Below are 55,841 nucleotides of genomic sequence, written 5' to 3' on the forward strand. Positions count from 1 at the left end.
ATGATCACATCACTGACGAAGAGCAGGAAAAGCGCATTTCCGAGCTCATCCGCGAGGCTGCGCTGGCTGGGCTCAAAGACGAGCTGCCGCACAGCGTGGCCGTCTCCGTCGACGAGATGCTGCCGGATGAGGCTCGCCCCGACGTCCTCAACATCCACGCCGTCCTCTACCTAGAGCGCCCCGGCCAAAAGCGCATCATCGAGGGCAAGGATGGCCGCCGTTTTATGCGCATAGTCGGCACCGCCCGCAAGGAAATCATCCAGCTGCTCGGCCAGAACGTGTACCTGGACCTGCGCATCAAGGTGCTCAAGAACTGGCAGTCGGACCCGAAGATGCTCGGCCGCCTCGGCTTCTAAGCCCGTGGCGAGGGAAAACTTCCGCGACCGCGCCTTGGTCATCCGCAGCTATGACTTCGGCGAGGCCGACCGCGTGATCGTCCTGCTGACCCGCAACCATGGCCTGGTCAGGGGAGTGGCCAAGGGAGTGCGCCGCGCCAAGTCACGCTTCGGCTCCCGTCTGCAGCTGTTCGTGAACCTCGACGTGCAGCTGTATCGCGGCCGCAATCTCTACACCATTTCCCAGGCCGACACCGTGGACTACTTCGGCGCCAACATCATCGAGGACTACGAGCGTTATACCGCGGCGTGCGCAGCCCTCGAATCGGCCGAGCGCCTGGCTTTCACCGACGCCGACTCCGACCCTTACCTCTACACCGCGCTGGTCCACACCCTGCAGGTCATGCAGTACGACGACCCACTCCAGGCCCTCGACGCCTTCCTCTTGCAGGCGATGGCGCACGCCGGCTGGGCGCCCAGCCTCTTTGACTGCGCGCAGTGCCAAAAGCCAGGGCCCCACCACGCCTTCCACCCGGCTGTGGGCGGTGCGGCCTGCCACGAGTGCCGCCCACCGGGCGCGGCGGAGGTGGACCCGGAGACGCTGCATCACATGTGGTTGCTGGCGCACGGGTGCCCCAGCAATCCGACCCATGAGCAGCGTCAAGAGGCACACCAGCTGACCCGCGCGCACCTGCAATGGCACCTAGAGCGCAAGGTTACCGCGTTAGGGGTTATGGACCAGTAAGATAAGGCGCGTGATTACGCCAGACCCGAACCGAGTCCTTAACCCACCCGCCATCCCGGAGGAGTTCCTGCCCAAGCACATCGCGCTGGTCATGGACGGCAATGGCCGCTGGGCCGAGGAGCGCGGCATGAAGCGCACCGAGGGGCATCGTCGCGGGGAGGCTGTGCTTCTCGACGTCGTCGATGCCTGCCTGTCCATGAACATCCCGTACCTGTCTGCCTACGCCTTCTCCACCGAGAACTGGCGCCGCAGCCCCGAAGAGGTGCGCTTCCTCATGGCGTTTAACCGCGATGTGCTGCGCCGGCAGCGCGAGTGGCTCAACGAGAAGGGCGTGCGCGTGGTCTGGGTTGGACGCCGCCCGCGCCTGTGGCGCTCGGTTATCAAGGAGCTCGAGACCGCGCAGGAGCTGACCAAGAACAACACGCGCATGACGTTGGCGATGTGCGTGAACTACGGTGGGCGCGCCGAGCTTGTCGACGGCGTTCGCAAGCTCGCCGATCAGGTGGCCAAGGGTGAGTTGAAGCCGAGTGCGATTAATGAGGCGTCGCTAAGCGCGGCTCTCTATGACCCCACCATGCCGGACGTGGATTTGTTCCTGCGCCCGTCGGGGGAGAAGCGAACGTCGAACTTCCTGCTATGGCAGTCCGCGTACGCGGAGATGATTTACCAGGACAAGCTGTTCCCCGACTTCACGCCGGAGGACCTGTACGCCGCAGTTGAAGAATATGCACGACGTGACCGTCGCTTCGGGGGCACAAAATAGCTGAAGCCATTTTGTGGATATACGGCTATTTTGTGGATATACGGCTTTTTCGTGGTTGTTAGGCGCGGCAGTCTGCACAGATGCCGAAGATTTCGGCATCATGGCCGGTGAGCTCAAAGTCGTGCTCAGCAGCGACGGAGCTGGCCCACTTCTCGATTGGGCCGCCATCGATCTCTTCGGTGCGGCCACACTTGGTGCACACCAGGTGATGGTGGTGGTTAGCGGATTCGCAATGACGGTAGAGAGTTTCACCGGAGGGCATGTGCAGTGCGTCGACAGCATCGATGTCCGATAGAGACTGCAGCGTGCGGTAGACGGTGGTCAGACCGACCTTGTGGTTGCGTTCCTGCAAGGCATGGTGAATGTCCTTGGCAGAGGCGAATTTATCAAGTTCACGCAGAACCTCAACAACTGCGGTGCGTTGTTTGGTGTTACGAGCCCCAAGCTTAGGGATGCTTTCGTGGAGAGCCATGACCGCTAGTTTATCAACTAGTTTCCAATAAAGTTAACGGCTGATGAGTGCCGAAGCGTCAGCGAGCAGCGTAAGCACGCCTGGGGCTACCAGTTTATAGAGGACTTCGCGGCCGGTGCGCTCCGAATCGACGATGCCTGCTTTCTTAAGTACTCGCAGGTGCTGGCTAACGAGAGGCTGAGATTTTCCGGTGGCGGCGACCAACTCGTGTACGTAGTGATCGCGCTCGTGCAGCTCCTGCACCAAGCGAATTCGCAACGGGGAATCCAAAGCGCTGATAACCGTTGCGGCTGCACCGACATCAAAGGGGGAAACTGCAGCGGTGGTCTTCGCCACGCAGATCACCTTCTATCTAATTTCTGTTAATCGTTTGATATTTATACGATACTCTATAGGCTGCTTAAAGTCGCCTAGGCCACAGATATATTTTCCCCCCAGCGCCCACGGGCGTTATGGGGCACGATAGACTGAGAATATTGTCCACGACTATCCCTTAACAGAGGAGTCCTTTTTATAATGGCAAGCGTCATCGATACCGTTGTAAGCCTGTGCAAGCGCCGCGGATTGGTCTACCAGGCAGGTGAAATCTATGGCGGTTCTCGCTCCGCGTGGGACTACGGTCCCCTCGGTGTTGAGCTCAAGGAAAACATCAAGCGCCAGTGGTGGCGCCACATGGTGCAGTCCCGTGAGGACGTTGTTGGCGTCGATACTTCTGTCATCCAGCCGCGCCAGGTATGGGTCTCCTCCGGCCACGTTGAGGTATTCACTGACCCACTAGTGGAGTCCCGCCACACCGGTAAGCGTTACCGCGCTGACCACCTGCTCGAGGCATACGAGGAAAAGCATGGCCACGAGCCGGCAAACGGCTTGGCGGACATCAACGATCCTGAGACCGGCCAGCCAGGTGACTGGACCGAGCCGAAGGCATTCTCCGGTCTGCTCAAGACCTTCCTGGGTCCGGTCGATGATGAACAGGGCCTGCACTACCTGCGTCCGGAAACCGCACAGGGCATCTTCGTGAACTTCAAGAACGTCATGACCTCTGCTCGCATGAAGCCGCCTTTCGGCATCGCGAACATCGGTAAGTCCTTCCGTAACGAGATCACCCCGGGCAACTTCATCTTCCGCACCCGCGAGTTCGAGCAGATGGAGATGGAGTTCTTTGTCAAGCCGGGCGAGGACGAGCAGTGGCACCAGTACTGGATTGATGATCGCTACAACTGGTATGTGGACCTGGGCATCAAGGAAGAGAACCTGCGTCTCTACGAGCACCCGAAGGAGAAGCTGTCCCACTACTCCAAGCGCACCGTTGACGTGGAGTACGCATTCGGTTTCACTGGCTCCAAGTGGGGCGAGCTCGAGGGCGTGGCAAACCGTACCGACTACGACCTTTCCGTGCACGCGAAGGGCTCCGGCGAGGATCTGTCCTACTACGACCAGACCACCGAGGAGCGCTGGGTTCCATATGTCATTGAGCCGGCAGCCGGCCTGGGCCGTTCCATGATGGCCTTCCTGGTTGACGCTTATGACGAGGAAGAGGTTCCGAACTCCAAGGGCGGCACCGACAAGCGCGTGGTTCTGCGCCTGGACCGCCGTCTGGCTCCGGTTAAGGTTGCGGTTCTGCCGCTGTCCAAGAAGGAAGAGCTGGCCAACCCGGCCCGTGAGCTGGCTGCCAAGCTGCGCATGAACTGGAACGTCGACTACGACACCTCCGGTGCTATCGGCCGCCGCTACCGCCGTCAGGATGAGATCGGTACGCCGTTCTGCGTCACCTACGACTTCGATTCCCTCGAGGACGGTGCCGTCACCGTTCGCGAGCGCGACACGATGGAGCAGGAGCGCGTGAAGATCGACGAGCTCGAGGCTTACCTGGCCGCCCGCCTGATTGGCTGCTAATGGAATACACCAGCTGGGACCGCACTGACCGCGAGCACCCCGTCCTCCTCATGGAGGCAGGCCCTGCAGCGTATGGCGTCTTCTCCGCGGATTCCGCGGACGTTGATGGCCAGCGCTGGGAGCTTGCCAGTGATTTCTCCACGGGCGCGACCGCCCAAGTGGAGGACCGTGTCTACGCCTTGACAGGCAACCTGGGTCGGGACAAGCGCATCGAGGCTGACTTGAACGGCCGATCTTTTGCCTTCATCAATGAAAACAGCGGTGACTGGATTGTTGAGAACCCAGCCGGGTTGAAGGTAGCGCAGTTCTCCACCAAGAATTCGGGTGTGCGCAAGGCCATCCTCGAGTTCGATGCGGAGGCTGCCGCGGATGCGCTTTCCGACGCCGAGACAGTCGCGCTCAGCTGGTTTACTCGCCTCATCTTGGAGGCCAAGACCCAGGGCAAGGCCATGCCGATCATCGCCACTTTGGTGCTGGCATCGGTGGTGGCTGTGTTGTCCCTGTTCGTCTTCTAGTTTGCGCTAGGTACTGCTTAAAGCCGATGGACAGGAAGCAATTAACCTGGGAAAATGAAACCCTTAGCGATGCCGAGGGCACTGTGTGGGCAACGGTACGCGCTGATGTGCTCAACGTGAAGGAATCACAATTGGCCGCGGCGCAGGAGCGCATTTTGCTGGAGCACTCAGTGGATAGTGGTAGCCAGCGCTTTTGGGTGCGCGGTACGGCCACGACGGGCAAGACCCTGCACGTGGCTCAGCAGGGCGTAACTGTCAGCCACATGCAGGCCAAGTGCCTGGACCGTGAGTACACACTGGACCGGCCGAACCCCTTCCGTCGCGAGCGCCGTATTCGCGATGCCGAAGGAAATGAGGTCCTACGCACCCGCCCTACGTTCAAGGGGGTGCTGGAGATTTTTGACATCGCAGCGGAAAACGTTCCGGACATCGACGTGGCATTTCTTACTTATTGCTGCCTGCTTGTCGATGCCCCGAGGCGCCTGCGCGGTTAAAGGCGCGCAGGCAGAGCTAGAAGGAGCCGCCGCGGAAGCTGCTGCCTCCGAAGCCGCCGCCACCGAAGCCACCACCGAAGCCACCACCGAAGCCACCGCCGTAGCTGCGGCCACCGCCGAGCATCTGGCCGATGACCATGCCGGTGATGATGTCACCTGCGGTGGATCCGGCAGCCTGGCGCTGCTGGCGGCGACGGTAGGAATCAATGTCGTCCTGGGCGCGGCGGGCTGCGGTCTGGGCGGCCGCGACAGCCTGGCGGGAGGCGTCGATGGCACCGCGCAGGTTGCTGTTTTTAAGCTGCATCGCCTGCGCATAGAGACGCTTGGCGTCCGCGAGCGCGGTACGGGCCTGCGCGCCGACCACGCGGCCGCGGGTAGAGATGACGTCCTCGGCGGCCTGGATGTTGGACTCAGCCGCCTGCATCTGCTGGGTGTAGAGGTCCAGCTGGCGGGCCTGCGTGGCGGTCGCCTCGCGCACGGCGTCGAGTCGCTCGTCGAGCTCAGAGTCGATGGCAATCAGCGTGGTGTAGTGGCCGAGCGGGTCAGTGGCCTGGCCGGCTTCGGCGGCGCTGACGGCCTGCTGGGCGCGGGAAGTGACGTCGCCTAGGGCCTCCCAGTCAGCGTCGGTGCCCAGCTTCTTGCCTTGAGCCTCGAGCTGCTGTGCTTCCTCGATCTCGCCGCGTACCTCCGCGATGAGCGCGCTCAAGTTGGAGTGCGCTGCGGCCAGGTTAGCCTCGGCGTTTTCCACGCCGGAGAGCAGTCGGTCTGCCACCTCGATGGCGTGCTCGGAGTCGCGGATGATGCCTACCAATCCGCCCTGCTGGCCGGCCGGCTGCGCGGCGAGCGTGCGGCCTTGCTCTAGTAGCTTTTCTGCCTCGCCCACGGACACGGTGGCCATGTGTGGGTTGTCCTCGATGGAGACCAGCGCCTCGGCTGGGTGCTTGGACACCAAGCCCGCCAAGGTCTGCTCGGCCTGTGTAATACGGGTGCGGATGTCCACGGTGCGCTGGGTCAGCTCGTCGAGCTTCGAGTCGGAGTTGATGAGCAGGTCGCGCATCTTGGCAAAGTCGGCGGCTTGGGCATCGAGGGCGTCGTCAGCCTGCCCACAGGAGGAGACGATTTCGATGAGCATCTGGCGGCGCTCCGCCTCGGACTCCGGGATGGAGTCATCCAGGCGCTGCTGCAAGGCAAAGGCCTTCTGCAGCGTGGTGGTGGAGTGGTTCATCGCGCGAGTAAACGGGCGGGTGCGCTCCGGGCCGAACTCGGCCGTGGCGATGTCGAGCTCCTCCTTGCCGCGGCGGATGGATTCGTCGGTGGAGACCAGCTCTTCGCGGGCCAGCTCCTGCAGGGTCTCGGTGGGAAGGGATGACAGCGAGTTGGTATCGCCCGGCTCGATGGCGCGTGCTGATTCGAGGTTCTGCGCGTTGTCCTTCTTGGTCTTGCGGCGCGAGGCTGCCCAGATGCCACCACCGGCTACTGCCAGAGCACCTGCACCACCCGCCAGCCAGCCGGCCCCCGAGCCGGAGTCGGAACCTGCGCCACCTGCGGAACCGGAAGATCCGGTGGAACCGCTCACGGCGGCGTCGGCAAGCGCGAGTGCAGAGCCCCCGAAGTCGTCCTCGGCGAGGTGCGCGGATGCGGCGTCGTACATAGCGTCCGAGCGCCCGGAAGACCAAGCGTTGCCGGTCTGCACGCCCACCTTGCGGTCTTCAACTGACACCACGTAGACCGCGGAGTTGGGGCCCTTGGCGTCAATAAACTCGTCTGCATAGTCCTGCGCGGTACCCGGCAACGTGTTTTCAAATACCACGTAAAGAATCAGTCCCTCATCCTTCTGCAGGGAGGTAATCTTCTCCTGTAGTTGGGACTTCTCACTCGAGGACAACACTCCGGCGTTATCCGTGACCTTCTGCGTCACAGTCGAGGGATCTGCCTGTGCCAGCACCATCTGCTGCGGGGAGGGGGCAGCTCCGGCTTGGGTAATCCCAGGAGCTAGGGTTCCCAGACCCACGAACAACACCGCTACTGCGGCACGGCCAATACGCGCACAAGAATTCATGCCCACCAGAATACAGTTAGCCTGGTGAGAGTGAGACGCATTATTCGCTGCGTGCCCCTGCTACGCCGCGCAGCACAACGGGGAGCCAAGCCTGCGCTGAGCTTAGATGCCAACATTGAAGCCATCATCGTGTTGGGGGCTGCGCAATACGACGGCCACCCCTCCCGCATCCTTTCTGCGCGCCTCGAGGAGGCCGTCGACGCGCATGCGCTATACCCGCAGATCCCTATTGTCACCGTGGGCGGCAAGCTGCCAGGGGATCGTTTTACCGAGGCTGAGGTGGGGCAGAGCTACCTCAGCGAACGCGTACCGGACGCATGTGTGTTGGCGGTGCCCGTGGGCAACGACACCGTGGAGTCCCTGCGGGAGGTGCGTCAGCGCTACGGGTATGCGAACGCCATCGTCATTACGGATCCGCTACACCGGTTGCGGGTGTGGCTCATCGCGCGCGACGAGGGGATGAGCACCCAGGTGCGCGGCGCCTCGAGATATCCCACCCCAACCTTCGCCCGGGCCTGGTGGCGCTACCTTGCCCACGAGATGGGCGGGCTCGCCGTATTCGCCGCGCGCAAAGTCTTAGGTGACAAGGCCGCGGAGCGTCTGCGGAGTGCGCTGCACCGCGTGGAAGCGATGATGAGGCCCTCCCGCAGAGCTCGGCATGAGGAAATTCGCAGGAAATCTAGACCATGATCTTCCAGCGTGCGGATGTAAAATCAGGCAATTGACAAAAATTGCAGGAAATTCCTAGTCGGTTTTGCTTCCAATACGACTGTCGATAGATTAAAGTGGATTGCGCAAGTGCAAACAACGAAAGGAATACTTGTGATGGACGTATTCAAGAATGTCATCGATGTCGTGCTGACCGCTCTCCAGGATCTGGTAAACGCGCCTTTCTACTTCGTGGAGGACCTGTGGAGCGCACTGTCTAGCAAGTAAACTCGAACATTGAGTTCTCGCCCCTGCTGCCTTTCTTCGGAGAGGCGGCGGGGGCGATTTCTTATGCCTTAGGTGGTATGCCGCGGATGAACCATGGCAGTTTTAGCGCCTAAACTGCTAGATGTGAGTTATTCCTACAGCGCGCACGACGCAGCACGTCTTTTTGATGAGAGCCCCAAAGGATCGGCCTTCAGCGAGCCAGGCACCCCAGCCGCTGAAGAGCACCGAGGGGCTTTTGCTCGCGATCGGGCTCGCGTATTGCACTCCGCTGCTTTGCGACGCCTCGCGGACAAAACACAGGTAGTCGGCCCCCACGACGGCGATACCCCGCGCACGCGACTGACCCACTCACTGGAGGTGGGGCAGATTGCCCGCGGCATCGGCTCCGGGCTTGGTTTGGACCCCGACCTGTGCGACATGGCGGGCCTGACCCATGACATCGGCCACCCGCCCTATGGGCACAACGGAGAGAACGCTCTCAATGAGGTGGCTCAAGAGTGCGGCGGATTCGAGGGAAACGCGCAGACCTTGCGCATCTTGGCTCGGCTAGAGCCGAAGGTAGTGGACGCGCAGGACAACTCCTACGGGCTCAACCTCACGCGCGCGGCGCTCGATGCCGCCTGCAAGTACCCACGCACCAAGACCAATGCGGATGGAACGGTCAACCGCAAGTACGGCTGCTACGACGAGGACGCACACATCCTGGCCTGGTTGCGCGAGGGACATACTGACGCGCGCCCCTCGATGGAGGCGCAGGCCATGGACTGGTCCGATGACATCGCCTACTCCGTTCACGACGTGGAGGACGGCATCGTTTCCGGCCGCATTTCACTCGCGGTGCTGTGGGACTTGGTGGAACTCGCTGCGCTTGCGGAGAAGGGCGCTAAGGCTTTCGGCGGCACCGCAGACGAGCTTCTCGACGCCGCCGATTCCCTCCGCACCTTGCCCATCATCCGGGCGGTCAGCGACTTCGATTTCTCCCTGCGCTCTTACACCACGCTGAAGAAGATGACCTCCGAGCTCGTGGGCCGCTATGTCGGGGCCACGGTGCAGGCCACCCGCGCGGCCAAAGAGCCACAGCTGGAGCTGGGCCGCCAGCACGGCAATCTGGCAGTGCCGGTGCGTGCGCAAGGGGAGGTCAAGCTGCTCAAGACCATCGCGGTGCTCTACGTCATGGACGAACCGGTTCACTTGGCTCGCCAGGACCGCCAGCGTGAGCGCATCTACCGCGTCTTTGACTACTTATCCGCGGGGGCGCCGGGTGCGCTCGACCCGATGTTTAGGCTCTGGTTTAACCGCGCCGAAACTGACGCGGAGCGCCAGCGCGTCATCGTGGACCAGATCGCCTCGATGACCGAGTCCCGCCTGGAGCGCCTGGCGCGCTCCACGGCTGAGTTTTCTGGGTTTATGGGTTAAAAGTGCGTGGCCGATACCTTAATCCATGCCTCGTTTAGTTCCGACAATTTGGGAACGCCCGGTTCGTGGAAACCACCCCAGCACAATGGAAAGTCATTGAATCTGTAAGCGATTCAGCTCGTCACCGAAAGATACGAGACGTAGACACGGCACCCCTGTTGACTGAAGAGTGAGGTTAGCGGAAGAGACGAACGCCGTTGTCCCCAAGCACCTCGAGAACCGCCGCGGTGTCAGTGGTGGACAGCTTCCATGCTGAGGCCACGATGGTTTCCACCTTGTGCTCGCGCAGGAAGTCCGCCAGAGCGTCGAGGTTGGGCGGCGCCATGCAGGCGTCACAACCGCGGATGGTGCCTAGGGCGGCGTATAGATCCTCGCGGCTTTCCAGCGGCTGCGTGATAAGTACTTTGGAGAGATTATTCAGCATCAGGGATCTCGCAGAAGGATTCGTAGTGATCGTCGGTGTAGTACCACACGTCAGGGTCGGTTTCGGTGCCGCCACCAGTGACGATGCGCTTGGCACCGCGGTGGTTCACGCCAGGCGAGTCCACCGTGTACTCGCGGTAGTAGTTCTTGGACTCCTTAGGCAGCACGCCTTCGTAGTTGCCAAAGCGCTTGTTGTCATTGTCTGGGTGCTCATAAGGCCCGCCGGCCAAGATGTCCTCCGCGGTATCCTCGGCTTCCTTGGGCAAGGAGTCCATCGCGCACTGCGGATAGGCGGAATTAGCCGACCCGTCCCGAGACCCAGCAGTCGTCGGCGCAGCGGTAGTCGGCGCAGTGGCGCTCGAGCCGGCCGAAGAAGCGCTGCTATCACCATCAGAGTTCCCTGCCAGGTCGATTCCGAAGTAGCCGGCTGCAAGTACCACGAGCACGCCGCCGATTGCTGCGAGCGGCTTCTTCTGAGAGGAGGGGGGATTGGCCATACCCCCATCTTTACAGGCGTAGCGCCTGATCGAGAAATCCAGTCAATCCCTTAACACCGACGTGAAGTGACTCGGAAATGCATGCAAAAGGCAGTGTGGCTTTCAGACCTTTTTGCTGACCCCTTCGGTGGGTAAACCGCCCTTCGTCGCCGTTATCTGTGTAGCGGACTACTAAACGACACCATCTGGGAGACCCACCCCAAGCCCCGCGAGCCCGCGCGGGGTAATCTTTAGCGCATGGCACAAGGCAGAATTCCGGAGAGCGACATCCAAGCGATCCGTGAACGCGCGCCAATCGAGGAAATCGTGGGGGAGTACGTCCAGCTCAAGCCGGCTGGCTATGACTCCTTGAAGGGGCTGTCACCCTTCAAGGAAGAAAAGACTCCGTCCTTCCACGTACGCCCGCAGCGTGGCTACTACCACTGCTTTTCTACAGGCAAGGGCGGAGACGTATTCAGCTTTCTCATGGAGATGGAGCAAGTCTCCTTCCCAGAAGCTGTCGAGGCAGTGGCCCAGAAGATTGGGTATCACATCAATTATCAGGGCGGCAGCACAGGCAACCGTAACGAAAAGCCCGGCACGCGCCAGCGCCTCATCGCGGCAAATAAGGCTGTGCACGAGTTTTACCGCCAACAGCTGGAGACCCCACAGGCGGCCACCGCGCGCGAGTTCCTGCTGAACCGTGGTTTTAGTAGGGAGATCATCTACGAGTTTGAGTGTGGCTATGCCCCGGAAGGTTGGGATACGGCCACCAAGCACCTGCTACGCATGGGCTTTTCCTTCGAGGAACTAGAGGCCGCAGGCATCTCCAAGATGGGCAAGCGCGGGCCCATCGATCGCTTCCACCGCCGCCTCCTGTGGCCCATCAAGGACCTATCCGGCAACGTCATCGGTTTCGGCGCGCGCAAGCTTTTTGATGATGACAACTTGGGCAAGTACATGAACACGCCTGAGACTATGCTCTATCACAAGTCCAAGGTGCTCTTTGGCTTGGATCTGGCCAAGCGCAACATTGCTGAGGCCCATCAGGCAGTGGTGGTGGAGGGCTACACCGATGTCATGGCGATGTACGCGGCGGGCGTAAAGACTGCCGTGGCCAGCTGTGGAACTGCATTCGGCGGCGACCACCTGCAGGTTCTGCGCCGGCTGATGCTGGATGATTCCTACTTCAACGGCGAACTCATCTATACCTTCGACGGTGATGAGGCTGGACAAAAGGCCGCCATGCGCGCCTTCCAAGGCGAGCAGGCGTTCACGGGCCAGTCCTTCGTTTCCGTGGCGCCGGATGGCATGGACCCTTGCGATTTGCGCCTGGCCAAGGGCGACGCCGCGGTGCGTGAGCTCATCGCGGACCGCATCCCGATGTTCGAGTTCGTCATCCAATCGGTGCTTAGCGAATACCGCATTGATACCGCAGAGGGGCGTCTGCAAGCATTGCGTCGTGCGGTGCCCGTGGTAGCGCAGATTCGCGACGCCCCGCTGCAGCGTGAGTACGCCCGCCGCCTAGCCGGCTGGGTGGGTTGGCCCAACCCGGAGGAAGTCCTGCAGCAGGTTCAGCAGGAGGCTCGCCGGCCTAAGAAACAGGACAAGAGGGCACGGCTTGCCGACGCCCCGATTAAAGCCGGCACGCCCGCTCCCGCGCAACAGAACACTCCGGTCTTCCACGTGCCGAGCCCCCGTGAGACCCACCTGTGGCCGCAGCGGGAGGCCCTAAAGCTGGCCTTGCAGTACCCGGGCCTTGCCGGTTCTTACTTCGACGGGATTACCGCCGATGCGTACTCGAATGAGTCTTATCGAATCGTTCGGGAGGCTATCTCTACCGTCGGTGGCGTTGCTGCCGGAGCCAACCTGCCCAGCGTGGAATGGATCGCTGCTGTGGCAGGGGAGATGCTCGATCTCACCGCGCGCAACTTTGTCAGTGAGCTTGCTGTTGAGCCGATCAAGGTGGGCGATGAGTCCGATCCCAAGGCTTGGGAGGTCTATGCTGACAGCGTGCTTTCCCGCCTCCAGGAAGCCCGCGTGGGCGACCAAGTGGCCCAAATTAAGGCCCAACTAGGCCGCATGCGCCCCTCCGATGACGAGCAAGCCTATAACTCGCTTTTCGCCGATCTCGTCGCCCTCGAGCAGGCCCGCCGCGAGCTCAATGACAGGGCGTTTCGTGGGCCGCAGCCTAATTAATCTTCGTCGGGCTCGTAGATACGGTCTTGGCCGTCTAGCTGGTTTCCTTTGACGCGGCGGCCGCGGCTTAGATCCTTTATCTCTTTCATGCGGGGTTCTGGATCGAGCTTGTTTGCTACTGCCTTGCGGGTGGCGTTTAAAGCGTTCTTGGTTACGGGGGAGTTGATCGCTTTTTCGTATGCGCCCTTGATCTGGTGATAACGCTTGCGGCCGGCCTTGGTGCCAAAGACATAACCTGCGGCGGCGCCTACTACGAATTGGATCATGGTTGGAGTATCTCACCCTTCAGGTACTGATTTAACGCTAATAACCTCACCCAGCCTACCTGCATCAGTGGTGAAGTGGTGGGTACCCTCATTGATGAAAATTATTGTGACCGTTTCCCAACGCGGTTAAAGCACGATTGCTTAAAGACGTGACCGCTCGAACCTGTCTCTCGATTGCGGGTGGCTTTACGCAGCTCATTGTTAAACGGCTCGATAGAGTTCGTCGTGTAGATGGCTTTCCTTGCTGCCGGAGGAAACTGTAAAAACGGCACGAACCGCTCCCACGCTTCACTGCCTTCGGCGGCATCACCCCCGGATCATTTTTAGACAGGGCGAATAAGAGCAATACCGAAGCCAGCGACTAGTTCCTCCAGTCCCGAGGAAAATGAGGGCACGGAGTAAACATAACCCGCTCCGATTAGGGGACTGCGTAATGAATCCTCGGAGCCTTTCGGTGGAACTACTTAGAACGTAATGGGGCTGAGGAGGCTGCCGGACATCTTGGGCATACAAGCCCCGCGATCGCCGGCCGGCACTACATAATGCGCGCCAACAAGACCGGCGACCACAACGATAACCTCGAGCCCCTAAAGCCGTCAGTCTGAACTAACGGTACAAAATGAAGAAAGAACCGCCTGAAATCAGGCGGTTCCTGTCTGCTCCTCCAACTGGGCTCGAACCAGTGACCCTTCGATTAACAGTCGAATGCTCTGCCAACTGAGCTATGGAGGAATAATGTGTGCGGAAAGCTGTTGGAAGTGCTCTCTGCGACGTGAAGTAACTATATCTACCTTTGTAGGTTGTTACAAATCGCCAGCTCGTGCCGGGTTTTGGCTCGGAGGTGTCGGTACAATTTCAAGGCTTGAAAAGGGGCGAATTTCAGTTGCTTTAACGCTAAAACCGGTAAAGTGTTGCCGTGGTCGAGTTGGGTTCCTAACCTACCTACGTGCAGTTTTGAAACCGAGTCCCTTGTGGAAGAAGCGGCTAACAGGAAGAACTTAGCACTTTTTATGCGTCTTGTTTTGCCTTAGGGAGAAGACGAGGTGACGAGCGCGCGGAACTGTTAGGTGCTTTGTGCCACTGGGTTATTTTGTTATTTCGGTTGAAACAATGCCTTAAGACGAGGGGATTCAATTCTGAGTTTTTATAACGGGCAGGCAGTTTAAGGGGCGTTTGTGGGTGTCTTAAGCCGTGCATGTATTCTATTAGCGCACCGTCGGGTGTAAATAGGGGGCTATAGCTCAGTCGGTTAGAGCCGCGGACTCATAATCCGCTGGTCCCGGGTTCGAGCCCCGGTGGCCCCACTCTTAGGCATTCTCATCACAAAGTGCCAGCGCACAGGGTGAACCTTTGTTATTTGAAGAAGCCTTGCTTCTTCTCTCTCGGAGGTTCTCCCAAAGTCTCGCTCTCTTGGTTTGCTGGTTACTACTCTGGGCGCTGCTGCACTACTCGTAGGTTGCAGTGGGGAGGCTCCGATTCTCAACCTACGTGAGCGTCAAGTTGTTTGTGTGTGGGGTTTGGTTTTTAGAGGTATTTATTGAAGCGGTCGGGGTATGCCACAGCCATTTGGTTGATTGAAGTGCCCCGAGTTTTGTTCCTAGGCATTTGCCTTGATTTCTATTATTTTCTGTGGCGGGATCTGCTTCAAAAGGTCAAGTCCGCGTCCGTGGTTCGGGCGCTTGCCCGCATCAATATTTTTGTTTTCGTCCCACGCCGCACCCCTGCGGGCGCTGGTAGCATCTGTTTACATACCGCAACCAGCAGCTACGGGACGCCTATTCTATGGACGGCGATGTTACTGCGCTGCTTGTATGCGCCGGGTTAGTGCTTGTCATGGTGCTCTACTGGGCCTACTACATTAGGTGCGTGCGGAGGCAACCCAAGTCGGAAGAGCGGTACGACGATGTCGACTTGGTAGGCGCAGAAAGTGATGGCGTCCTTTTCATTTATCCTTACTGCTCGCTCAATATGGGCGCTGGCGGTGCCATGGGGCTGGTCGCAAGTGCCAACCCTCGCGAGTTTGTCTACACGGTGCTGAAGGTTCCGCTCGTGGCAGCTTTCGTTATCGGAGTCATTGGATTTACAAGCGCGTGTCGGGGTTCCGCTTTCGTGGCCTTTTGTTCCGCGTTGGGCCGTCGATATCCGTAAAGCAAAACGTGCCCGAAGGCGTGAGCGCAGACAAGCCAGAAAAAGAGAAAAGGAAGAATAGCTACTGCAGGAAGAGGCCATTTTGTGCAGCGTTCACGGGGGTGGCAGCGTCACGCTGCTGCGAGCGTTGCATGAATCACCGCATTCACATGAGCAAATGGAATCCGCTCCTGCTCAATGTGCAGCCGGCCCGCAGTGAAGAGAAGGCGGTAGGCGCGCTGCTCTTCGGTGGTGAGGTGGGTAAGGGTGGCGGAGCCGTCGCCGGGGTCGGGGACGGCTAGGTGCTGGAATTCGGTGACGGTGGTGGTGTCCATGAGTAGTGACGTCGTCTGGGGAAAGTGGGCTCGCACGGCGTTGAGGATGGCAAAGCCGGCGGCATCGAGGTCGCCCCAGTAGGTGATGTCGGCTTGGTGCAGCCAGCACAATGCGTGGAGTTGGCGGGCGGCGGTGCCGGAGCCGAGGAGGGCGATGGTGGGAGGGGAGGCGTCGGAAAGCGTGGGCAAGGCCAGGAAGGTTTGTTTGTTTTCGACGATGAGGACGCGGGGCGGGGTACCCGGGAAGAGTGTGGCGGCGTCGGCGAGGGGGATTTCGATATCGGAAAATGCTGGGGTGTGGTTGAGATAGCGCAGGCGCACGCGGGTGTCGTTGCGGCGCAGACCCAAGTCCGTGATGCCGAAGGGCGAGAGGAGTGTCAGGAGCAGGCGACGGTGGGTGCCTATCCATTTGCCGTCCACACCTTCGACTGGCACGGCGCGCTCCCACTCGCCGGACTGGGGGTTGGCGCGCAGCCAGGTCAGGCACGGCCCCAGGCAACGCAGGTCGTACGGGCTTAAGCCTTTCCACTGGTTGTAGGAGCGGTGGACGGTGTGGGTGAAGTCGGGTGAGTCCGGGAAGATGGCGGCAATGTTCGCCGCGCGCTGCCGGGCGGTGGAATACTCGCGTTCCAAGCCCGCAGCTGTGGCAATGCGTTCAGCGCCGTTGATTGTGATGCGGGTCGGGACGTTATTGGTGCCCAGACCCGCGCGCGACCAATTGCGGGAGGCGTAGATGATTTCCTCCTGGTGCGGCCAGCGCTGCCAGGCGCGGATGAAGTCTTGGGTGGTACCAATATCGCGGGCGGCGGCCGTGGCTGTCGGCGGGTGCAGGGGCCACGCCAGGTGCAGCGCATCCGGTTCGGACAGTGCTTCGGCAAAGTGATTGCGCAGGTACTTCGCCGCATGCACCTGCAGGTCTTTAGGCATCCGCATCGGCGGGCTCCTCGGGGCGGGGCTGTTCGGGCGCGGGGGTGGCGAGCGTGGAGGCATCGATAAGCGAATAGCCCGTGCGCGCCTGCGGGCGGCCGTTGATGATCGGCTCGTCGTAATTGACCACGATGGTGCCATCCACGTAGGGCGAGAGCGTCTGGATGAGCTTGAAAGGCGTGGCCAGAATCATGTGGAAACCAAAGGACGCAAAGACGGACATGGCCGTGCGTGTGAAAGTGGGATCGGCGCGGTCAAAGGCCTCATCCAAGATGATGGAGCCATAGGTGGGCACATCCTGGTCTGGCTCCGCCAGGCGGAAGCGCAGGGCCGCAGCCAGGCAGAAGAAGACGAGCTTTTGTGCTTGGCCGCCAGAGAGCGAAGCGGAATCCTGGTAGGTATTGGCCGTCGTGCCATCCGGGTAGAGCTCGCGGCCGATGAAGCTGACGTGGCGGCGGGTATCCAAAACCACGTTGCGCCAGCGGCTATCCTCCGGGTGGCTGGAGCCCAGGCGGCTCAAGATCTTGTCAAGGGCGTGGTAGCGCTGCAGGGCGGCTTCGTGTTCATCCTCGCTGATTTCGGCCAGGCTGTGGGAGGTGGCGGCATCCAGGTCCCGTTGGAAGTCGTGGACCACCTGGCCGCGGGCGTCCTTGACATCAATGCGCAGGGTGCGCTCACCGTTGAAGGGCGAGCGTTCGAGGGACTTATTGATAAACTCCATGCGCGTTTCAATATCGCTGCGCGCATAGCGCAGGGAGGAAGCCAAGTGGGAGAGGTTCTGGACTGTCGTGCCGTTGAGCAACTCCAGGAAGCGAGCACGGAAATCCGCCAAGCGGTCGGCCCGGAGGTACTTCAGCTTCTCAATGCCTTCGCCGGCGAAGCTGGCCTGCGGTTCCAGGTCGGCGGCTTCTGACGGCCACTGGGACAGATAGGCGTGGAGGACGGAGACGATCGTGCCGTTGGCCTCCTCGATGCGGCGCGCGGCTGCGCGGGCAGCGTCCTGTAGGTCAGCCTGGACTTCATCGCGCCGGGCGTCGATGTTATCGATAGTGAGCGTGCGTTTGCCCTTGTGCAAGGCCTCCTCGACGGCTTTCGCGATGTCCCTATCCGCGATCTCCGGCACGGTGCCGATGGCGCGGCGGCGCTCGGTGGAACGCTTCAGCTCGCCTTCGACGTCGCCGAGGTGCTTCTGTGCCTGGGTAAGCCGGGCGCGAGCCGCATCCAGTTTTTCCTTCGCGTGCTGATGGGTGGTTGCCAAAGCCTGGGCCTCTGGGGAGGATGCCAGGGCATCGTATTGTGCTTGAAGGTCTTGCTTGCGGGCCTTCGCGGAGGCGGTGTCAATGTCTTGGAACTGCGTGTCCAGCACCTGCTGGGCTTTATCGCGCTGGGTGCGCAGGATGTCCATCTTCCGGTTGAGGTCGTGGACTTGCCTAGCCGTGGCGCTGGCGGTGGCTTTGGCCTGCGCTAGCTGCGAACGCAGCAGCTCAATTTTGGCAGTGTTGGTGGAACCTACCCGGTACCACGCTGTGCCGGAAAAGCGCGAGCGGTCATCCTTGATGAAACGCGTGGAGCCGTCCTTGTCCTTGGGGCGGCTTTCCAGGCCATCGCGGGTAACGGCCGGAGTTGTGGTGACCTTGTCCAGTTCCGTAACCGACTCCACGCATTCATAGTTGAAGCGGCGGGAAATGTGCTGGCGTACCCACGCCGTCATGGGGTGATCCTGGAATTCCAGCTTGTGAATGAGCTGCCGTGGGCTGCGCGCGGAGGCGGGCGCTGACGTGAACTCCGGGATGGTGCGGTATTCCAGGCGGGTGCCCACGTTGCGGGAATTGACCCACTGGTTAATAGCTTTCCGTGCTTCCTCCGGGACGAGGAGCGTGGCGGCGAAGCCGTGCAGCAGCTTTTGGATGACCGGTTCCCAGTCCGCCTGCTGCGGGCTGATGTCGATGAGTTCGCCGGCGAAGGGAAGCTCGGATTCGGCATAGCCGGTATCGCGGGCGAGTTGGGAACGCAGCTCCACTAAAGCCTTGTCGATGTTGGTGCGCCGCGAACTAAAAGAGCGCAATTCGCTGTCCAGCCGCGCGCACGCGGTGGCTGCGTCGCGGGCGGCCACGCCGGCTTCTTGCTGCTGGTTCGTCAGATCGGCGGAGTCGATCTCAAAGTCGGAGAGGCGCAGCTGGGCGTTGGCCTGCAGCTCGGCGAAACCTTGCGGGCTGAGCTCATAGTGCTCGGTCCACTGGCCCGCGGCAGCAGCAAGACGCTGGAATTCTTTTAAGCGGTGTTCAATCTCCTTGTCCGCTGTCTCCATCTTGGCGCACAGGGCATCGAGCTCGCCGGCGCTGAGCTGAGAGACGGCCATCGCGGCGCGGCGCTCCGCATCATCGAGGTGCGCAACATCGGCCTCAAGGGATGCCACTTCCGACTGGGCCTCTACCTCTTGGGCACCCAGCGCGCGGATTAAAGAGTCCAGTTCCTCTGCCACCATGCGGGCGCGCACGGCAGGCAGCGCCTCGCTCATGGCCTCCGCCTTGTGCTTATCTGCCTCCGCGGTGGCGCGCTGAGCATGCAGCTGGGGCAGGGGAGCGAGCGTATCAATCTGGGCCTTGACGTCCTCCACCCGCAGGTACGCTTGGCGCAGATCCTCAAATTGTTCCACGGCTTCCTCCGCCCTAGAAAAGGTCGAGGGCCGGTCCAGCATGTAGTCCCGGAAGAGCTGATCCAGGCTGGACAGCGACTTCGCGGACTGCGTGCGGTGGAGCAACAGCTGGCCCTCCACGTTCTTGATGCCAAGGCGTTTGCGGAAACGATCCGCAAACGTGGCATACGTCGGCGTAAAGGACGCGCCGGGACCCTTATACAGGGCTTTGATCTTGCGGGTGTCCAGGCTACGGGATAGCAAAGGGCTGAGCTTATCGACGTCCTCATCACCCGGCACCAGCCCATACAACTTCTTGATCTGGCCTACTGCGTTCTCACCACCGTTGAGGCGGAAGATAGCAATGAGCGTGTGTTGCTTGCCCGCTCCGTTGTCATAGGTCAGGGCGACCACCGAGTTGGTGGCGCCCTCCCGCAGGTACTCCGGGGCGATTTCACCGGTCTGCGCGTTTTCTTGCTGCCGCCATGCGCCGCGCACGTAGGAAACCAGGCTGCGTCCATTGTGCCGGCCGAGGTCCTGCTGCGAAGCCGCGTTGAACTTCAGGTGGCTTTGTGGAACCAAGACCGCCGACATCGCATCCAACAGCGTGGACTTGCCGGAGCCCGAACCTCCGGTGATAAGGAAACCTTTGCGCGCCACCGGGATGGAAAAGTAGCCGTGGAAGGTACCCCAGTTAATCAGCTGAATGCGGCTGATGCGGAACTGGCCGGGGTACACGCTGGTGTTGCTAGTCATCGGAAGCTTCCTCCTTCTCCTCATCTACCTTGCTCTTCCTCGGCCTGTGCCAGGCGGGCGTATTCGTCACGGATGGCGGTGACGGTGGAGGCGTCGAAAAGCTGGCGGAGCACCGGCGAGACCTCCAAGCGCCCTTCGGTCTCGGTAGCGCTCAGCAGTGAGTAGTCGTTCTGAATACGCTTGATGGCGGCGTTGAAGCGGCGGTTGAAACCGGCTTCATCGCGGTTGTCCACCGCGCGGACGTAACCGATTCCCTCCCGAAGGTCCTCCACATCCACGATGACCCGCTCGCCGGGCAGCGCAAGCCCCAGCTCTTGGCGCAGGTTCAGAAGGATGGCGGTGTCGATGTGCTTGAGCTTGTCCGTGCGCAGCACCTGCGGGATGGTCAAGGTTTCTTCTTCCACCATCCGAGTAAACGCGAAGCCCTCGGTTTCGTCCACGACGAGTTCTAGGAATACGTCATGCAGCCGGGCGCGGAGGTTCTCCTCATCCGAGATGATGGCGGCCCACAGCACCGGTTCCTTCTGTGCGCGAATGAGCGGCCCCTGCAAGAGCTGTACTAATGCGCGCCGCGAGTGGTAGGTCAGCGAGCCTTTATCGTGCTCCCACAGCGGTGGTTCGTGGGCGGAATCGACGCGGGGAGTGTGTGCGGCCGTCACTGTAGCTCCTTAACGGTTGTGTGATCGAAATACAGAGTAGGGATATGGGCGGAGCGCACCGTGCCGTCTTCCTCGGTCCATGTGACCTTCTCGCGCGATTGACGCAGCACGGGCACCGGGTGTTGGTCTGCGATGTGCACCAACCCCACCACGCTGGCAAGGCCCTGGGTAGGGGGATGGGCTTGCAGCACCTGGCCAACCGTGCAGGGGCCGGACTGGGCGACTGTCGCGCGTATCGCCTCGTGTAATTCCTCGAAATCAATCTCCGATTCGCGCACCAGCTCATATAAGGCTAGCGGGTCTTCTGCCTCCGGCTGGTATGCCACCGGTGTTTCTTCCACGACTTCGCGGCCTGGGTTGGCCAGGCGGATACGGGAGACCGAATGAATCGACATACCGATGCGCTGCAGCGGTGTCTCCATCCGGTGAAAGGCTTTGAGCTCGGAGTACTGTGCGGCATCGATAGCCATGCCGCGGGCCTCCCGCAGTAGTTCAATCATGCGCCGGTCCTCCGCGAACTGCTCGGAGGAGACATAGTTGCGCAGGCTGCGTGCCAGCCCCGTCATGGTCTGGTTGACCTCGAAGCTGGTTTCTTCCATATCGCGGAAGAGCCTGCGCAGCTGCTGCCGCCTGTCCGGGGCCAGCGCCTGCCCGGCCTCGCTGTCGAGAACCTCCGTGATCCACTGGTCCAACCAGGCGCTGCGCTCCCTATCCATTAAGAGGGAATAGAAGCCGCGGAAACTGCGCCCGGCGTCTGACTCCGCGATGTGGTCCACGCCGTTGAAGATCTCCTCGAGCACCTCGCCCCGATAGCCCTCCGGATCCAAAAGCTGGCGGCGCAGCTGGTGGTTGAGGGCCTCGAGCTCGTGGCGCACCCGGGCGAAATCACTCGGCACAGCCATGGCCATGTTCAACACGTCCTGGACGCGCTCTTCTGCCTCCGCGGCGGTGAGCCTTTCGAACTGCCCGATGCGGGCTTTTTCAATCTCACGGTCGATGCGGGCGCGCTCTTCCTCCAAGCTGGCTACGCGGCTAGCAATGTCCTCGTTCGTATCCCTCGCTAGCCTTTGCAGCGCGGAGCTGATCGATTCCACACGTGACGCCGTTACCGTGGTCACCGGCGCTTCCCAGCGCTCAATGGCTTCGAGCGCGGACAGGGCTTCCTCGCTGGGTTCGAGCGTTTCGCCGTGGGAGCTCTTTCCGGATTTTCGGATGAGCCACCCGGCCTTGACCCAATCATTGCAGTAATTCTGTGGAGTGCGGGGCATGGAAAACTCACTGGCCAGCACCTCGAAATCGGTGACCATGAGCTCATAGACCTCCGCCGCCGGGCGCGCCCTGGTACCGCGCGGGAAGTACTCCGCGATCAACGCCAAAATCACGGGCGCGTTGTCCGCGGCCAAGAGCCGGATCGCGGCGGAATCGCGCATCAAACGCCGTAGCGATAGGGCGCGTGCTTCAACAGACATGCCTTGATTCTGACAGGTGTGCCGGACATGCGCAGCGAAGACTGGCTCAAATATTCGAAGTCCTGCGGTAGGTGCTTGAGTTTTGGTTGCGCCGAGCTAATTGGAATGAATGAACCTACTTTGTAACAACGATTTTTTGGGGGCTCGGCTCTTGAATTAGAGCTGCTGAATTGTTTAGAATATAGGCACGACGAGCCGGTCACCGGAACGTTGTCGCCTGGAGCCGCGTAGGCTCCAGAGCTCTTTCTAGGGGCCTTGGACCTAGGGAGTTCTCTTCGTGTCTAAGCACAGACGCTGAGAGCGCATCTACCCGTTGGCGGGAGTCGTCGCCAAGCGCCCGCTCTTTTATGCGCCGTCCGCGACGAGCTCCTTGAGGGCGTCGAGGGCCTCGCGGGAGGCGGTGCCGTAGCGCTCGCGCAGGAAGTGATGGGTGGCGTCGGGGTTGTCCAGTGACAAGTCTGTGCCGCTGAGGTTGTGCAGCTCCGATTCGCCGGCATCGGTCTTCTCCACGGACCAGAAGCTTTCTGGGCTAAGGCCCAGCTCGCCGGTGCGTTCGAGGGCGCTGAAGGCGTGGGAGGCAAAGATGAGCTGCGCGCCGTTGACGTTGATGCTGGGCTCGCTAAAGGCGTGGATGAGGAAGTCGAGCAGTGCTGGGCGCAGGGCGGAATCCAGCTCATCGGCAACTAGGATGCCGCCGCGGCGCAGGGTATCCAGCACTAGGGGAGCGGTGGCCATCCAGTTCTGGGTGCCGCCGGATTCGTCGGTCAGTTTTAGCTCGTAGAAGGAATCATTGGTTTTGTGCTCCACGATGATGGCGTGCAGCAGGGATTCGATTTCCGCATCGGAGTAGGCGCTGAACTCATTGGGGCGGTGGATGGTGCCGTTATTGCGGCTGAGTGCATCGATCACTGGGCGCATCTGGCGGAAGACGTGCTCCGGGATGTGGTCCTGGTTAAGCCGCACGGAGTGGATCCCGGCATCGGCCGCGCGCAGCAGCGCGGCAGCCTCATGTAGGTGCAGCTTGCCCGTGCGGATGAGGGCGGTGATGCGGGAGGCGGTGCTCATTGAGGCATTTCCGTGCGGCAGGTAGGCCACGTCGTGCACCAAGGCGCGGGCTAGTGGGGCGAGGATGGGGTGCTCATCGCGCAGGCCAGCGGAGAGGATCAGCTCGGTGTCTCCGACGGGCCGAGTTTGGCTACATCCCCCTTGCCCATAAAGGACTTAGTCCACTGCACTTCCTCACCGCGGGTGCGCACGAAGCAAGGGCTCCAGCGGGTTGAGGGCACGCGGCTGAGCCACTCGGCATGCACGCTGGTAAAGCTCCACTGGAAGCCGTAGAGATAGCGCACGCCATCGAGCTCGAATTCCAGCTCAAAAGTGCTGGGCAGGCGTTGCGTGCGGGGGTTGAGGCGGTAAGGGGCGTGGGGGAGTTGATTGGGTGGGGCGTCGGCAAGCCAGGCGGTGGCGGAGGATTCGATGGCAAGCAGCGCGAAGGCTAGGGCGTTGAGGACGCTGCTCTTTCCGGAGGCGGTGGGGCCGATGAGCACGGTGATGGGGTCGCTGACCTGCTCCCAGCCTTCCTTCGGGGCGGTGGAGTGCTGCCAGTGATGATAGACCGAAAGTGTTTGCGTGGCGCGGATGCTGCGGAAGTTGGACACGCTAAAGGAAAGGAGCCTCATGGTCGCGACACTACAGGCTCACAGATTCTTCATCAGATAAATCTGTCTTAGGTTCGGGCGCTGAGAATTCGTTCTCGCCCCATGCCTTAACCCAGCCGACGCTGGTAGCGTTTTATTACATACCGCAAAAGCAATCATGGGAGGCCACATCCTATGGACAGTCCTATTACTGATCTGCTCTTATACATCGGTTTAGTGTTGGTCATGGTGGCCTATTGGACCTTCTACATCCGGTACGTGCGGCGGATTCCAGGATCGGAAGAATGGTACGACTCAGCCGAACCGGAAGGCGCAGAAAGTGATGGCCTCCTCTTCATTTATCCTTTTGGCACGCTCTTGATGGGCGCTGGCGGTGCCTTGGGGTTGGTCGTAAGTATGGGCCTTCCCGAGCCTGTCGAAAAGGTGCTGGGTGCTCCGTTCATGGTGGCCATGCTCATCGCACTCATTGGGTTGACGGGCGCGTTCGGGATTCCGCTTCCATGGCCTTTTTGTTCCGCGTTGGGTTGTGGACATCCGCAAAGCAAAACGTGCTCGAAGGCGCGAGCGCAGGCAAGCTAGGAAAATGACAAAGAAAGAATAGCTCTGGCAGCTAAGCCAGCGTTTAAAGTCCTTGTGCAGTGGGTCTGCTGGGGTGTCCGTGGCTGAGGGTGGATTCACAGTTCATACCCCGAAAACTTGGGGCAGGCTGGGGCCTAAATTGCTGTTTGCCGGGCCTGCCGATTAATGTTGCTGGGAGCGGATTCGCTGTGCGCGAGAGTGCTGGCTCAGTGTTGGTGCGGAATGCAGGCAGGGAATACGCGGGGCTATAGCTCAGTCGGTTAGAGCTACGGACTCATAATCCGTTGGTCCCAGGTTCGAGCCCCGGTGGCCCCACAACGCAAAGCTTCTGTTGCTTACTCCTTTTACGCCGTCCTTTTGGTCTTAGGCTGTCCTTTTAGAGGGCGTTTTACGTCTTTTCGAACGTCGGGATGGTGTCATGTCTTGGGCCTGTTGTACGCTTGGTGGAAACTGGAAGGAGGGCAGACATGGAACAATTTAAGGCGCGGCAAATAGCCGAATGGTTTGTAGCGTGGGCTGATGAAAATGATGACGCTGAAATAACGCAGCTCAAGCTTCAAAAGCTTCTTTACTACGCCAAAGGGCTGCATATGCGCAATTCTGATGGCCTGCCGCTTTTTCCTGAACGCATGGAAGCATGGGCACATGGCCCAGTAGTCGTGGACGTCTACCATGACGTTAAACACTATGGAAAGCTTCCCATCGACCCCGATGAGTTCATCTCGGATGATTTCGACTGGGATGATTACCGCGATGTTGAGCGGGATTTGATTGAGGTGTGGGACAAATATGGCCCCTATTCCGCATGGGCATTGCGGAATAAAACCCACACTGAATCTCCTTGGAAAAAGAACTTCGTCGAGGGGAAACGAGGGCTGGAAATAACGGATGCCGATCTGAAGAACTATTTCTGCTAGCCGTGGGCAAGAAAAGTAAACGACGGGGGAGTAGGCCAACCAGAGAGGCGAGGAGCGCCCCAGAATCAAGCGTCGTGGAGGAGCTTCGCAGCTCTCGGGCTGCCTATCCGCTCCTGTCAACGCGGTTTCTTCAGAAGGGGTGGGGCTTCGAAGAACTAGATGATTCGATGCGCGCAGAGTTTCTGGAAAAGTGGCACAAGCGGTCAGTGCTTTCATGGAAAGAGCTGGCACAGCATCCCAAGCACGGACTCGGCTCAGAGTTTATTCCGGCAACCGCGATCATTCCTCGTATACCAAGGCAATTTAAGGACGTCGAAAAATTCCGGGTTTACCGCCACAAAGGGAATCTCCCTTTTGCCGGCTGGAAAGACGGGGAAGTGTTTTATGTCCTTTGGATTGAGAAAGCCTACAACGAGCTCTACGTGCATTAGCTCCTTTTCTTAAGCCTTAGTGGCCCACCAACCAGGCGGTCCGCCTAAAGCAAAAGCACCTTAATGCGAGAGATTGCTCAGCACCCGATACGATGACCACCATGAGCGTTGTCGAGATGGACCCATTGATCGAGTCGCTGTACTACTGGTCCGACATCATTGGTGTCCTCCTCATGGGCATGATTGGCGGAACGATGGCGCGGCAGCGCGGCTATGACATCGTGGGCTTCTTCTTCATCGCGATGTTCTCTTCCCTCGGCGGCGGCATGATCCGCGACGTGCTCATCAACCGCGGAACCGTTGCCGCGATGAGCCAGCCGGAGTACCTCTACCTGGCGTTTACTGGTGCCATTATTGCCCGCTTCGTCTACTTCAAGGGCAAAACGTGGGATTATGTGCAATCACATGGGGATGCGGTGGTCACGGCGCTGTGGGCGTCGACAGGCGCGCTCAAGGCCATTGCCTATGGCCTGCCGCTGATTCCCTGCATCATGATGGGCGTGTTCACGGCCACGGGCGGATCATTCTTGCTCCAGCTGTGCAGCCTCGTGCTTCAAGGCGTTGATGCCGGTTGGCAGGTTCTCCTTGTTGGAGTCGGTGTTGCCGCCGAGGAGATCGGAGAAGTCCGGGCGGTTGCCGCCGAGCAGGGAGCTGCCGAGCTGCAGGAGGGCAGCAGGGTCGGCAGAGGACAGCTGGTTCAGCGGGGTGTCCGCGGTGATACCGGAGTCGGTTTCGCCGTTGGTGGTAGCACCGGTGTTGGTGGTTGCGGCGCCGTCGGCAGCCGGGGCGGTTGCGGCGGTGTCGGTGGTGGTGGCGTCAGCAGCCGGGGTTCCGGCTGTGGTCTCAGCGGCGGTGGCGTTGGCGGCACCGGCGATTACAACTGCGGGAAGTGCGGCGGCAATGGTTGCGCGGCGCAGGGCGTTCATGGAACGCATAGGATAAATCCTTTCTATCGTTGCGGTCTTTCGGACCACGGGTGATGTTAGGAAGCGTTTCTGTGGTCGAGCTGGCTTCTAGCTGCCGTCTTATTGCAAAGCGGACTCGATTGCTTTCAGGGATTCCTTGATGTGCGGGATGGTGCCTGCCACATGCGAGCCGGCGTCGTTCGGGATGAAGGTGACGTCGCCGCCGCGCTCAGACCACTCTTTGGCCAGCTGCTCAGCAGTGGAGAAAGGAATCACATCGTCGCCGCGGCCGTGGGTGATGACCACCGGGATGGACGGAGCGTCGTAGCCAATGTGCTGGTCGGCCAGGATCTTGTCGTAAGGTGCCTCAGCGATGAACTCGTCGACGTTCTTGCCATCGATGCTGACGTCTTCAATCTTCTTGCCCGCGAAGCCGATCAGACCCAGGGTGCAGGTGTTGGCGGCATTTTCCAGAACGGTCTTGCCTTTCTCATTGAGGTGGGAGTAGAGGTCCTCGTCGTAGGAGTTACTAAGGCCCAGTAGAGCGAAGGACTCGAAGAGGAAGTAAAGCGTGCCGTCGAGAGCCGGCGGCAGCAAGGTCAGATCAGCGGGTGCGGCGCCGATGGTGGCGAGCTTGATGTTGAGCTCCGGAGCGTAGTCGTCGTAAAGCTCAGCGGCAGCTCCTGCGGCGCCCCCACCCTGCGAATAACCGTTGATGATGACCGGGTTATCGGCGTTGATATCCCAGCCTTCTAGCTGGCGGGCAGCGCGGGCGCTATCGAGCACGGCGTGTGCCTGCGAGACACGGTCCATGTAGGTATGCATGCCCGGGGTGCCCAGACCCTCGTAATCGGTGACCACGACTGCGTAGCCCTTCTTCAGGTACTGCTCAAAGAAGAACTGCTCGTAGTCACCCACGCCGTCGGCAATCTTGCGCGAAGGTGCGCAGCGGTCGGCCACACCCTGGGTGCCCGGTGCGAAGGCGATGAGCGGGCGCGGACCGTTGCCGGTCCACTCCGCCTTCGGCTCAATCACGATGCCGCTGACCGGAATCTTCTCACCCTTGCGGTTGGTGGAGGAGTATAGGATGCGCTGTGCCTTGTACGGGCCCACGTTGGTAATGTCCAGCGTGTTGGCGGGATTGCGCACGGCATCGGAGCGGAAGAGCTGGCCTGGCTCAGAGCCTTCGAGCTCGACTGGGTCGTGGTAGAAGGCCTTGTACTCGTCGCCGACCTTGTTTTCGGAGGGGGCTGCGGCGTCGGTGCTTGGCGCGGCGTCGTCAAGCTCCTTGGCGTCGGTTGCGATGTCGGAGGCCTCAGCCGGGCTCTCGTCAGCGACTGGATCTTCGAGGGCCTTTTCAATGAGGGCGCTTTCAGGCAGCTCGGTGTTCGGAGCATCGGCAGCGACGGCGGCGGGGCAGATGCTGAAGGTCAGGCAAGCAGAAGCAAGCAGTGGCAGGTAGGTGCGCAGTGATTTTTGCACGGCAACGTCCTTTCTAGAGATCGGAGGAGTCTTAGTGTTTGTCTGGCTACGCCGTTAGGGGGGCGGGGAGAGCGCTGCGCGGTGGAGCTGACACCGATTATTATTGGTTTAATTTTGCTAACTAACAATGGGGAAATGAATTTAATCCGTTTGTACAGGCCCGTATAGGGGTGTACGCCGTTAGCATTACGTTTCTGGGCGGGCGTGCTTGAATGGAATCATGATTGATGCGCGCGATAGTCAGGCCCTCGATGTGGCGAAGCTGTACTACAACTCGCACCTATCCCAAGCGGAGGTAGCGAAGTGTCTGGGTATTTCGCGCCCCACGGTCTCCAAGCTTTTGCAGCATGCGCACGACCAGGGCTTCGTGGTCATCAGTATCAACGATCCGCGCGAGCACTCCGATGAGCTGGTGCGTGAGCTAAAGGAGCGCTTCGCGCTTGCCGACGCCCGCGTGGTCACCACCCCACGCGGCGGCAACCTCATGCAGGACCTGGGTGCGGCCGGCGCCGCACTGCTAGAAGAGCTCGTCCACGACGGCTCCAGCGTCGGCGTGTCCTGGGGCCAGACCATGTCCGCCGTGGCGGAGCACCTGCGCCAGCTGCCACTCGAAGGGGTAAAGGTGGTGCAGCTAAAGGGCGGGCACTCGCACACGCAACGCTCCACCAAAGACTTCGCCACCCTCCAGGGCTTTGCTCGCGCGTTTAATGCGGAGACCTTTATGCTGCCGCTGCCTGTCATTTTCGATTCGGCCGAGACGAAACAATGGGTGGAAAAAGATCGCCACATTGCCCACATCGTGGAGATGGGCTCCCACGTCGACGTCGCGGTGTTCACGGTGGGCGCGGCCGCGCGCGAGTCTTTGGCGCTGAACCTGGGCTATCTCAGCGAGGAGGAAACGCAGCTTATCCTGGAGCGCGCGGTAGGCGATGTCTGCTCCCGTTTCTTTGATGCTGAAGGCTGCGTGGCCGTGCCCGAGGTGGACGCGCGAACGGTGGGCATTACTTTCGACGCCCTGGCGGCGCGGCCGACACGCGTCCTCGTTGCCGGCGGGTCGGAAAAGACCGACGCCATTCGGGTGGTACTCGAGAAAGGATTGGCCACGCATTTGGTCATCGATCACAACACGGCGCAGCGTGTTCTGACAGGAGTGTGAGCCGTAACATAATCGTGAACAAATGTAAATAGTGCCATTGACATTTGTGCTAGCTGCGGTAGGCTAATGCTTGAAAGTCATTATCATTCCGATAGGAGTTCACCGTGTCTGAAGCCGTACACGCAACCGAATTTTCCACCGAAATCGCCACCCCGCACATCAACCCCAAGGGTGCAGAAATCGCAGAGACCATCCTGCTGCCAGGTGACCCACTGCGTGCAAAGTTCATCGCCGATACCTTCTTGGAAGATGTCGTCCAGTTCAACGAGGTCCGCAATATTCTCGGATTCACTGGCACCTACCAGGGCCACCGCGTTTCCGTCATGGGCACTGGCATGGGCATGCCTTCCATCGGTATCTACTCCTGGGAGCTCATCCATAACTACGGCGTGAAGAACCTGATCCGCGTCGGCTCCATCGGTGCACTGCAGGAAAACATCAACCTGCACGATGTCATCGTCGCCTCCGCCGCTTCCACCGACTCCAACTTCCTGAGCCAGTACAACCTGCCGGGCCAGTACTCTCCGACGGCTTCGTGGAAGCTGCTCAAGGCACTCGTCGATGAAGCAGAAAAGCAGGATGCCCACATCCACGTCGGCAATATCTTGAGCTCCGATGTCTTCTACAACTTCGACCAGACCGTCAATGACCGCTGGGCACACATGGGCGTGCTCGGCGTCGAGATGGAATCCGCTGCGCTTTATGCCATCGCTGCTGAGGCCGGCGTGAACGCCCTCGGTCTGTTCACCGTCTCTGACAACATCGCTGCCGATACCCACCTTTCGGCCGAGGAACGCCAGACTGCATTCCACACCATGATGAAGCTCGCACTGCCGCTGGCAGGCCTGGACTAGGAAGGATGGCTTAAAAAGCCATGTCAAAAGCTACAAACGCTAAGCCGTCGGGCGTCGTAAAGCGCGGCGTCGATGCAGCCCTCAACCCCAAGGCAGCCGTGCCGGTGTTGCTATTCTGCTTCGTTTTCTCCCTCGTGGTGGATAATGGTTTTAAGACCATGACCATGCCGATTGCACAAGGCTTGGGCATTGATGACAACACTGCTTCGCTGCAGGCATCCCTTGCCGGCGTCATCATCGGCATCGGCGCCGTGGTCTACGCGGCGCTGGCGGACTCCGTGTCCATCCGCAAGCTCATGATCACCGGTGTGCTGTTCGTGGCGGTCGGCTCGGTTATTGGTTTCGTGGGCTCGGGCTCCTGGCCCATCGTGCTGGCCGCCCGCCTAATCCAGACCACCGGCCTGGCCGCTGCGGAAACCCTGTACGTCATCTACGTGACCAAGCACCTATCTGAAGCAGACCAAAAGACCTACCTCGGCTTTTCCACCGCCGCCTTCCAAGCCGGCCTGCTGATTGGCGCGCTGACCTCCGGCTTTATCTCCACCTACATCTCGTGGACCGCGATGTTCCTCGTGCCGCTCATCCTCGTGCTGTGCATCCCCGCCATCCACAAGATGGTGCCCGAGGACGAAGCCGTCGAGGCAAACCTGGACGCGCTCGGCCTCTTCCTGGTGGGACTCTTTGCCACCGCGCTGACCATGTTCATGCAGGCGTTCAACTGGATGTGGTTCATCCTGGCCGTCGTGGCAGTGATTGGATTTACTCTGCACATCCGCTCCGCTAAGGCGCCCGTGGTGCGCCCGGAGTTTTTCACCGACGGCCGCTACGTGTGGGCCATCACCCTGGTGTTCTTCATCTACTCCACGCAGCTGGGCTACATCTTCCTGCTGCCATTTGCGGCCAACGAGCTGCACGGCATGAGCATTGACCGCGCCAGCCTGCTGATGATTCCGGGCTACGTCTGTGCCATCTTGGTCGGTGTCTTCTCCGGCAAGATCGGCAAAGTCCTGAACTCCCGCCAGACCATCTACACCGCGCTGGTCATGATCGTCGGCTCCCTGGCCGTAGCTGCTCTCTTCGTGCAGGTGCACGTCGCTGTGCTGGCCGTGACCATCGTGACCTTCGCCTCTGGCTTCGCGCTGATGTATGCACCGCTGGTCAACACTGCGCTGCAAAACATCCCGGCCGCGAAGTCCGGCATTGCCATCGGCTTCTACAACCTGACCATCAACATCGCCATCCCGCTCGGTATCGCGTACACCGCAAAACTCATTGATGTAAGCGATGGCTTCAACCTCGCCCTCGGCGTACTGACCGCCGTTGGCGCATGTGGCGCCGTCCTCTACGTCGTGGCCGACCGCGTTATGGCCCGCAAGGAAGCGCGCGAGGCGCGATCGGCGTCTCGCGCGGATTCCGTCGACGCTTCCGAAACACTCGCTTAAAGGAGAAGAAATGTCATCCAACGTCGCATCTATGATCGACCACACCCTGCTCAAGCCGGAAGCCACCGCGCAGGACGTCGCCGCACTCATCGAGGAAGCACATCGCCTGGGCACCTACTCGGTGTGCATTTCCCCGTCCCAGCTGCCGGTCGAGGTTCCCGAGGGCCTACACGTGGCAACCGTCGTGGGCTTTCCCTCCGGCGCCGTCAAGCCGGAGATCAAGGCCGCCGAGGCAGGCCTTGCCGTGAACAACGGCGCCGAAGAAATCGACATGGTCATCAACATCGCGCTGGCCATTGAGGGCCGCTTCGACGCACTTGAGGAAGAGATCCGCACCGTGCGCAGTGCCTGCCAGGGCAAGGTCCTGAAGGTCATCATCGAGTCCGCCGCGCTTTCCGACGACGCGATTGTTGCCGCCTGCCGCGCCGCTGAGGCTGCCGGTGCTGACTTCGTCAAGACCTCCACCGGTTTCCACCCAGCCGGCGGCGCCAGCGTGCATGCGGTAAAGCTCATGGCAGATACCGTGGGCGGCCGTCTCGGCGTGAAGGCCTCCGGCGGCATCCGTACTGGCGCGGACGCGCAGGCGATGATCGACGCCGGGGCCACCCGCCTCGGCCTGTCTTCCTCCGCTACGGTGCTGGCGGACCTAGAAAACTAGTGGCTTAGAAGCTGAATCGAGGAAACAATGTCACTTGTCGAATACGCTCGCACATGGGCCGAACACGACCCAGACCCGTTAACCCGTGACGAGGTCTTGGGGTGGATCGAGGCTGGCAACGAAGCCGCGCTGTCCGCCGCCTTCGCAGGCCCGCTGGCCTTCGGCACCGCCGGCCTGCGCGCCGCCGTTGGGGCAGGCGAGTCCCGCATGAACCGTGCAGTGGTCATCCGTACCACCTATGGCTTGGTTTCGTGGCTAAAGCAGCAGGTTGAAAACCCAGTCGTGGTCATCGGCTGCGATGCCCGCTACGGCTCGGCCGATTTCTACCAGGATGCTGCGGAGGTCATCTCCGCTGCCGGCGGCCGTGCATTGGTGCTGCCGAAGCAGAACCCGACGCCGCTGACCGCTTATAGCGTGCGCGAGCTCGGCGCCGACGCCGGCATCATGGTCACCGCCTCGCATAATCCGCCGGCCGATAACGGCTACAAGGTTTACCTGGGCGGCCGCGTGGCCACCGGCGATGCCAACGGCGTGCAGCTTGTCTCCCCGGCGGACGCAGAGATCGCAGCGGCGATTGCTGCGGCGCCGCCTGCCGACGAGGTGCCGCGTTCCGCCGACAACATCGAGGAAGTCGATACCCGCGCGCAGTACCTCGAGCGCGCCGCGAAGCTGGTGGGGCAGTCCACCAGCGCCAAGATCGCTTTGACCGCCATGCACGGCGTGGGTGCAAAGCTAGGCACCACGCTGCTCGAGAAGGTCGGCTTCGAGGTTTCCCTCGTACCGGAACAGGCCGAGCCGGACCCGGATTTCCCAACCGTTTCCTTTCCCAACCCGGAAGAGCCCGGCGCTCTGGACCTGGGCAAGGCACACGCGGAAAAGATCGGCGCAGACATCCTCATCGCATACGATCCGGATGCTGACCGTTGTGCGGCCGCTATCCCGACGCACGGTGCGGAAGGCGGCGTCGTCTGGCGTCAGCTCACCGGTGACGAGACCGGCGCCCTGCTGGGTGACTACCTGGCGCGCCGGGGCGTGGGCGGAACGTTTGCAAACTCGCTCGTGTCCTCGCGCCTGCTGGGCCGCATTGCCGCGCACTACGGCCTGCCGCATGAGGAAACGCTCACTGGTTTTAAGTGGATCGCCCGCACCCATGACTTGAGCTTTGGCTACGAGGAAGCCATCGGCTTTTGCCCCGACCCGCAGGCCGTGCGCGACAAAGACGGCGTGGCCACCTCGGTGGTTCTGGCCAGCCTGGCCTCGGAGTGCAAGGATGCAGGCATCACCCTGCAGGACCGTCTCGCGGAGATTTACTCCACCGTGGGCCGCCTGGCCACCGCTCCGCTGACCTTCCGTGTGGAAGACCTTTCGCTGATTACCCGCGGCATGGAAAAGATCACCTCGACCCCACCGACTCAACTGGCGGGCTCGGAGATTGCAAAGGCAGAGAAGTTTGCCCAAGGCATGAAGCTCTACACCGTGGACGATGACCGCGTCATCGTGCGCCCGTCTGGCACCGAGCCGAAGCTCAAGTGCTACTTGGAGTCCCCGGATCCGGCCCGCCTGGATGCCATTGCAGAGGATCTGCGGGTCTTCTTCGATATGTAACTGCAAGTTCTTTACCCTAGGCCGCTGGCAGTATTGCCGGCGGTCTATTTGTCTTTATGGCGTTGCTCGGTGGGCTCATCGCCCGCGAGCGCGATGAGCCGGTGGAAAAGACTAGGGGCTTCCCCGCCGTAGGCCGCCTCTGCTCATAGACTGGAATCATGAATGTTGAAGTGGATCCGCTGATTGAGGCGCTGTACTACTGGTCCGACGTCAGCGGCGTGTTATTGATGGGGATCATCGGTGGCACGCTTGCGCGCCAGCGCGGCTATGACATTGTGGGCTTTTTCTTCATTGCGATGTTCTCCTCTTTGGGCGGCGGCATGATTCGCGACGTCCTCATCAATCGGGGGACGGTCGCTGCGATGTCGCAGCCGGAGTACCTTTACCTTGCGTTCGCAGGCGCGCTGATTGCACGATTCATCTACTTCAAAGGCAGAACCTGGGACTATATCCAATCTCACGGGGATGCCGTAGTCTCCGCACTGTGGGCGGCAACCGGAACAGTGAAAGCGCTGACCTACGGCCTGCCCCTTATTCCCTGCGTCATGATGGGTGTGTTCACCGCCACCGGCGGTTCCATGATTCGTGACATCTGTATGGGGCGCGAGCCTGCTGTCTTTGGGGACAATCAGCCCACCGTCATTCCCGCCGTGGCTTGTTCGGCCGTGGTGCTGGTTGCCAATTCGCTCGATAGCCTGGCGTGGGGCATGCTCGTTGGCCCAGTGGCATCCTTTGTCCTTACCATGCTGGGAATCTGGGCGGGATGGCGGGTCCCCGCGCGTCAAGAGTGGGCACCGCTTAATGACACCGCCGCGCAGGTCATGGTGCTCGCCCGTAAAGCTGAAGATAAAAGCCGGGCAGTGGGGCGTCGTCTAGAGCCCACAAAGCTGCGCGCGTGGCGGCACCAGCAGATGGAAAAAGCACTGCAGCGCAGGATTGAGAAACAGGTGCGGGCCGGCAGGCGCCGTACGGAGGCGGCCTCGGATGTCTCGGACTTTATGGAGGCATTTGCTGAAGACGTCGCTGAGATGCACCAGGATCCCACTCCGGATGCGGCCGAAAGTCATGGCTTCCTGGATGGAATTGGTGTGGATATCAGCGGCGATTCCTACGAAAATTATGACGAGGAAAGCCAGCAGTTAAGTCTTGATGGCAGTAAAGTGCAGCGAGATATACTCGACATGATTCTCGCCGACGAGAAACTGACAGATGAGCTGGTTGAAAGACTCGTTAAGCGCTATGAGGAACGGAATCAGGGCTGATTTCCCAGGACATTCCCAGCGTCGAGGCCGAGCTTTTTACGCGGTGGGCTAGCTACTGTGGAATACATGAACCTGATTAGCTACTTCTTCATTCGGTTGTGGCAGGTTGGCATCGACCACGTGTTGCCCCTTTTAGCATTGTTGCTGCTGGGCATGTTGGTCCCGCGTTTGGGCCGGCTCGCCATTCGCGTCCTCGAATCGAGGCTCGATGAAAGCGAAGAATCGACCAAAGCCAGATTGGCCTTGGGCGGCGCTCTGGTCTACGTGCTGCAAGCGGTGGCCTATTTTTTGTTGGTTTTGGCCGCTCTTTCCAACCTGGGTGTGCCTGCGCTGGGCGCTGCGATCCCTGCGACTGTGGTTTCCGCTGCCTTGGGCTTCGGTGCCCAGAAGATTATCGGTGATTTCCTAGCGGGCTTTTTCATCCTCTCCGAGAAACAATTCGGCGTGGGAGATTACGTCAGTTTCGACGGTGCTACCGGAGTCGAGGGCACAGTCGTTGCATTGACCCTGCGCACAACCAAGGTGCGTACCCCTACCGGCGAAGTGGTCATGGTGCCCAACGGTTCCGCTGGAGTAGTGACCAACTACTCGCAGGACTGGTCCCGTGCCGTCGTGGATTTGGCTGTGCCGCTCCACGAGGGTGAGACCTTGGAAGAAATAACCACCCGGGTCCGTTCCATTTCGGAACAAGCTATTCAAGACCCCACAATTGCGGACGACGTCGCCGGCGAGCTGGAAATCCTCTCCGCCACGGGCATCGTGGAACCCACCGTGGCAGGCCAACCATGGCAGGTCAAGTACCGCGTGCTGGTGCAGGTGAACCCCTCGCGGCAGTGGGCCGTTGAACGCGCTATTCGCTCGGCACTGCTGTCAGCTTTTTGGGATCACTACAATTTGCCAGCCGATGCCGCTGGGGCTGTCCCATTTCCTATGGATAGGATCACTGGCGCAGCCTCCCCAGACACTGATGCGCCTGGGGGTGCGAAGCCGTCTGCGCAGCAACCGGTGAGCGCAGAAGGCCCGGAGGAGTCTGCTGCCGCGGCAATGGCGGCGTCGGAAAGCGCTAGCAACAACGCCACGAAGTCTTTTAGCAATGCGGGCGATAGCGCGCATCTGGAAAGCGATGCGGTGGAATCCAAGGACCACGGGCCCGGCCGCCCCGCTACCGCCGATGCTGATTCAGATTTAGAAGACGCTGACGCACACACCAGCATCTGGCGGCAGGACGCTCCCTCGGGAAAGTTCCGCAGGCTATGGACCCTGGGTGGACGCGTACGTTCTTCAACCACCAGCCTCTTGGTGGGGCTCTTGGTTACCGGGTTGCTTCTCTTTGCGTCGTGGGACCCCGAAGATGCCGGTACAGGCTGGCTCAACCCCGCCTACTGGACGGAGCGTAAAGCGCCGGCCACCACCAGCGCCCCCGTCCCGACCGCGGAACCAGAGGTCTCGGCCACTGAAAACCCAGGCGCAGACAACGTAACGGAGGAATCTGCCGATGCTTACGCTCCATCCAGTGAGCCGAATGACGCGAATTCGGATGGAGCCGCGGCAGACGAGAATTCTGATGACTCGAAAAAGAATCGCGACGAGCGCCGCATGCGGGAGGACACCCTAGGCGGCCAAGAGAGCACGGCGCCGGCCGCCCCGACCCCGCAAGACACGGCTGGGGCTACGCCTGGCGACGACGCGGGAGCCACGGACACCCCGGCTGGGGAGGAAACGGAGCAGCCGAGCGTGGCTAACTAATTCTGGTCCGATTCTGGAAAGAATGGGAGGCTCTTTCGTTTTCGATGGGTAAAGTTGCAAAGTATGAGTTCGTTATCGCACCTCGAGGCCTGGCCGGTAGAAACAGTTTCAGCAGCGCTGATTAAAGGCGATTGCGTTGTGGAATCCTTAGGCGATACCTCGCGGCAGTTTCCCGTGGCTTCAGTGACGAAACTGGTCTCGGCTTATGCTGTGCTTCTAGCGGTCGAAGAGGGGGCAGTCGAGCTGGATCAGGCAGCGGGTCCTGAGGGGTCGACGCTTCGACACTTGCTCTCCCATGCGTCGGGGGTGGCCTTTGATTCTCGGCAGCTGCAGCGCCCAGTAGGGCAGCGGCGCATCTACTCATCGGCTGGTTATGAGTGGGCTGCGCAAGTGGTAGAGGAAGCCACAGGGATGGCGTTTCCGGACTATCTCAGCGAGGGGGTGTGCAAGCCGCTGGGAATGAACGCTACTTTTCTCAATGGCTCTGCCGGCCATGGCTTGATTTCCACGGTCGACGATCTCACGGTCTTTGCACAAGAGGTCCTCAAACCGCGTTTGCTGCATCCGAGCACTGTGGCTGAGATGCGCACAGTCCAGTTCCCAGGGCTGCGGGGTATTGTTCCCGGATACGGCAGCTTCAAGGATTGTGCCTGGGGCCTAGGTTTTGAAATCCACGCGAAGAAGGAACAGTGGATGGGCACCCTGCCTGCCGACGCCGTCGGCCACTTCGGCATGTCTGGCACCTACCTCTGGGTGGCCGGGGACTGGGCCATGGTCGCATTGACTGACCGCGATTTTGGCAGCTGGGCTAAGCCCCTGTGGGCAGAGTCCAATTCAGCGATTTGGAAAGAAATAAGCTCCTAGCGTGGAGACAGCGGTGCCTTTGCTTAGTGGGAGTTGAGGAAGTCCCAAACCTCACGAGTGGCGGTCGGGTTGTTCGGGAACCACGTGTGCTCGCCGCCTGGAACCGTGTAGAGCACTGTGTCAGCAGCGCATCCTTGCATCTGCTCAGCGTTGAAGCTTCCGCGTGACTCGATGGACTTGCTGTTGATATCGCAGCCGTTGCGTTCGCCCACGGCGCGGAAGGCCTGGACAACGGAGAGGTAGGTTCCGCCGTGCAGGTTGGAGCCGGATTCATAGTACGGAGCGGTCGTGTCCTCAGTTCCATGCAGGAACAGCGTCGGAACCGAGCCAGAGCAGCCCGTGTAGATGGGGCCATAGTTTGCGGTTGCGACTCCAGCTACCGCATCAACGAGGTCCGGCGCTTGGCATGCCAAGTTCATGGCCATTCCACCGCCGTTGGATAGGCCCGTGGCGTAGGTGCTGTTGATGTTGTAGCGAGCGTGGAGGGAATCGGAAATCGCGCGCACGAAGGCTACGTCCTTGCCGCGGGCGCCGCCGTATCGGGGGCCCTCCCAGCCAAAGTGGCCGTTCTGGAAGGTGGGCTGCGGGTAGATCACGATGGCTTCGCCGTTAGCCGCCTCCGAGAGACGGATGATCTCCTGGGCGCGCGGAGCTTCGTGGTCCATGCCACCGAATCCGAAGACCAAGTCATAGGACTTGGCGGGGTCAAAGCCTTCCGGCAGCTGCAGGATGTAAGAGCGGTTTCCTTGGCCGGCAACGTTAACGGACTCAGTGGTACTGGTCCCGCCGACGCCGGTGGAGCCAGTCGAGCTGGTGAGCTGGCCGAGAACGTCAGTCAGCTGAGGGGACAAGCCAAAAGCTTCGTCCAACGAAGAGCCTGAGACGGACTGTGCCGTGGCGACCGGGCTGAGGACGGCGAGGGAAAGAGTGGCCGCCCCCGCGGCGGCAACGAGCTTGTTGAGGCGCATGAGGTTAAACGATAGCGGCGAAACTTTCGGGCGACAAAGGAGTGTGATTTATAGCAGATTCTGTAACGCATGCGACGCAAGTAAACTAGTGTGCCGCATGTGAATTTTCAACCTTTGGTTGAGATTGAGCAAATGGGGGTTGAAGTGGTTGTTTAGGGTTGATGGGGTTTATGTGACGGGGAAGAATCGGCCCAAACGCGAAGACAGTTCGTTGGGGAAGACGAAGCTCGTCTGGCGCGCTCCAGCTGCCCCCTCGCGGGGGTAGCTTCAGTGCGCTTTAAACATGTCGAAGGAGAATCGGCGTGAATACTCGCGTTCACGAAGTCGTCGCTTGCGCGACGTCGCCAAGCGCCTGGCCGCACCGCAATGTCGGACAGGTGCGCACCGCCGTGCTCACAATTGCGGGAATGCCCCGCACGCTGCGCCCGGCAATCGAGCGTGCCATGGCACGCTGCATCACCACAGAATCGGAATTCATCGTCCCCGGCGACGATCCGCTCACCGCCCAATGGTGCACGCGGTGGTACCGCGACATGCCCGGCGACGCCGAGCTCGCCCGCGCTGCCACCGGAACCCTCCCGGTAGGCATCGGCTGCCGCCAGGTGCTCACCGGAACGCACGAAGAGCTCGCCGCCCTCGGAAGGGCAGTCGAGCTCTTAGCAGGGGAATACGGGTTCAACGCCCGCGTTGACGTGGCTTAATCGGCCTTGGGGAAGGGCTGCGTCACGCGGTCGGCCAACTCGGCCACCGAATCGATGACCTGGTTCGGTCGGTAGGGGTAGCGCTGAATCTCGGCATCGTCGCTGATGCCCGTGCGCACGAGGATGGTCTGCAGGCCCGCCTCAAGGCCCGACTTCACATCGGTGTCCATGCGGTCACCAATCATGACCGTGTTCTCCGAGTGCGCACCGATGTGGTTGAGTGCCGAACGCATCATGACCGGGTTGGGCTTACCCACGTAATAGGGCTCGCGGTTCGTGGCCGCGGTGATGAGTGCGGCAACGGCACCCGTGGCAGGCAGTACGCCCTGTGGGGCTGGGCCAGTGACGTCCGGGTTGGTCGCTATAAAACGCGCGCCCCCGCGAATCAGGTTGATGGCCGTTGTGATTGCCTCAAAAGAATAGGTGCGGGTTTCGCCCAAGACCACGAAATCTGGGTCGTTGTCGGTCAGAACCCACCCTGCCTCGTGAAGGGACGTCGTCAAGCCCGATTCGCCCACCACATAAGCCTTGCTCTCGCCCGCTTGGGTGGTGAGGAAAGCGGCAGTGGCCGTGGCGGAGGTCCAAATGCGCTCCGCGGGGATGTCGAGGCCCGTGTTTTTGAGGCGAGCGGATAGGTCGCGCGGGGTGGACATGGAGTTGTTGGTGAGGACCATGAACTCGATGTCGTTGTCATACAGGGACTGGATGAACTTGTCCGCGCCGGGAATCATCTCGCCCTCTTTGATGAGGACGCCGTCCATATCGGAAAGGTAAGAAATCACTTCTGCTCCTCCAAGTGCTTGTCCACGTATTCGGCAAGTTGGCCGATGGTTTCGATGCCTAGCATTGTCTCCTCATTGAAGCGCACCTTGAAGCGCTCCTCGGCTCGCACGGCCAGCTCGATGCGCTCAAGCGATTCCACGCCTAAGTCGGCGAGCTTGGCGTCGCGCTCCAAGCCTTCCGCGCTGCCGGTGACCTTGGTAATCAGCGCGGTGATTTCGCTGTAGGTGTCTTCTGCGGGCTCCTCCTTTTGCGGGGTCTGGTTGAAGCGGGCTTGCAATTGCGCGGAGAGGTCGTTTGCCATGCGGTCCAGTCTAATAGGGTCATATCAGTAGGTGCGGCTATTATCAGAAGGTCATGATTAATAGGGCTCGAGCAAAGACGATTGTGCACAGTTGGGCGCGCCGTTTGCGGCCGACGCGTCGCAACGAACAGCACCTCATCTACGAGTCCCTGCACAATCACACGGACGAGCCCGGGCTGACTGGAATCGATTCCTTGGGCACCGTGCGCAACGATGGCCTGGACATCGCGTGGTACGAGGTCGGCCCGCAGGACTCGGACATCACTGTGGTGTTCATCCACGGCTACTGCCTGTCCGCGGAGGCCTACTACAGTCAGGTGGACTACATGCGCCGGCATTTCCCGGAGGTACGCTGCCTGCTTGTCGACATCCGCGGCCACGGCCTTTCCACCGAAGTCGCCCCTGCGCAGTGCACGGTGGACGCCGCGGCTGACGACGTCCTCGCTGTCCTTTCCGAGCGTGCCTCCCGGGGCAAGCTCGTGGTCGTGGGGCACTCTTTGGGCGGAATGGTGGCGCTCAATGTGATTCGCCGCGCGCCGGACGAGGTGTACCAGCGCATTGACTCGGCGCTGTTGATTGCGACGTCGATGCGCCGCTTTGCGGCGAAGGGCGTGGCGCAGATTCTCGAGTCGAAGGCGCTGGGTAGTTTGTATCACGCGTGCATGCGGCTGCCGAGGCGGATGGACCGCATCCGCTTTGAGGTCGCGCAGTGGGTCGCGCCGCTGTTTGCTGCTTTGCTGGCGGGCTTTCCGCAGATGGAGAAGCTGCAGTTCCATGTAGCCATGCTGATGGACACGCCGCTGTCCAGTTACACGGGCTTCTTTGACGACCTTCTCGACCACTCCGAGTACGCCGCCGCCGACCGCCTGGCCCGCTTGCGTGGTGAGGTTATTGTGGGATCTGCGGACATCGTGACTCCGCGCAGCCAGTCGGACGTCATCTTGGAGCACTGGCCGGCCGCCCGGCTGACTGAGGTGGACGGCGCAGGCCACATGGTCATCCTCGAGGAGCCCGAGGCCATCTCGGAGGCGCTTGGTCGCCTCTTGGTTCCGTTGGTGGACTAGCGTTGCCGCGGCCGCCGGCCCTTTGCCGGCCCTTTGCCGGACCTTTGCCGACCACCGCGCGCCTCCGCTTGTTTCCCAGAGCCCCCGGCTGGTTTGGCCCCATTCGTTTGGTCCCTTTGTGGGGTAAAGGGACCACTAGCGGCTTCTGCCCGGAACCGGTTACTCGTAAAACTACCCTTAGTAGGGGACCCAACCAATGGGACCGGTTGGCCGGTCGGCCAGCGAGCTCGTTGTACGACAAGCCTGCGCCCTTCTGCGCCCTTCTGTGCCTTTCTGTGCTCCGGCCGCACCGCAAAACGAGAAGACCGCCCCTCGGCGCCCTGCTAAGCGGGCAACCGAGGAGCGGCCTAAACCGTCCTAGAGCGAGTTATTACTCCTCGTCGCTGGAGGTGGACTCGGTGGCGGTAGGGTCATCGAGCTTCAGCTTGGCAGCTGCTTCCTCGACGACGGAACGCTCCACCTTGCCCTCGCGTGCCAGACCCTCAAGGGTTGCCACGACGATGGACTCGGCGTCGATGTTGAAGTAGCGGCGAGCACCCTCACGGGTATCGGAGAAGCCAAAGCCGTCCGCGCCCAGCACGATGTAGGTACCCGGAACGTAAGGACGAATCTGTTCCTGCAGGTCCGTGGTGAAGTCGGAGACACCAACGAACGGGCCGTCGAAGCTCTTGAGCTGCTTGGTAGCAAACGCCTCGGTCGGCTCAACGCCCTTCTGCAGTGCCTCCTTGTTGCGGCGCGCGCCGTCGCGAGCCAGCTCAACCCAGGAGGTCACAGAGAACAGGGAAGCCTTGACGTCGTAGTCGTCAGCCAGGATCTTCTGTGCACGCAGCGCCTCGTGCACACCCACACCGGAAGCCAGGATGTTGGCAGGGATGGAGCCGCCCTCAGCGGTGTTGTAGTGGTAGATACCCTTGTGCAGACCGTCGACGTCGAGGTTCTCCGGCTCAGCAGGCTGGCTAACTGGCTCGTTGTACACGGTCAGGTAGTACATGACTGCCTCGGAGTTCTCGCCGTACATGCGGTTGATACCGCGGTGAATCAGGTGAGCCACCTCGTAGCCGAAGGCTGGGTCGTAGCTGATGACGGCAGGGTTCGTGGAAGCCAGAACCGGGGAGTGACCGTCCATGTGCTGCAGGCCCTCACCGGTCAGGGTGGTGCGGCCAGCAGTTGCACCGATGATGAAGCCGCGGCCCAGCTGGTCGCCGGCAGCCCAGAAGGAGTCGCCGGTGCGCTGGAAGCCGAACATCGAATAGAAGATGTACAGCGGAATCATCGCTTCGCCGTGAGTTGCATAAGAAGTTGCGGCCGCGGTGAAGGACGCAGTCGCGCCTGCCTCGGAGATACCCTCGTGCATGATCTGGCCGTCGGTAGCCTCGCGGTAAGACAGCATCAGGTCGTTGTCCACCGGCACGTAGTTCTGGCCACGCGGGTTCCAAATCTTCAGAGTCGGGAACCAAGAGTCCATACCGAAGGTACGAGCCTCATCCGGGATAATCGGCACGATGCGCTTACCCAGCTCCTTGTCGCGCATGAGCTCCTTAAAGGTACGCACAAGCGCCATGGTGGTAGCCACGTTCTGCTTGCCCGAGCCCTTACGCACGGAGCGCAGCTTATCGATGTCCGGGGTGACCAGCGGAGTGAACTTCTCACGGCGCTCCGGCAGGAAGCCGCCGAGTTCTTTACGGCGCTCCAGCATGTACTTGATTTCCGGCGCATCGTTACCCGGGTGGTAGTACGGCGGTGCGTAAGGATCCTTCTCCAGAACCTCGTCCTCGATCGGGATACCCTGCTTGTCGCGGAAGAGCTTGAGGTCTTCCAGCGTCAGCTTCTTCATCTGGTGGGTAGCGTTGCGGCCCTCGAAGCTGTGGCCCAAGCCGTAGCCCTTGATGGTGTGAGCCAGGATGACGGTCGGCTTGCCAGTACCCTTGTTATCCAAGGCCTTCGCATACGCAGCGTAGATCTTGCGGTAGTCGTGGCCACCGCGGCGCAGTGCCCAAATCTCATCGTCGGAGAGGTCCTCAACCAGCTTGAGGGTGCGTTCGTCGCGGCCGAAGAAGTGCTCGCGGACATACGCGCCGTCGTTAGCCTTGAAGGTCTGGTAGTCACCATCAGAAGTGGTGTTCATGATGTTGACCAGGGCGCCGTCCTTGTCGGCATTGAGCAGCCTGTCCCAGCCGCGGCCCCAGATGACCTTGATGACGTTCCAGCCAGCACCGCGGAAGAAGGACTCCAGCTCCTGAATGATCTGAGTGTTACCGCGAACCGGGCCGTCGAGACGCTGCAAGTTGCAGTTGATGACGAAGGTCAGGTTGTCCAGTTCGTAGAGGGCAGCGGTCTGCAGGAGGCCGCGGGACTCTGGCTCGTCCATCTCGCCGTCACCCAGGAAGGCCCAGACGTGCTGCTCGGAGGTGTCCTTGATGCCGCGGGTCTCCAGGTACTTGTTAAAGCGTGCCTGGTAGATAGCGTTCATCGGGCCGATGCCCATGGAAACGGTTGGGAACTCCCAGAAATCAGGCATCAGACGCGGGTGCGGGTAGGAAGGTAGGCCCTTGCCCTCGCCGCGGGAAACCTCCTGGCGGAAGCCGTCTAGGTCTTCCTCACTCAGGCGGCCTTCCATGAAGGCACGGGCGTACATGCCCGGGGAGGCGTGGCCCTGGAAGAAGATCTGGTCACCGCCAGACGGATCATCCTTGCCCTTGAAGAAGTGGTTAAGGCCAACCTCGTAGAGCGGGGCCGCACCAGCGTAGGTGGAGATATGGCCGCCGACGCCGATGCCTGGGCGCTGCGCGCGGTGCACCATGATTGCTGCGTTCCAACGGATCCAGCGGCGGTAGCGCTTTTCGAGTTCCTCGTCGCCAGGGAATTCTGGCTCCAAATTGGTTGGAATGGTGTTGACAAAGTCGGTGGAGGTCAAGGAAGGCAGAGGGACGCGTTTCGCGGTCGCACGCTCCAGCAGGCGGAGCATCAGGTAGCGGGCGCGCTCTGGATCGGAGTTATCCAGCAGGCCATCGAGTGAGTCCATCCACTCGCGGGTTTCCTCGGGATCGCTGTCATGCAGGTATGAAGCAACTCCGTCACGGACGATCGGGAAGTTGGAGTCACCCTTTACGGCGTCCTGGTCAGCCATTTAAACCTCCTAGATTGGATTTACACAGTTTGCATACCAGAATACGCCTCCCCCGATCATCTGTGTGTGTGAAGGGGGCATAGGCAGCTTCACTGCCGGTGAAGTCGATTATTTGCGAACTTTGCAAAAGGTGATTGTGCGGTAAATCTGCAGTGCAATCGCGAAAAGTGGGGCAGAAGGCGTTATGATCTTTTCCATGCCAGAAAAAGGAAGGAATCAAGTAGTGGCTGATGCGGCCAGCAAACTCGGCATCCGTGAAGGGCAGATCGCCCTTGAATTGGGATGGGATGAGGATTGCGATGCCAGCATCTCCGAATCTATTGAGGACGTTCTCGGCGAGGACTTTCTCGAGGAGGAGAGCGACGAGCTTTGCGACGTCGTGCTTCTCTGGTGGCGAGCCGAGGATGGCGACCTTGTCGACGGGCTCGTTGACGCCTCCCGCCCGCTTGGCGACGCCGGCCGAGTGTGGCTGCTGACCCCAGGTGCGGGCAAGCCGGGCAACCTCGCTCCAGGTGAGATCTCTGAATCAGCCCAATTGGCTGGCTTGGTGCAGACCAAAGCAGAGCGTTTGGGCGAATGGCAAGGTTCCTGTCTTGTTGCCCGCGGAAACACCAAGAAGTAGTAATAACCTGCGGATTTGTAGCTTGGCGCTTGAATGGGCTAACCTTGTGCAAGCGTCAAAGCGCACTGCGGCTTTAGCTCAGCTGGAAGAGCAACTGGTTTACACCCAGTAGGTCGGGGGTTCGATCCCCTCAGGCCGCACAATGTGAAGTCTCGCGACATCGTTCCTATCGGTGTCGCGGGACTTTTCGTTTTGCTACTTAGCCCCTGATCTGCGTAACTGACGAGGAAGCCGCGTCCAGAGCAGAACCGGTGGGCTTCGTTGGCAGTTGTGCACGTTTCAGCTTCTGTCGTCGGTCCTCGGTGCAATGCGCAGGGCCTTGCGTCGTGTTTGTGGTCGGTGCCGGCTCCGCGGTGTCCTGCTTTGCCCGCTGGATCTGCGTAACTGACGAGGAAGCCGCGTCCAGAGCAGAACCGGTGGGCTTCGTTGGCAGTTGTGCACGTTTGGCCGCCGACCCCACCGTTCCGTGGCCCAAAACTGCAGCGGCGCTAGAGCGCAGCGAGCAGCGCGTCGATGTCCTCGATGGAGCTGACGAAGAAGTCGGCGTCGTCGAACTCGGCCTGGCTGCCGTGGCCCCAAGCTACGAGAGCAGTGCGGATGCCCAGTGGACGCGCGCCCTCGACGTCGTGGTGGCGGTCGCCCACCATTAGGATTCGTTCCTCGTGGCCACGCAGGTTCATCGAGTCGAGCACCCACTCGATGACGTGGCGCTTGGTGGGGCGGGAGCCGGTGGCGTCGTCGGCACCGCCAATGAAGTCGAAGTAGCCTGCAACCCCAAGGTGTGTGAGCATCTGCCGCGCCATGTCCTCGCCTTTGCTCGTGGCCGTACAAATGGTGTGCCCCGCCGCCTTCCACCGAGGTAGTGCTTCGGCCCAGCCAGGGAAGAGCTCCGCTTCCTGCCAACCAAAGTCGTGGTAGTAGCCTCGGAAAGTCGCCACCGCGCGTGGGATGTCCTCAGCCTTCATGCCGAACAGCCCAAGCGTTATCTCCAGCGGCGGGCCGGGAAAAGAATGCAGCTGCTCGAGCGTGGGAACGGGGTAGCCCAAGTCGGCAAAAGTTAGCTGCGCACAGCGGGAAATCCCTGGAAAAGAGTTGACCAAAGTGCCGTCGACATCGAGAAAGATATTCACGCGATCAACTCTAGGACAGCGTACGGCTTAAAAGCGCTCCTGGCCGCGTTCGCGAATCTTCTCATAGAAGTCTGGCTTCGAGTCGCCGTAGCGGGAGCGCGCGCGGCGTGATTGAGGGGCTGCCTGGGCCTCGGCAGAAGGGGCCTCAGCAGAAGGCGCCGGAGCAGGGGCCGCCGCGGCGGGGGATTGGAGGGGCTCGAAAGGGGAGGCGTCGTCAAGCGGGGCGTGCAAAGCCGCCTCCTCCTCGCGGGCGCGGCGGCGCTCGCGGATCTCAGACCATACGAAGTAACCCAAGCCCAGCGGCGCCATGATGCCGAAGGCAATCCACTGGTAGCCGTAGGAAAGGTGGTTACCGCGGTCGAGCTGCGGGACCTCCAGCGCGGTCAACTCGCCCGGCTGCTCTGGGGAGAGCTGGATGTAGTCCTTGCCCAGCTTCGTATCCGTGAGCGACGCGACTTCCTCCGTATGAATGGAGTAGACCTGCTGGTAGCCCTCCTGGTCAATCGGTGCGGAAGAGTGCTGCGGCTCGTCGGCGCGGATCATGCCCGTGATGGTGACGTCCTCAGCGGGAGCCGGGGGAATCTCCGGAACGGTGTTGCCTTCGCCTGCGGCAATCCATCCGCGATTGACTAACATCGTGAGACCGGAATCTGTCTGGAACGGGACCAAGGACTGGTACACCGCGCCCGAGGAGACGGGGCGCAAACGCAGCAGCACCTCGTCGTCGGCGAGGTAGTGGCCGGTGAGCGTGGCGCGGGACCACTCGTCGTCCTTGATGGCGCCGTCCTTAGTCACCACCTCATTAAGCGGACGCGGATCCGCCTCGTAGGCCTCCGCAATGAGGTGATTGCGCTCCACAATCTGGTCATCCTTGCCTAGCTGCCACGGCGCTAGAACCGTGAACGCAAAGTAGGAGAAGGCAACAACAAAGATGAGCAGCAGTACCCACCCAGGCTTGAGGAACGTCTTCAGCATGCCTTTTATCCTAGACCCGCTCTTGGCGAATCCAATCCAGCAGGCCAGGGACGGCGGCTTCAATTTCCTTGCGGGTGCGCGCGAAGTCCTCGGCAGTGCCGTAATAAGGATCCTCGATGTTCTGGTCCTCGGCGTTCGGGTCGAAGCTGCGCATCAAGCGCACACGCTCTGTGTCGATGCCGCGCTTGATGAGGGCGTCGCGGTGGCCGGAGTCCATTGCGATGAAAAGGTCCGCGTCCATGTGCTCGGGGCCCAGCTGTGCCGCGCGGTGCGTTGCGCCGTCGTGGCCGCCGCTGCGCAGCTCGGCGATGGCGCGCTCGTCAGCGCCTTGGCCCACGTGCCAGCCGCCAAGGCCGCAGGAGGACGTGCGCGCGATGAGGTCGAGCATGTCGTTCTCCATGGCATCGCGAACGATGATTTCCGCCATGGGGGAGCGGCAAATATTGCCCGTGCATACAAACACGAGGTGCAATGCGGAGGGATTGTCCTCAGAAGTCATCAGGCTACGACCTTAGAGCAAATAGAACGATTTCTGAACGAAAGCTAGGATAGTGCAGCAGCGCGCAGAGAGCGAAAAACACAGTGATACAAGCACGAAGGAGGCCCGCTATGGCCCACACTTCCACCACCGTTGGCGAGGTCCGCCGCGTCCTTGAAGAGGCATATCCACCGCACTTGGCTGAGAGCTGGGATGCGGTCGGTCTCATTTGCGGCGACCCAGACGATTCCGTTACCAAAGTCGCCTTCGCCTTGGACTGCACCCAGTCCGTCGCGGAGCAGGCCGTCGCCAGCGGGGTGCAGATGCTCGTCGTTCACCACCCGCTTCTTTTGCGCGGAGTGACCTCCGTGGCGGCTGATACCCCCAAAGGCAAGGTCATCCACACCCTGCTCAAGGGCGGCGTTGCGCTGTTTGCTGCGCACACCAATGCGGACAAGGCGCGCCCCGGCGTCAATGACAAGCTCGCGGAGCTGGTGGGAATCGAGCCAGGCCGCCCCGTCGTGCCGCACGAGCGCTTTGACGGCGAGGTTCCCGCGGATGCGCTGGGTCTTGGCCGCATCGGCGAGCTGCCCGAGCCATTGACCCTGCGCGAGTTCACACAGCAGGTGGCGAACGCGCTGCCGGAAACCGCCTGGGGGATTCGCGCGGCGGGTGACCCGGAGGACGTCGTCAAGCGAGTTGCCGTATCCAGCGGCTCCGGGGATTCGTTCCTGGACACCGCGCGCGAGCTGGGCGTGGACGTCTATGTCACCTCGGATCTGCGCCACCACCCCGTGGACGAGCACCTACGCGCCGGGGGACCTGCCGTCATCGATACGGCCCACTGGGCCAGCGAGTTTCCGTGGACCTCGCAGGCGCGCGATATCGTGGTGGAAGCATTAAAGGTGGATACTGAAATCATCGAGCTGCGCACCGACCCATGGACTATCTCTGCGCATGGGGAAAATCATGAGCAGCCAAAGGAGAACTAAATGAAACTGACACAGCAACTGCAGCCTGTCCTACTGGAACTTGCCAACCTGGAGCGCTCCCAAGGCGTGGGCGGCGAGAAGGTCGTCCCAGAACAGCAGGAGTACGAGCAGGCTCAAGCAAAGCACAAGCGGCTTGTCGACGCCGCCGGTTCCGCCCAGCTCGCAGTCGACGACATGGAGCTGGAAATCCTGCGCATCCAGGCCGATGAGCGCAAGCTGCGTCAGCGCGAGCGCGATGACAAGGCCCAGCTGGGCGCCGAGGTCGATCCGGAGCGCCGCAAGGACCTGGAGCATGACCTGTACGCTGCGAAGTCCCGCATTGCGGATCTGATGAGTGAGCTGCAGGAAGCCCACAACGAGATTCACGCCCTGCGTTCCAACCGTGACGTACACGGTGCGCGCGTGGACGAGTCGCAGCGTCAGCTGGAGGTTCTCGCACGTGCCGCGGAGGCAGCTAACGACGCCGCCGCGAAGCAGGCGGACCCGGCTATCCGCATCGGTGAGCTGCGCGCGCAGCTGCCTGCCGACGTCCTCGCAGACTACGACACCGTGCGCCACGAGAACGGGGTGGGCGCTGCCGCGTTCAAGGGCCGCGCCTGCGGCGGCTGCTTCATCGTGTTGCCGCCGGCTGAGCAAAACGCCGTGCGCAATGCGCCTGCCGACGTCCTCCCGCAGTGCAGCGACTGCGGCTCCTTCTTGGTGCGTCCTGCCTAATGAAGCTGGTTATTTTTGCTGACGGTGGCTCCCGTGGCAACCCGGGCATCGCGGGTTCTGGCACGGCTGTCTACTCCGCTGACCGCAAGCAGCTGCTGCGGGAAATCGCGTATGTGGTGGGCACAAAGTCCACCAACAACGTGGCTGAGTATCACGGCTTGCTGCGCGGTTTGGAGGCCGCCGTGGAGATGGGCGCGGACGACGTCGACTTCTACATGGACTCCAAGCTCGTCGTCGAGCAGATGAATGGGTGCTGGAAGATCAAGCACCCCGACATGCAGGCCTTGGCGTTGGAGGCACGCAAACTCATCGACCAGATTGGCAGCTTCACGCTGACCTGGGTGCCGCGTGCCAAAAACAAGGCTGCCGACGCCCTGTCCAACGTGGCGATGGATGCTGCCGCTGCGGGTGCCCCGGTGGGAATCGTGGGCGCGGGCGAAGAGACCGCAGACAGCCCCAACAGCGCCACCGAGCCCGCGGCAGATACCGCAGCGCCGCAGCCCAGCGACTGGATGACCGAGCAAGGCCCAGTCACGCGCTTTATCCTCGTGCGCCACGGCCAGACCGAGATGTCCGCTGCCAAGCAGTACTCCGGCCATGCTGACCCAGAGCTGACCGAGCTGGGCAAGAAGCAGGCGCTCGCAGCCGCGCAGGCACTCGCCGAGACACAGGTCGACGCCATCGTCTGCTCGCCGCTCAAGCGCTGCCAGCAGACCGCCCAAGCCATCGCGGCCAGCGTGCGCCCCGCTCATCCCGACGGTACCGAGGGCGAAAAGTTGAGCATTGAGACAGTCGAGGGTCTTATCGAAGTCGACTTTGGTCTCTGGGAGGGCAAGACTTTCGCGCAAGCGCATGCCACGGACGAGGAGCTGCACAGCCAGTGGCTCGAGGATCCTTCCGTGGCCTGCCCCGGCGGCGAGTCCTTGCAGCAGGTTCACCGCCGGGTGCGCAAGACCCGCCAGGAGTTGCAGGAAAAGTACGCGGGCAAGACCGTGGTTGTGGTCTCGCATGTCAATCCGATCAAGTCCTTTATCAGGCAGAGCTTGGACGCAGGGCCGGTGACATTTAATCGCTTGTTCTTGGACTTGGCGTCGATAAGCATTGCGGAATTCTGGGACGGCGGCTCTATGCTGCGCGGCTTCAACGATGTGGGGCATTTGCGGGCTCTGGGCTAGACTGTAACCCGCGAATGAGCCGACCGGGTGAACGCGTCTTTTCCGAACCAACCTCCACGAGGGGTAAGGCGGGGGACGAGGAAAGTCCGGACTCCACAGAGCACAGTGGTTGCTAACGGCAACCCGGGGCGACCCGCGGGCAAGTGCAACAGAAAGTAGACCGCCGCACGGCTTCGCTACGCCTCGTCGTACGAAGATCCGTGAGGTAAGGGTGAAACGGTGAGTTAAGAGCTCACCAGCACCGTCAGTGATGGCGGTGGCTGGGTAAACCCCACTGGGAGCAAGGCATCATGGCCGGCACACTGCGGGCTTGATCAGGCGTTTGAAGGCTGCTCGCTTTAGCCTGAAGGTAGCTGCTTGAACCAACTGGCAACGGTTGGTCTAGATGGATGTTCACCGCCGCACGCTATGTGCGTGCGGGAAGACAGAATCCGGCTTATAGGCCGGCTCATTCGCCCATTTTTCTGGAACAATGGGGCAGCATGAAGCTTTATGCAGCTCCTTTAAACTTCCGCACGATTGCCGAGGAGTGCTCTGTTCCCACCGACTTCAGCCAGGAGGTCCTCGATGAGGCCCAGGCTGCGCAGGATCGCTATGTCACGCAGCGCCGCGACGCGCGCGATATCCCGCTGGTGACCATCGATCCAAAGGGGTCCATGGACTTGGACCAAGCGGTGTGCATCGAGGCTCGTAACGGGGGCTACCGGGTCTTTTACGCTATTGCTGACGTCGCCGCGTTCGTCGAGCCCGGCAGCGCCCTGGAGGATGAGACCTTCCGTCGCGGGCAGACCATCTACCTGCCGGACGAACCGGCGCGCCTGCACCCGCCGCAGCTTTCAGAGGACAAGGCATCGCTGCTTGCCGACGTCGACCGCCCCGCCGTTCTCTGGACTATCGACCTTGACTCGGCGGGCGAGGTCGAGGACTTCACCGTGGAGCGCGCGCTGGTGCGCTCGCGGGCACGATTGGACTACGAGGGGGTGCACGAGGATCTGGCGGCAGGCCGCCTGCATTCCTCGATTGCGCTTTTGCCGCAGGTGGGCAAGCTGCGCCAGGCGTCTTCGCTGCACCGAGAGGCGATTAACCTGCGTTTGCCTTCCCAAAGCGTGGAGGAATTCGAGGAGGACGGTCAGCACCGCTATGAGCTGGTCATCGAGCCGCGCTACGAGGTGATGGACTACAACTCGGAGATTTCACTGCTCACCGGCATGTGCGCGGGCCAGCTGATGGAGTCGAAGGGGATTGGTCTGCTGCGCACGTTGCCTGCCGCAACTCGGGAGGCGGAGGAGGAGTTCCGCAGCGAGGTCGAGGAATTGGGCTTTGCGCTTGGCGAAGGCTCGATTACCGAGTTCCTGCAGGGCCTCGATGCCGATTCGCCGCGTGGCATGGCCGCGATGCGCGAGGCGCAGCGCTTGTTGCGCGGTGCCGGCTACGTGTGGCTGCAGGATGATGAGGCGGAGGTCCACGCTGGAATCGGTGGATACTATGCCCACGTGACGGCGCCGCTGCGCCGTCTGGCTGATCGCTTTGCCACTGAGGTGTGCTTGGCGCTTGCCAATGAACAAGAGGTTCCGGAGTGGGTCAGTGCGCGAGCAGGTGACTTGGTGGAGACGATGAGCAGCACGTCCCGCTTGGCTTCCCAGGTGGACAAGGCATGTCTCAACTTGACCGAAGCGACGGTGCTGGCGCCGTGGGTGGGGAGCAATTTCGAGGCCATTGTGGTGCAAGGCGGGGCCAAGCGTGAGAAGGCCCGACTCTTTGTGACCCAGCCGCCGGTGTTCGCGGAGGCGGTGGGCAACCCAGAGACGGGCGGTCAGGTCACTGTTTCCCTGGTTAAGGCCGATGTCCAGACGAGGGAAGTGCTCTTTGCTTGGCCAGCAGACTAGACAGTAAGGACTCTTTAGCACGGTTCTAGCGTGGCCTAGTGCGTGGTGGCTGGCTCGCCGCCATGCAGCGGCACCACGAGGAGGCCATCCTCGGCTAGGTCGGCGGCGAAGTTCTCTGCCTTGGTGGCGGGGACGAAGGCGATGACTGCCTGCGAGGTTCCGGCGTGCGCAGAGCGCGCGGAGCGGGCGCCGCGGACGGTGACGAGCTCGGCGATCTTCTCGGTGGTGTGTAGGCCGTAGACGGTGGCCAGGGCAGTCTGGGACTGGTTGAGCAGTGGGAAGAGGTCAGCTCCGCGACGGGAGCGCAGGGCGCGGGCTAGTTCTTGGGCGCGCTCGTTTTCTTCGGTGTAGAAGGTCAGCCACTCTGCGGCTTCAGCGAGGGAAGGCTGGTTCTGCGAGCCATGGACCTTGTGCACGGCTTTGAGCCAGTCGAGGACGCGCTGGGAGGCGTCGGGAAGCAGGCGTAGCGATTCAGCGCCGAAGGCGTGGCAGGCGTCGTCGATGAAGCGCTCGCGCTGGCGGATGGCGGCGACGCCGGGGGTGGCGTCAAAGTCGCCGGGGACGGTGACAGCGAAGGCGGCGATTTCGCGGGTGACTGGGTGCGGGGCTTGGGTGACGGAGCCGTCGGCGTAATCGACGATGGTCACGGTCTCGCCGACGCCGCGCAGGGCCGCGGTGTGGCGGGCACGCAGCGCGGGGTATTCGGCGAAGGTGCCCACGGACTGGGAGCACACGTCAGCGATGCGGGCGCGCAGGGGAGCGTCGTGGAGCTCCTCAGCGTCGCCGAGCAATGCGAGGGCAACGGCGACGTCACCAGCGGCCAGCGCGCCGAGGCCGGACTCGAATGGAATGTCGTCGACCACGGTGATGTCGACGCCGGCGGTCTCGCGGGAGAGCAGCTGACGGTTGATCATGGTGTGTGCGATGCCGCCCCAGCGGGCAGCGATGCCGCCGACGGGTGCCGGGGGAATGACGGGCTGACCTTCGGAGTCGACGGAAGGAAGCTGCTCAGCGGCGCGTTTGGTCAGCTCGCTGAAGCTGATGGAGTCATGGATGGTCTCGCCGTGGGCGGGCACGATGTGGACGGCGATGGTGCCGTCGTCGCGGGGGCTGACTGCAGCAGCCGCGTTGAGATCCGCAACGCCCATTACTGTTACACCGCCGAAGTGATCGATGTGCTCGCCGATGAGCGACCAAGTTGCTGGTGCGCTGGCAATATGCGCAGGTTCCGTGCCTACTAGTTCGAGGTGGGCAGCGCGGATTCGCTCCGCGGCTGGGGTAGAAGGCGTGGACCACATGGGCATGGTGGGCGGATCTCCTTGTAATGCTGCTGGGACTCGGGACCTTCATAGTCTAGCGTGATGCCCGCCGGACGCTGCCGGGGATCTGTCTGTAAGGTGGTGGCAACCCTCATCGCCCTAGGGTGGCCGCCGGCCACCGCCACCTGCGATGTCGGCTGACCGGGTGGAAACATGGGGCTCAAGCGATAAGGAGTCTGACAATGACTGATTCAGATAAGCAGTGGTACTACGACACTTCCACCGGCCAGGTAACCCAGGGCACCGAAAGCGGTTGGGATAACCGCATGGGCCCGTACGCCACCCGCGAAGAGGCCGAGCGCGCCATCGAGATTGCCAAGGCCCGCAATGAGGCAGCAGATGCTTACGACGAGGCTGAGGACTAAACACCAAAACGGCGCCGCTTCCCACATCACCATGTAGGAAGCGGCGCCGTTTTCGTTTGCCTTGTCAGCAAACACCCATGCTTAGGCCTACTTCTTCAGCTTTTTGCTCAAAGGCTTGAATGCGGACTTGATAGCCTTGAAAGACTCCGCGTAGTCATCGAGTGCTTCCAAGCCAATCGCGCGCTCACGCTGGTAGAGCAGACCGTAGCCAAAGGTGTCTTCGCCACGGCGACGAGCGGTATTGGCCAGCTCAAGCAGCTTGTCACGCGAAGTCACTGAATCCTGGAAGTCGCCCAAGACAGATTGCATGTCCTTGCAAGCCTTGTACAGGTTCTTGGTCTTCAAGTTAGTTGCAGAACCAGCGGCCTCAGCGGCATAACGCAGCTTCTTGGCAGCCTTGCGCATGTCGTGGAAGTAGTTCTCGCGCTCGTGCAGAGTCAGCTCTAGGTTATCCCAGTTCTTAACTGCCTTCTCGTGGCGCTTGACCAGCTTCTTGTAGGCCTCATTCAGGTGCAGCGCCATGACAGTGTCCATGTCATGCGGCTCTTCATCCTTCTTCGAAGGCTTTTGGGAATCCTCGGCTGCGGATTCGGCAGTTGGCTCGGCTGGGGTGACGCTCGAGATTACAGCTGCGTCGTCAGCTTCAGAAAGCTCGAGTTCGGAGTCTTCAGCCACTGGTGGGTTAGCCAAGAATTGGTCGAGAGAATCGAGCAGCGCCAGGTAGCGGTCAGAATCCAGTGCGGCAACTACGTGGCGGTGTGCCCTGCGGAAGGCCGTCCCCATGTCACGAGAGATGTGCTCGCGCGTTGCATCGTCCAACGTGTTGGAGTCCTCGGAAGCGAGGAGGTTGAGCCAACGTTCCTCAACAACCTCGGCGTCACGCGCCACGCCGAGGATGCTGGCGAGCTGCTTCAACTCCGCTTCGATGCGCTCAATCTCAGGACCAACAACGATGCCGTGGAAGGTCTGAATGTGGCTGCGCAACTCGCGGGTCGCAACGCGCATCTGGTGAACGGAATCCCACTCATTGCGGCGAACGCGTGGGTCGTAGTCAACAAGCTTGTCGCGGTTTGCCTTCAAAGCAGTGACCACTGCCGCAGCCGCAGAGTCTGGTTCCACGTTGGAATTCGCTAACGCTGGGGGAAGGGGAGCGCTGTCGATGGAATCGCCCAGGGCAGTCTTCAGCTTGGACGGGGATGCCGATACGCGAGCACCAGCTCCGATGAGAAGGGAGGTTGCCTCACGGATGAAGCAGGAACCATCCTTGGTGCCTGGCAGATCACCTGCGAGTTCAACTTCCCACTCGCGCCAAGACTGCTGGCCGCCGCCGGGAAGGAAAGAGAATGCCGTGACATGGTCGTCGCAGAACTCCGCGACAGCCTTGCCCTGTGCATCCGCGAGGACAAGCTCGGTGCGGTTGTTGTCGACCTGGGCGATGGGCTCGAGAGCGTGGTTGCGAACAACGGAACGAACTTCGCGGAGGAGCTCAGCCGGGACCTCGTAGCGGCCATCAACTGGCTCACCTAGCTCCGCATGGATTTCGGTGCGGCCCTTGGCCTCCGGAATCTTGAGGTGCCAGCCATCATCGTTTCCACCAGTGCGGCGACGGAGAGTGATCTTGGCGTGGGTCAGGCGCAGATCCTCAGTGTCGTAGTAGATGGCGGAAAGTGCGTGTTTGCGGGTTTCAGCGATGTGATTGACGCCGCTGAGTCGAGTCAGCTCTGGCAACTGGATGGACTCAGCAACGGCGAACTTTGCTTCGACTTCGAGGAAAGTCTT

General features: G+C 61.2%; 52 protein-coding genes, 4 tRNA genes, 1 other RNA gene and 1 pseudogene (2 of these 58 cut by a window edge). 34 read left to right on the forward strand and 24 right to left on the reverse strand.

The genetic code is table 11. The features are described 5' to 3' along the window. The 3 genes in view from era to I6I72_RS10990 are tightly spaced (at most 10 nt apart) and all read left to right on the forward strand, a layout consistent with a single transcriptional unit that may run on beyond the window. Window positions 1-356: the 3' portion of a GTPase Era gene (era, locus tag I6I72_RS10980; RefSeq protein WP_049062583.1), read on the forward strand. It extends 634 nt beyond the left edge of the window; 356 of the gene's 990 nt are visible here — the last part of the coding sequence; its start codon lies off the left edge, out of view; the stop codon is at window positions 354-356. Window positions 357-360: 4 nt separating this feature from the next. Beyond that, on the forward strand, window positions 361-1,080 hold the full coding sequence (recO, locus tag I6I72_RS10985) for a DNA repair protein RecO (RefSeq protein WP_049062584.1): 720 nt from the start codon (window positions 361-363) through the stop codon (window positions 1,078-1,080). Between the two features lie 10 nt (window positions 1,081-1,090). Continuing rightward, the gene (locus I6I72_RS10990) at window positions 1,091-1,843 is read left to right on the forward strand and encodes an isoprenyl transferase (RefSeq protein ID WP_005528451.1); all 753 of its coding nucleotides are present in this window, start codon (window positions 1,091-1,093) and stop codon (window positions 1,841-1,843) included. A gap of 58 nt (window positions 1,844-1,901) precedes the next feature. On the opposite strand, the gene I6I72_RS10995 is transcribed toward I6I72_RS10990, so the two are convergent. After that, on the reverse strand, window positions 1,902-2,315 hold the full coding sequence (locus I6I72_RS10995; protein ID WP_005528453.1) for a Fur family transcriptional regulator: 414 nt from the start codon (window positions 2,313-2,315) through the stop codon (window positions 1,902-1,904). 33 nt (window positions 2,316-2,348) lie between these two features. Then, window positions 2,349-2,651, reverse strand: a complete 303-nt coding sequence (locus tag I6I72_RS11000; protein WP_034656759.1) for an ArsR/SmtB family transcription factor — start codon at window positions 2,649-2,651, stop codon at window positions 2,349-2,351. A gap of 180 nt (window positions 2,652-2,831) precedes the next feature. Here I6I72_RS11000 and I6I72_RS11005 point away from each other — a divergent pair, with 180 nt between their 5' ends. From I6I72_RS11005 to I6I72_RS11015, 3 genes are read left to right on the forward strand one after another with little or no spacing between them, the layout of a single operon-like run. Then, window positions 2,832-4,211, forward strand: coding sequence for a glycine--tRNA ligase (locus tag I6I72_RS11005; protein ID WP_005528455.1), 1,380 nt, complete (start codon window positions 2,832-2,834; stop codon window positions 4,209-4,211). Further along, entirely contained in the window at window positions 4,211-4,726 is a 516-nt protein-coding gene (locus I6I72_RS11010; RefSeq protein ID WP_005528456.1) for a hypothetical protein, read from the forward strand. The genes I6I72_RS11005 and I6I72_RS11010 overlap by 1 nt, the downstream gene beginning before the upstream one ends. Window positions 4,727-4,752: 26 nt before the next feature. After that, window positions 4,753-5,220 (forward strand): hypothetical protein, encoded by a 468-nt coding sequence (locus tag I6I72_RS11015; RefSeq protein ID WP_005528457.1) that lies wholly within the window; start codon window positions 4,753-4,755, stop codon window positions 5,218-5,220. 16 nt (window positions 5,221-5,236) lie between these two features. On the opposite strand, the gene I6I72_RS11020 is transcribed toward I6I72_RS11015, so the two are convergent. Further along, entirely contained in the window at window positions 5,237-7,279 is a 2,043-nt protein-coding gene (locus I6I72_RS11020) for a TPM domain-containing protein (protein ID WP_049147703.1), read from the reverse strand. A 30-nt stretch (window positions 7,280-7,309) separates the two neighbouring features. Between I6I72_RS11020 and I6I72_RS11025 the strand changes: the two genes are divergently transcribed. Continuing rightward, window positions 7,310-7,969, forward strand: coding sequence for a YdcF family protein (locus I6I72_RS11025; RefSeq protein WP_236592624.1), 660 nt, complete (start codon window positions 7,310-7,312; stop codon window positions 7,967-7,969). A gap of 369 nt (window positions 7,970-8,338) precedes the next feature. Next, window positions 8,339-9,631: a deoxyguanosinetriphosphate triphosphohydrolase gene (locus I6I72_RS11030; protein ID WP_049062586.1), complete on the forward strand. Its 1,293-nt coding sequence runs from the start codon at window positions 8,339-8,341 to the stop codon at window positions 9,629-9,631. 175 nt (window positions 9,632-9,806) lie between these two features. On the opposite strand, the gene I6I72_RS11035 is transcribed toward I6I72_RS11030, so the two are convergent. Continuing rightward, window positions 9,807-10,055: a hypothetical protein gene (locus tag I6I72_RS11035; RefSeq protein WP_049062587.1), complete on the reverse strand. Its 249-nt coding sequence runs from the start codon at window positions 10,053-10,055 to the stop codon at window positions 9,807-9,809. Continuing rightward, entirely contained in the window at window positions 10,045-10,551 is a 507-nt protein-coding gene (locus tag I6I72_RS11040; RefSeq protein ID WP_005528473.1) for a ribonuclease domain-containing protein, read from the reverse strand. The genes I6I72_RS11035 and I6I72_RS11040 overlap by 11 nt, the downstream gene beginning before the upstream one ends. 237 nt (window positions 10,552-10,788) lie before the next feature. On the opposite strand from I6I72_RS11040, the gene dnaG reads away from it, so the two are divergent. Beyond that, the gene (gene dnaG / locus I6I72_RS11045; protein ID WP_049062588.1) at window positions 10,789-12,729 is read left to right on the forward strand and encodes a DNA primase; all 1,941 of its coding nucleotides are present in this window, start codon (window positions 10,789-10,791) and stop codon (window positions 12,727-12,729) included. On the opposite strand, the gene I6I72_RS11050 is transcribed toward dnaG, so the two are convergent. From I6I72_RS11050 to I6I72_RS11060, 3 genes and pseudogenes are all read right to left on the reverse strand, one after another. Next, a complete protein-coding gene (locus I6I72_RS11050) occupies window positions 12,726-12,995 on the reverse strand; it encodes a hypothetical protein (protein ID WP_049062589.1) in 270 nt (89 codons plus the stop codon). The genes dnaG and I6I72_RS11050 overlap by 4 nt on opposite strands. A gap of 170 nt (window positions 12,996-13,165) precedes the next feature. Further along, a pseudogene (locus tag I6I72_RS11055) lies at window positions 13,166-13,282 on the reverse strand (transposase); the annotation flags it as partial. A gap of 372 nt (window positions 13,283-13,654) precedes the next feature. Further along, window positions 13,655-13,727 (reverse strand) — tRNA-Asn (locus tag I6I72_RS11060). Window positions 13,728-14,225: 498 nt separating this feature from the next. Between I6I72_RS11060 and I6I72_RS11065 the strand changes: the two genes are divergently transcribed. Together I6I72_RS11065 and I6I72_RS11070 are read left to right on the forward strand one after the other, a co-directional pair. Then, a tRNA-Ile gene (locus I6I72_RS11065) sits at window positions 14,226-14,299 on the forward strand. 478 nt (window positions 14,300-14,777) lie between these two features. Next, a complete protein-coding gene (locus I6I72_RS11070) occupies window positions 14,778-15,143 on the forward strand; it encodes a hypothetical protein (RefSeq protein ID WP_236592625.1) in 366 nt (121 codons plus the stop codon). Between the two features lie 110 nt (window positions 15,144-15,253). On the opposite strand, the gene I6I72_RS11075 is transcribed toward I6I72_RS11070, so the two are convergent. The 6 genes from I6I72_RS11075 to I6I72_RS13860 all read right to left on the reverse strand — a co-directional run bounded on the left by I6I72_RS11075 (window position 15,254) and on the right by I6I72_RS13860 (window position 23,582). Then, window positions 15,254-16,384, reverse strand: coding sequence for a DUF3322 domain-containing protein (locus I6I72_RS11075; protein ID WP_236592626.1), 1,131 nt, complete (start codon window positions 16,382-16,384; stop codon window positions 15,254-15,256). Beyond that, the gene (locus I6I72_RS11080; RefSeq protein WP_049152374.1) at window positions 16,377-19,775 is read right to left on the reverse strand and encodes an ATP-binding protein; all 3,399 of its coding nucleotides are present in this window, start codon (window positions 19,773-19,775) and stop codon (window positions 16,377-16,379) included. Before I6I72_RS11080 ends, I6I72_RS11075 begins: the two co-directional genes overlap by 8 nt. 20 nt (window positions 19,776-19,795) lie before the next feature. Then, on the reverse strand, window positions 19,796-20,434 hold the full coding sequence (locus I6I72_RS11085; protein ID WP_049062893.1) for a DUF4194 domain-containing protein: 639 nt from the start codon (window positions 20,432-20,434) through the stop codon (window positions 19,796-19,798). Beyond that, a complete protein-coding gene (locus I6I72_RS11090; protein ID WP_049147694.1) occupies window positions 20,431-21,903 on the reverse strand; it encodes a DUF3375 domain-containing protein in 1,473 nt (490 codons plus the stop codon). Before I6I72_RS11090 ends, I6I72_RS11085 begins: the two co-directional genes overlap by 4 nt. A gap of 345 nt (window positions 21,904-22,248) precedes the next feature. Further along, on the reverse strand, window positions 22,249-22,968 hold the full coding sequence (locus I6I72_RS13855; RefSeq protein WP_253687849.1) for an AAA family ATPase: 720 nt from the start codon (window positions 22,966-22,968) through the stop codon (window positions 22,249-22,251). Between the two features lie 98 nt (window positions 22,969-23,066). Beyond that, window positions 23,067-23,582 carry an AAA family ATPase gene (locus tag I6I72_RS13860; protein WP_253687851.1) on the reverse strand — a complete coding sequence of 172 codons (516 nt, stop codon included), beginning with the start codon at window positions 23,580-23,582 and terminating at the stop codon, window positions 23,067-23,069. A 153-nt stretch (window positions 23,583-23,735) separates the two neighbouring features. Here I6I72_RS13860 and I6I72_RS11100 point away from each other — a divergent pair, with 153 nt between their 5' ends. The 5 genes from I6I72_RS11100 to I6I72_RS13765 all read left to right on the forward strand — a co-directional run bounded on the left by I6I72_RS11100 (window position 23,736) and on the right by I6I72_RS13765 (window position 26,468). Next, window positions 23,736-24,140 (forward strand): hypothetical protein, encoded by a 405-nt coding sequence (locus I6I72_RS11100; protein WP_236592627.1) that lies wholly within the window; start codon window positions 23,736-23,738, stop codon window positions 24,138-24,140. A 241-nt stretch (window positions 24,141-24,381) separates the two neighbouring features. Beyond that, a tRNA-Ile gene (locus tag I6I72_RS11105) sits at window positions 24,382-24,455 on the forward strand. Between the two features lie 152 nt (window positions 24,456-24,607). Further along, entirely contained in the window at window positions 24,608-25,057 is a 450-nt protein-coding gene (locus tag I6I72_RS11110) for a Panacea domain-containing protein (RefSeq protein WP_049062888.1), read from the forward strand. Between the two features lie 74 nt (window positions 25,058-25,131). Further along, entirely contained in the window at window positions 25,132-25,488 is a 357-nt protein-coding gene (locus tag I6I72_RS11115) for a hypothetical protein (protein ID WP_049062887.1), read from the forward strand. Window positions 25,489-25,589: 101 nt separating this feature from the next. Further along, on the forward strand, window positions 25,590-26,468 hold the full coding sequence (locus I6I72_RS13765) for a trimeric intracellular cation channel family protein (RefSeq protein ID WP_223197443.1): 879 nt from the start codon (window positions 25,590-25,592) through the stop codon (window positions 26,466-26,468). Window positions 26,469-26,513: 45 nt separating this feature from the next. On the opposite strand, the gene I6I72_RS11125 is transcribed toward I6I72_RS13765, so the two are convergent. Further along, window positions 26,514-27,875, reverse strand: a complete 1,362-nt coding sequence (locus tag I6I72_RS11125; RefSeq protein WP_049062883.1) for a lipase family protein — start codon at window positions 27,873-27,875, stop codon at window positions 26,514-26,516. A 220-nt stretch (window positions 27,876-28,095) separates the two neighbouring features. Between I6I72_RS11125 and I6I72_RS11130 the strand changes: the two genes are divergently transcribed. The 8 genes from I6I72_RS11130 (at window position 28,096) to I6I72_RS11165 (ending at window position 37,462) form a co-directional block, all read left to right on the forward strand. Further along, window positions 28,096-29,031 (forward strand): sugar-binding transcriptional regulator, encoded by a 936-nt coding sequence (locus I6I72_RS11130; protein ID WP_005528508.1) that lies wholly within the window; start codon window positions 28,096-28,098, stop codon window positions 29,029-29,031. A gap of 104 nt (window positions 29,032-29,135) precedes the next feature. Continuing rightward, the gene (deoD, locus tag I6I72_RS11135) at window positions 29,136-29,885 is read left to right on the forward strand and encodes a purine-nucleoside phosphorylase (RefSeq protein ID WP_049062880.1); all 750 of its coding nucleotides are present in this window, start codon (window positions 29,136-29,138) and stop codon (window positions 29,883-29,885) included. 20 nt (window positions 29,886-29,905) lie between these two features. Then, the gene (locus I6I72_RS11140; RefSeq protein WP_005528510.1) at window positions 29,906-31,327 is read left to right on the forward strand and encodes an MFS transporter; all 1,422 of its coding nucleotides are present in this window, start codon (window positions 29,906-29,908) and stop codon (window positions 31,325-31,327) included. Window positions 31,328-31,337: 10 nt separating this feature from the next. After that, on the forward strand, window positions 31,338-31,985 hold the full coding sequence (gene deoC / locus I6I72_RS11145) for a deoxyribose-phosphate aldolase (protein WP_034656786.1): 648 nt from the start codon (window positions 31,338-31,340) through the stop codon (window positions 31,983-31,985). A 27-nt stretch (window positions 31,986-32,012) separates the two neighbouring features. Further along, window positions 32,013-33,590, forward strand: coding sequence for a phospho-sugar mutase (locus tag I6I72_RS11150; RefSeq protein WP_049147688.1), 1,578 nt, complete (start codon window positions 32,013-32,015; stop codon window positions 33,588-33,590). 158 nt (window positions 33,591-33,748) lie between these two features. Beyond that, entirely contained in the window at window positions 33,749-34,852 is a 1,104-nt protein-coding gene (locus I6I72_RS11155) for a trimeric intracellular cation channel family protein (protein ID WP_049147686.1), read from the forward strand. 66 nt (window positions 34,853-34,918) lie between these two features. Continuing rightward, complete coding sequence (locus I6I72_RS11160; protein WP_049147684.1) at window positions 34,919-36,598, forward strand: mechanosensitive ion channel domain-containing protein; 1,680 nt, start codon at window positions 34,919-34,921, stop codon at window positions 36,596-36,598. Window positions 36,599-36,661: 63 nt separating this feature from the next. After that, window positions 36,662-37,462, forward strand: coding sequence for a serine hydrolase domain-containing protein (locus I6I72_RS11165; protein ID WP_201806886.1), 801 nt, complete (start codon window positions 36,662-36,664; stop codon window positions 37,460-37,462). A 23-nt stretch (window positions 37,463-37,485) separates the two neighbouring features. Here I6I72_RS11165 and I6I72_RS11170 read toward each other — a convergent pair whose 3' ends face one another. Beyond that, the gene (locus tag I6I72_RS11170) at window positions 37,486-38,430 is read right to left on the reverse strand and encodes an alpha/beta hydrolase family esterase (RefSeq protein ID WP_049147679.1); all 945 of its coding nucleotides are present in this window, start codon (window positions 38,428-38,430) and stop codon (window positions 37,486-37,488) included. Between the two features lie 302 nt (window positions 38,431-38,732). Here I6I72_RS11170 and I6I72_RS11175 point away from each other — a divergent pair, with 302 nt between their 5' ends. Continuing rightward, the gene (locus I6I72_RS11175; RefSeq protein ID WP_046646280.1) at window positions 38,733-39,131 is read left to right on the forward strand and encodes a hypothetical protein; all 399 of its coding nucleotides are present in this window, start codon (window positions 38,733-38,735) and stop codon (window positions 39,129-39,131) included. On the opposite strand, the gene I6I72_RS11180 is transcribed toward I6I72_RS11175, so the two are convergent. Together I6I72_RS11180 and I6I72_RS11185 are read right to left on the reverse strand one after the other, a co-directional pair. Beyond that, on the reverse strand, window positions 39,128-39,913 hold the full coding sequence (locus I6I72_RS11180) for an HAD-IIA family hydrolase (RefSeq protein ID WP_046646281.1): 786 nt from the start codon (window positions 39,911-39,913) through the stop codon (window positions 39,128-39,130). The two genes, I6I72_RS11175 and I6I72_RS11180, sit on opposite strands and share 4 nt — an antisense overlap. Next, the gene (locus tag I6I72_RS11185) at window positions 39,910-40,215 is read right to left on the reverse strand and encodes an acyl carrier protein (RefSeq protein WP_005528551.1); all 306 of its coding nucleotides are present in this window, start codon (window positions 40,213-40,215) and stop codon (window positions 39,910-39,912) included. The genes I6I72_RS11180 and I6I72_RS11185 overlap by 4 nt, the downstream gene beginning before the upstream one ends. Before the next feature lie 104 nt (window positions 40,216-40,319). On the opposite strand from I6I72_RS11185, the gene I6I72_RS11190 reads away from it, so the two are divergent. Continuing rightward, entirely contained in the window at window positions 40,320-41,279 is a 960-nt protein-coding gene (locus tag I6I72_RS11190; protein WP_223197442.1) for an alpha/beta fold hydrolase, read from the forward strand. A 370-nt stretch (window positions 41,280-41,649) separates the two neighbouring features. On the opposite strand, the gene aceE is transcribed toward I6I72_RS11190, so the two are convergent. Then, on the reverse strand, window positions 41,650-44,406 hold the full coding sequence (gene aceE / locus I6I72_RS11195) for a pyruvate dehydrogenase (acetyl-transferring), homodimeric type (protein ID WP_201806889.1): 2,757 nt from the start codon (window positions 44,404-44,406) through the stop codon (window positions 41,650-41,652). 184 nt (window positions 44,407-44,590) lie between these two features. Between aceE and I6I72_RS11200 the strand changes: the two genes are divergently transcribed. Further along, window positions 44,591-45,028, forward strand: a complete 438-nt coding sequence (locus tag I6I72_RS11200; protein WP_005528554.1) for a DUF3052 domain-containing protein — start codon at window positions 44,591-44,593, stop codon at window positions 45,026-45,028. Window positions 45,029-45,095: 67 nt separating this feature from the next. Next, window positions 45,096-45,168 (forward strand) — tRNA-Val (locus tag I6I72_RS11205). Between the two features lie 348 nt (window positions 45,169-45,516). Here the strand turns inward: I6I72_RS11205 and I6I72_RS11210 are convergent. From I6I72_RS11210 to I6I72_RS11220, 3 genes are read right to left on the reverse strand one after another with little or no spacing between them, the layout of a single operon-like run. Next, on the reverse strand, window positions 45,517-46,158 hold the full coding sequence (locus I6I72_RS11210; protein WP_049062557.1) for an HAD hydrolase-like protein: 642 nt from the start codon (window positions 46,156-46,158) through the stop codon (window positions 45,517-45,519). Between the two features lie 27 nt (window positions 46,159-46,185). After that, window positions 46,186-47,133, reverse strand: a complete 948-nt coding sequence (locus tag I6I72_RS11215) for an SURF1 family cytochrome oxidase biogenesis protein (RefSeq protein WP_049062558.1) — start codon at window positions 47,131-47,133, stop codon at window positions 46,186-46,188. Window positions 47,134-47,143: 10 nt separating this feature from the next. After that, complete coding sequence (locus I6I72_RS11220) at window positions 47,144-47,632, reverse strand: low molecular weight protein-tyrosine-phosphatase (protein ID WP_005528566.1); 489 nt, start codon at window positions 47,630-47,632, stop codon at window positions 47,144-47,146. A gap of 110 nt (window positions 47,633-47,742) precedes the next feature. Between I6I72_RS11220 and I6I72_RS11225 the strand changes: the two genes are divergently transcribed. The 5 genes from I6I72_RS11225 (at window position 47,743) to I6I72_RS11245 (ending at window position 52,378) form a co-directional block, all read left to right on the forward strand. Then, window positions 47,743-48,603 (forward strand): Nif3-like dinuclear metal center hexameric protein, encoded by an 861-nt coding sequence (locus I6I72_RS11225; protein ID WP_049062559.1) that lies wholly within the window; start codon window positions 47,743-47,745, stop codon window positions 48,601-48,603. Further along, complete coding sequence (locus I6I72_RS11230; RefSeq protein WP_005528570.1) at window positions 48,604-49,317, forward strand: zinc ribbon domain-containing protein; 714 nt, start codon at window positions 48,604-48,606, stop codon at window positions 49,315-49,317. After that, the gene (locus I6I72_RS11235) at window positions 49,317-50,492 is read left to right on the forward strand and encodes a bifunctional RNase H/acid phosphatase (RefSeq protein ID WP_049147662.1); all 1,176 of its coding nucleotides are present in this window, start codon (window positions 49,317-49,319) and stop codon (window positions 50,490-50,492) included. Before I6I72_RS11230 ends, I6I72_RS11235 begins: the two co-directional genes overlap by 1 nt. A gap of 15 nt (window positions 50,493-50,507) precedes the next feature. Further along, an RNA gene (gene rnpB / locus I6I72_RS11240) (RNase P RNA component class A) lies at window positions 50,508-50,947 on the forward strand. A gap of 27 nt (window positions 50,948-50,974) precedes the next feature. Then, window positions 50,975-52,378 (forward strand): RNB domain-containing ribonuclease, encoded by a 1,404-nt coding sequence (locus I6I72_RS11245; protein WP_049062560.1) that lies wholly within the window; start codon window positions 50,975-50,977, stop codon window positions 52,376-52,378. A 35-nt stretch (window positions 52,379-52,413) separates the two neighbouring features. Here I6I72_RS11245 and I6I72_RS11250 read toward each other — a convergent pair whose 3' ends face one another. After that, window positions 52,414-53,682 carry a galactokinase family protein gene (locus I6I72_RS11250; RefSeq protein ID WP_049062561.1) on the reverse strand — a complete coding sequence of 423 codons (1,269 nt, stop codon included), beginning with the start codon at window positions 53,680-53,682 and terminating at the stop codon, window positions 52,414-52,416. Window positions 53,683-53,879: 197 nt separating this feature from the next. On the opposite strand from I6I72_RS11250, the gene I6I72_RS11255 reads away from it, so the two are divergent. Then, entirely contained in the window at window positions 53,880-54,062 is a 183-nt protein-coding gene (locus tag I6I72_RS11255; RefSeq protein WP_049062562.1) for a hypothetical protein, read from the forward strand. A gap of 87 nt (window positions 54,063-54,149) precedes the next feature. Here the strand turns inward: I6I72_RS11255 and I6I72_RS11260 are convergent, their stop codons facing one another. After that, window positions 54,150-55,841: the 3' portion of a CYTH and CHAD domain-containing protein gene (locus I6I72_RS11260; protein WP_005528582.1), read on the reverse strand. It continues 9 nt past the right edge of the window; the window shows 1,692 of its 1,701 coding nt (coding positions 10-1,701); the start codon falls outside the window, past its right edge; it ends in the stop codon at window positions 54,150-54,152.

Source organism: Corynebacterium striatum, assembly GCF_016728105.1.
Taxonomy (GTDB): Bacteria; Actinomycetota; Actinomycetes; order Mycobacteriales; family Mycobacteriaceae; genus Corynebacterium; species Corynebacterium striatum.

What these genes read in the sequence shown, in the direction of transcription:
- I6I72_RS10995 (WP_005528453.1), bottom strand. Translation starts at nt 2,315, where the DNA reads ATGGCTCTCCACGAAAGCATCCCTAAGCTTGGGGCTCGTAACACCAAA.
- I6I72_RS11005 (WP_005528455.1), top strand. Translation starts at nt 2,832, where the DNA reads ATGGCAAGCGTCATCGATACCGTTGTAAGCCTGTGCAAGCGCCGCGGA.
- I6I72_RS11010 (WP_005528456.1), top strand. Translation starts at nt 4,211, where the DNA reads ATGGAATACACCAGCTGGGACCGCACTGACCGCGAGCACCCCGTCCTC.
- I6I72_RS11015 (WP_005528457.1), top strand. Translation starts at nt 4,753, where the DNA reads ATGGACAGGAAGCAATTAACCTGGGAAAATGAAACCCTTAGCGATGCC.
- I6I72_RS11020 (WP_049147703.1), bottom strand. Translation starts at nt 7,279, where the DNA reads ATGAATTCTTGTGCGCGTATTGGCCGTGCCGCAGTAGCGGTGTTGTTC.
- I6I72_RS11035 (WP_049062587.1), bottom strand. Translation starts at nt 10,055, where the DNA reads ATGCTGAATAATCTCTCCAAAGTACTTATCACGCAGCCGCTGGAAAGC.
- I6I72_RS11040 (WP_005528473.1), bottom strand. Translation starts at nt 10,551, where the DNA reads ATGGCCAATCCCCCCTCCTCTCAGAAGAAGCCGCTCGCAGCAATCGGC.
- dnaG (WP_049062588.1), top strand. Translation starts at nt 10,789, where the DNA reads ATGGCACAAGGCAGAATTCCGGAGAGCGACATCCAAGCGATCCGTGAA.
- I6I72_RS11050 (WP_049062589.1), bottom strand. Translation starts at nt 12,995, where the DNA reads ATGATCCAATTCGTAGTAGGCGCCGCCGCAGGTTATGTCTTTGGCACC.
- I6I72_RS11070 (WP_236592625.1), top strand. Translation starts at nt 14,778, where the DNA reads ATGGACGGCGATGTTACTGCGCTGCTTGTATGCGCCGGGTTAGTGCTT.
- I6I72_RS11075 (WP_236592626.1), bottom strand. Translation starts at nt 16,384, where the DNA reads ATGCCTAAAGACCTGCAGGTGCATGCGGCGAAGTACCTGCGCAATCAC.
- I6I72_RS11080 (WP_049152374.1), bottom strand. Translation starts at nt 19,775, where the DNA reads ATGACTAGCAACACCAGCGTGTACCCCGGCCAGTTCCGCATCAGCCGC.
- I6I72_RS11090 (WP_049147694.1), bottom strand. Translation starts at nt 21,903, where the DNA reads ATGTCTGTTGAAGCACGCGCCCTATCGCTACGGCGTTTGATGCGCGAT.
- I6I72_RS13855 (WP_253687849.1), bottom strand. Translation starts at nt 22,968, where the DNA reads ATGAGCACCGCCTCCCGCATCACCGCCCTCATCCGCACGGGCAAGCTG.
- I6I72_RS13860 (WP_253687851.1), bottom strand. Translation starts at nt 23,582, where the DNA reads ATGAGGCTCCTTTCCTTTAGCGTGTCCAACTTCCGCAGCATCCGCGCC.
- I6I72_RS11100 (WP_236592627.1), top strand. Translation starts at nt 23,736, where the DNA reads ATGGACAGTCCTATTACTGATCTGCTCTTATACATCGGTTTAGTGTTG.
- I6I72_RS11110 (WP_049062888.1), top strand. Translation starts at nt 24,608, where the DNA reads ATGGAACAATTTAAGGCGCGGCAAATAGCCGAATGGTTTGTAGCGTGG.
- I6I72_RS13765 (WP_223197443.1), top strand. Translation starts at nt 25,590, where the DNA reads ATGAGCGTTGTCGAGATGGACCCATTGATCGAGTCGCTGTACTACTGG.
- I6I72_RS11130 (WP_005528508.1), top strand. Translation starts at nt 28,096, where the DNA reads ATGATTGATGCGCGCGATAGTCAGGCCCTCGATGTGGCGAAGCTGTAC.
- I6I72_RS11140 (WP_005528510.1), top strand. Translation starts at nt 29,906, where the DNA reads ATGTCAAAAGCTACAAACGCTAAGCCGTCGGGCGTCGTAAAGCGCGGC.
- deoC (WP_034656786.1), top strand. Translation starts at nt 31,338, where the DNA reads ATGTCATCCAACGTCGCATCTATGATCGACCACACCCTGCTCAAGCCG.
- I6I72_RS11150 (WP_049147688.1), top strand. Translation starts at nt 32,013, where the DNA reads ATGTCACTTGTCGAATACGCTCGCACATGGGCCGAACACGACCCAGAC.
- I6I72_RS11155 (WP_049147686.1), top strand. Translation starts at nt 33,749, where the DNA reads ATGAATGTTGAAGTGGATCCGCTGATTGAGGCGCTGTACTACTGGTCC.
- I6I72_RS11160 (WP_049147684.1), top strand. Translation starts at nt 34,919, where the DNA reads ATGAACCTGATTAGCTACTTCTTCATTCGGTTGTGGCAGGTTGGCATC.
- I6I72_RS11165 (WP_201806886.1), top strand. Translation starts at nt 36,662, where the DNA reads ATGAGTTCGTTATCGCACCTCGAGGCCTGGCCGGTAGAAACAGTTTCA.
- I6I72_RS11170 (WP_049147679.1), bottom strand. Translation starts at nt 38,430, where the DNA reads ATGCGCCTCAACAAGCTCGTTGCCGCCGCGGGGGCGGCCACTCTTTCC.
- I6I72_RS11185 (WP_005528551.1), bottom strand. Translation starts at nt 40,215, where the DNA reads ATGGCAAACGACCTCTCCGCGCAATTGCAAGCCCGCTTCAACCAGACC.
- aceE (WP_201806889.1), bottom strand. Translation starts at nt 44,406, where the DNA reads ATGGCTGACCAGGACGCCGTAAAGGGTGACTCCAACTTCCCGATCGTC.
- I6I72_RS11200 (WP_005528554.1), top strand. Translation starts at nt 44,591, where the DNA reads ATGATCTTTTCCATGCCAGAAAAAGGAAGGAATCAAGTAGTGGCTGAT.
- I6I72_RS11215 (WP_049062558.1), bottom strand. Translation starts at nt 47,133, where the DNA reads ATGCTGAAGACGTTCCTCAAGCCTGGGTGGGTACTGCTGCTCATCTTT.
- I6I72_RS11220 (WP_005528566.1), bottom strand. Translation starts at nt 47,632, where the DNA reads ATGACTTCTGAGGACAATCCCTCCGCATTGCACCTCGTGTTTGTATGC.
- I6I72_RS11225 (WP_049062559.1), top strand. Translation starts at nt 47,743, where the DNA reads ATGGCCCACACTTCCACCACCGTTGGCGAGGTCCGCCGCGTCCTTGAA.
- I6I72_RS11230 (WP_005528570.1), top strand. Translation starts at nt 48,604, where the DNA reads ATGAAACTGACACAGCAACTGCAGCCTGTCCTACTGGAACTTGCCAAC.
- I6I72_RS11235 (WP_049147662.1), top strand. Translation starts at nt 49,317, where the DNA reads ATGAAGCTGGTTATTTTTGCTGACGGTGGCTCCCGTGGCAACCCGGGC.
- I6I72_RS11245 (WP_049062560.1), top strand. Translation starts at nt 50,975, where the DNA reads ATGAAGCTTTATGCAGCTCCTTTAAACTTCCGCACGATTGCCGAGGAG.
- I6I72_RS11250 (WP_049062561.1), bottom strand. Translation starts at nt 53,682, where the DNA reads ATGCCCATGTGGTCCACGCCTTCTACCCCAGCCGCGGAGCGAATCCGC.
- I6I72_RS11255 (WP_049062562.1), top strand. Translation starts at nt 53,880, where the DNA reads ATGACTGATTCAGATAAGCAGTGGTACTACGACACTTCCACCGGCCAG.